40 protein-coding genes (1 of these 40 running past the window's edge) are annotated in these 57,671 nt (G+C 45.4%); 15 read left to right on the top strand and 25 right to left on the bottom strand.

The window, feature by feature from the left end; all coding sequences use genetic code 11:
• Positions 1–36, bottom strand: the 5' end (the start) of a protein-coding gene (locus AB5062_RS02005) for a PadR family transcriptional regulator (protein ID WP_005843327.1). Its footprint begins 291 nt before the window's first position; the window shows 36 of its 327 coding nt (coding positions 1–36); it begins with the start codon at positions 34–36; the stop codon falls past the left edge of the window.
• A gap of 176 nt (positions 37–212) precedes the next feature.
• Here AB5062_RS02005 and AB5062_RS02000 point away from each other — a divergent pair, with 176 nt between their 5' ends.
• Positions 213–710: a GNAT family N-acetyltransferase gene (locus AB5062_RS02000; protein ID WP_005843325.1), complete on the top strand. Its 498-nt coding sequence runs from the start codon at positions 213–215 to the stop codon at positions 708–710.
• Between the two features lie 20 nt (positions 711–730).
• The gene (locus AB5062_RS01995) at positions 731–1,447 is read left to right on the top strand and encodes a DNA alkylation repair protein (RefSeq protein WP_016270357.1); all 717 of its coding nucleotides are present in this window, start codon (positions 731–733) and stop codon (positions 1,445–1,447) included.
• A 104-nt stretch (positions 1,448–1,551) separates the two neighbouring features.
• Here AB5062_RS01995 and AB5062_RS01990 read toward each other — a convergent pair whose 3' ends face one another.
• Entirely contained in the window at positions 1,552–2,802 is a 1,251-nt protein-coding gene (locus tag AB5062_RS01990; protein WP_005843321.1) for a PNGase F N-terminal domain-containing protein, read from the bottom strand.
• A gap of 119 nt (positions 2,803–2,921) precedes the next feature.
• Complete coding sequence (locus tag AB5062_RS01985) at positions 2,922–4,439, bottom strand: DUF4301 family protein (protein ID WP_005843318.1); 1,518 nt, start codon at positions 4,437–4,439, stop codon at positions 2,922–2,924.
• Positions 4,440–4,582: 143 nt separating this feature from the next.
• On the opposite strand from AB5062_RS01985, the gene AB5062_RS01980 reads away from it, so the two are divergent.
• The 7 genes from AB5062_RS01980 (at position 4,583) to AB5062_RS01950 (ending at position 12,377) form a co-directional block, all read left to right on the top strand.
• The gene (locus AB5062_RS01980; RefSeq protein WP_005843316.1) at positions 4,583–6,796 is read left to right on the top strand and encodes a bifunctional (p)ppGpp synthetase/guanosine-3',5'-bis(diphosphate) 3'-pyrophosphohydrolase; all 2,214 of its coding nucleotides are present in this window, start codon (positions 4,583–4,585) and stop codon (positions 6,794–6,796) included.
• A gap of 21 nt (positions 6,797–6,817) precedes the next feature.
• A complete protein-coding gene (locus AB5062_RS01975; RefSeq protein WP_005843313.1) occupies positions 6,818–7,171 on the top strand; it encodes a diacylglycerol kinase family protein in 354 nt (117 codons plus the stop codon).
• A 94-nt stretch (positions 7,172–7,265) separates the two neighbouring features.
• Entirely contained in the window at positions 7,266–7,679 is a 414-nt protein-coding gene (locus AB5062_RS01970) for a DUF1573 domain-containing protein (protein ID WP_005843311.1), read from the top strand.
• 208 nt (positions 7,680–7,887) lie between these two features.
• Positions 7,888–8,694 (top strand): metallophosphoesterase, encoded by an 807-nt coding sequence (locus AB5062_RS01965; protein WP_005843301.1) that lies wholly within the window; start codon positions 7,888–7,890, stop codon positions 8,692–8,694.
• Positions 8,660–9,421 (top strand): hypothetical protein, encoded by a 762-nt coding sequence (locus AB5062_RS01960; RefSeq protein ID WP_041174459.1) that lies wholly within the window; start codon positions 8,660–8,662, stop codon positions 9,419–9,421. Before AB5062_RS01965 ends, AB5062_RS01960 begins: the two co-directional genes overlap by 35 nt.
• A gap of 85 nt (positions 9,422–9,506) precedes the next feature.
• Complete coding sequence (locus tag AB5062_RS01955; RefSeq protein WP_005843297.1) at positions 9,507–11,498, top strand: OPT family oligopeptide transporter; 1,992 nt, start codon at positions 9,507–9,509, stop codon at positions 11,496–11,498.
• A gap of 33 nt (positions 11,499–11,531) precedes the next feature.
• A complete protein-coding gene (locus AB5062_RS01950; RefSeq protein ID WP_005843296.1) occupies positions 11,532–12,377 on the top strand; it encodes an alpha/beta hydrolase in 846 nt (281 codons plus the stop codon).
• A 447-nt stretch (positions 12,378–12,824) separates the two neighbouring features.
• Here the strand turns inward: AB5062_RS01950 and AB5062_RS01945 are convergent, their stop codons facing one another.
• Positions 12,825–13,307, bottom strand: coding sequence for a ferritin (locus AB5062_RS01945; protein ID WP_011965728.1), 483 nt, complete (start codon positions 13,305–13,307; stop codon positions 12,825–12,827).
• A 206-nt stretch (positions 13,308–13,513) separates the two neighbouring features.
• On the opposite strand from AB5062_RS01945, the gene AB5062_RS01940 reads away from it, so the two are divergent.
• Entirely contained in the window at positions 13,514–14,065 is a 552-nt protein-coding gene (locus tag AB5062_RS01940) for a 30S ribosomal protein S16 (protein ID WP_005843292.1), read from the top strand.
• Positions 14,066–14,139: 74 nt separating this feature from the next.
• On the opposite strand, the gene AB5062_RS01935 is transcribed toward AB5062_RS01940, so the two are convergent.
• The 8 genes from AB5062_RS01935 to AB5062_RS01900 all read right to left on the bottom strand — a co-directional run bounded on the left by AB5062_RS01935 (position 14,140) and on the right by AB5062_RS01900 (position 28,518).
• Positions 14,140–14,997 carry an Rpn family recombination-promoting nuclease/putative transposase gene (locus AB5062_RS01935; RefSeq protein ID WP_005848011.1) on the bottom strand — a complete coding sequence of 286 codons (858 nt, stop codon included), beginning with the start codon at positions 14,995–14,997 and terminating at the stop codon, positions 14,140–14,142.
• A gap of 397 nt (positions 14,998–15,394) precedes the next feature.
• On the bottom strand, positions 15,395–17,287 hold the full coding sequence (locus tag AB5062_RS01930) for a choice-of-anchor J domain-containing protein (protein WP_005848013.1): 1,893 nt from the start codon (positions 17,285–17,287) through the stop codon (positions 15,395–15,397).
• 21 nt (positions 17,288–17,308) lie between these two features.
• The gene (locus AB5062_RS01925) at positions 17,309–19,906 is read right to left on the bottom strand and encodes a TonB-dependent receptor (RefSeq protein ID WP_008667283.1); all 2,598 of its coding nucleotides are present in this window, start codon (positions 19,904–19,906) and stop codon (positions 17,309–17,311) included.
• Between the two features lie 470 nt (positions 19,907–20,376).
• Positions 20,377–23,718, bottom strand: coding sequence for a carboxypeptidase regulatory-like domain-containing protein (locus tag AB5062_RS01920; protein ID WP_005848017.1), 3,342 nt, complete (start codon positions 23,716–23,718; stop codon positions 20,377–20,379).
• Between the two features lie 368 nt (positions 23,719–24,086).
• A complete protein-coding gene (gene ettA / locus AB5062_RS01915) occupies positions 24,087–25,775 on the bottom strand; it encodes an energy-dependent translational throttle protein EttA (RefSeq protein ID WP_118292346.1) in 1,689 nt (562 codons plus the stop codon).
• Between the two features lie 37 nt (positions 25,776–25,812).
• A complete protein-coding gene (locus tag AB5062_RS01910) occupies positions 25,813–26,979 on the bottom strand; it encodes an MFS transporter (RefSeq protein WP_005843278.1) in 1,167 nt (388 codons plus the stop codon).
• A gap of 14 nt (positions 26,980–26,993) precedes the next feature.
• Positions 26,994–27,815 (bottom strand): 3-methyl-2-oxobutanoate hydroxymethyltransferase, encoded by an 822-nt coding sequence (panB, locus tag AB5062_RS01905; protein WP_005848022.1) that lies wholly within the window; start codon positions 27,813–27,815, stop codon positions 26,994–26,996.
• A 52-nt stretch (positions 27,816–27,867) separates the two neighbouring features.
• Entirely contained in the window at positions 27,868–28,518 is a 651-nt protein-coding gene (locus tag AB5062_RS01900) for an HAD family phosphatase (protein WP_005848024.1), read from the bottom strand.
• Positions 28,519–28,607: 89 nt separating this feature from the next.
• Here AB5062_RS01900 and AB5062_RS01895 point away from each other — a divergent pair, with 89 nt between their 5' ends.
• Both AB5062_RS01895 and AB5062_RS01890 read left to right on the top strand, forming a co-directional pair.
• Positions 28,608–29,960, top strand: a complete 1,353-nt coding sequence (locus AB5062_RS01895) for an MATE family efflux transporter (protein ID WP_005843272.1) — start codon at positions 28,608–28,610, stop codon at positions 29,958–29,960.
• On the top strand, positions 29,957–31,405 hold the full coding sequence (locus AB5062_RS01890) for a potassium/proton antiporter (protein WP_228680459.1): 1,449 nt from the start codon (positions 29,957–29,959) through the stop codon (positions 31,403–31,405). The genes AB5062_RS01895 and AB5062_RS01890 overlap by 4 nt, the downstream gene beginning before the upstream one ends.
• A gap of 76 nt (positions 31,406–31,481) precedes the next feature.
• On the opposite strand, the gene AB5062_RS01885 is transcribed toward AB5062_RS01890, so the two are convergent.
• Entirely contained in the window at positions 31,482–32,735 is a 1,254-nt protein-coding gene (locus AB5062_RS01885; RefSeq protein ID WP_228680458.1) for an Nramp family divalent metal transporter, read from the bottom strand.
• A gap of 102 nt (positions 32,736–32,837) precedes the next feature.
• Here AB5062_RS01885 and AB5062_RS01880 point away from each other — a divergent pair, with 102 nt between their 5' ends.
• Complete coding sequence (locus tag AB5062_RS01880; protein ID WP_005843266.1) at positions 32,838–33,236, top strand: hypothetical protein; 399 nt, start codon at positions 32,838–32,840, stop codon at positions 33,234–33,236.
• Here AB5062_RS01880 and AB5062_RS01875 read toward each other — a convergent pair.
• From AB5062_RS01875 to AB5062_RS01850, 6 genes are all read right to left on the bottom strand, one after another.
• Complete coding sequence (locus AB5062_RS01875) at positions 33,220–34,482, bottom strand: clostripain-related cysteine peptidase (protein WP_115648773.1); 1,263 nt, start codon at positions 34,480–34,482, stop codon at positions 33,220–33,222. The two genes, AB5062_RS01880 and AB5062_RS01875, sit on opposite strands and share 17 nt — an antisense overlap.
• 10 nt (positions 34,483–34,492) lie before the next feature.
• The gene (locus AB5062_RS01870) at positions 34,493–34,888 is read right to left on the bottom strand and encodes a hypothetical protein (protein WP_011965726.1); all 396 of its coding nucleotides are present in this window, start codon (positions 34,886–34,888) and stop codon (positions 34,493–34,495) included.
• Between the two features lie 221 nt (positions 34,889–35,109).
• Positions 35,110–35,970, bottom strand: coding sequence for an RNA polymerase sigma factor RpoD/SigA (locus AB5062_RS01865; protein ID WP_005843258.1), 861 nt, complete (start codon positions 35,968–35,970; stop codon positions 35,110–35,112).
• 239 nt (positions 35,971–36,209) lie between these two features.
• On the bottom strand, positions 36,210–37,733 hold the full coding sequence (locus AB5062_RS01860) for a Do family serine endopeptidase (protein ID WP_005843252.1): 1,524 nt from the start codon (positions 37,731–37,733) through the stop codon (positions 36,210–36,212).
• Between the two features lie 321 nt (positions 37,734–38,054).
• Complete coding sequence (locus AB5062_RS01855; RefSeq protein ID WP_008667272.1) at positions 38,055–38,645, bottom strand: DUF417 family protein; 591 nt, start codon at positions 38,643–38,645, stop codon at positions 38,055–38,057.
• A 92-nt stretch (positions 38,646–38,737) separates the two neighbouring features.
• Positions 38,738–39,574, bottom strand: coding sequence for a helix-turn-helix domain-containing protein (locus AB5062_RS01850; RefSeq protein ID WP_074783081.1), 837 nt, complete (start codon positions 39,572–39,574; stop codon positions 38,738–38,740).
• Positions 39,575–39,911: 337 nt separating this feature from the next.
• Between AB5062_RS01850 and AB5062_RS01845 the strand changes: the two genes are divergently transcribed.
• The gene (locus AB5062_RS01845) at positions 39,912–43,049 is read left to right on the top strand and encodes an ATP-binding protein (RefSeq protein ID WP_228680456.1); all 3,138 of its coding nucleotides are present in this window, start codon (positions 39,912–39,914) and stop codon (positions 43,047–43,049) included.
• Positions 43,050–43,204: 155 nt separating this feature from the next.
• Here AB5062_RS01845 and AB5062_RS01840 read toward each other — a convergent pair whose 3' ends face one another.
• From AB5062_RS01840 to AB5062_RS01820, 5 genes are all read right to left on the bottom strand, one after another.
• Positions 43,205–43,378, bottom strand: a complete 174-nt coding sequence (locus AB5062_RS01840; protein WP_155268258.1) for a hypothetical protein — start codon at positions 43,376–43,378, stop codon at positions 43,205–43,207.
• A 133-nt stretch (positions 43,379–43,511) separates the two neighbouring features.
• Positions 43,512–44,852: a S9 family peptidase gene (locus AB5062_RS01835; RefSeq protein WP_032953596.1), complete on the bottom strand. Its 1,341-nt coding sequence runs from the start codon at positions 44,850–44,852 to the stop codon at positions 43,512–43,514.
• An 8-nt stretch (positions 44,853–44,860) separates the two neighbouring features.
• Positions 44,861–46,201 carry a glycoside hydrolase family 28 protein gene (locus AB5062_RS01830; RefSeq protein WP_032953597.1) on the bottom strand — a complete coding sequence of 447 codons (1,341 nt, stop codon included), beginning with the start codon at positions 46,199–46,201 and terminating at the stop codon, positions 44,861–44,863.
• A 57-nt stretch (positions 46,202–46,258) separates the two neighbouring features.
• Entirely contained in the window at positions 46,259–49,015 is a 2,757-nt protein-coding gene (locus AB5062_RS01825; protein WP_228680455.1) for a glycoside hydrolase family 78 protein, read from the bottom strand.
• Positions 49,016–49,066: 51 nt separating this feature from the next.
• Complete coding sequence (locus AB5062_RS01820; protein WP_032953599.1) at positions 49,067–52,378, bottom strand: glycosyl hydrolase family 65 protein; 3,312 nt, start codon at positions 52,376–52,378, stop codon at positions 49,067–49,069.
• A 319-nt stretch (positions 52,379–52,697) separates the two neighbouring features.
• On the opposite strand from AB5062_RS01820, the gene AB5062_RS01815 reads away from it, so the two are divergent.
• Entirely contained in the window at positions 52,698–54,809 is a 2,112-nt protein-coding gene (locus tag AB5062_RS01815) for a KamA family radical SAM protein (RefSeq protein ID WP_032953600.1), read from the top strand.
• Between the two features lie 88 nt (positions 54,810–54,897).
• Here the strand turns inward: AB5062_RS01815 and AB5062_RS01810 are convergent, their stop codons facing one another.
• A complete protein-coding gene (locus tag AB5062_RS01810) occupies positions 54,898–57,231 on the bottom strand; it encodes a TonB-dependent receptor (protein ID WP_032953601.1) in 2,334 nt (777 codons plus the stop codon).
• Positions 57,232–57,671 lie beyond the last annotated feature (440 nt).

Raw genomic sequence — 57,671 nt, 5'->3', positions numbered from 1 at the left:
TTTGCGCATCTGAGATCGTACATTGTCTACATTCATAATCTATAATACTTTGTTTGGCACAAATATATGTATTATACAAGTACCTTGTATTACATAGTTCTACTATTTTGCATAAATTAATATTTAAACAAGAAAAAGAAAGGAATCCCCTTTTTTTCTTGCAAAAAGTTTATCTTTGCCTCTCGTTATAACACTAAAAAGATATAAAGATCATGTTTACCATAAAAAAGGCAACGACCAATGATATTCAGTTGATTAACGAGATGGCTCAGATCGTGTTTCCGGCTACCTACCGGGAAATTCTTTCAAAAGAACAATTGGATTACATGATGGACTGGATGTACTCTCCGAAAAACCTGCGTAAACAAATGGAAGAGGAAGGGCACATCTATTACATAGCTTACAAAGATGGAGAAGCTGCCGGATATGTTTCCATACAGCCCGAAGGAGAACATTTATTTCATCTGCAGAAAATCTATGTACTTCCCCTTTTTCAAGGTTGCCGGTTGGGCAAAGCACTATTTGAGCAGGCCGTCAAAGCAATTAAAGAAATCCATCCCGGACCTTGCGAAATGCATTTGAATGTAAACCGTAACAATAAGGCTTTACAATTCTACCAACATTTGGGAATGGAAAAAGTTGCAGAAGGAGATTTCCATATAGGCAACGGATATTATATGAACGATTATATCATGGGACTGAAAATCTAACCCTATCTTACAAAAACAAAATGGACGAATATCGTATCAATGGATTGACCATAAAAGAAAATTTGCTGCAACTGGCAGAAAATGGAAATAAAAAGTTTACCGAATCGCTGCATCCGGGAATAGAAAATGTATTGGGTATCCGCATCCCTGCCCTAAGGCGGTTAGGAGCACAAATTGCCAAAGATGACTGGGAGAGTTATCTACAGACTGCGGATACTTATTATATGGAGGAACGTATGCTACAAGGTATGGTAATAAGTAATCTGAAAATGAAAGACACGCAAGCATATCTTTCACTGGTTGCCCGGTTTATTGCCATCATCAACAGTTGGTCTGTTTGTGACACCTTTGACTTTTACGGCAAACAACGGTTTGTGGACAAGAACAAGAAAAGGGTCTGGCTATTTTTGGAAGACCGGATGAAATCCGACAAAGAATATGAAATACGTTTCGGAGTAGTAATGGCAATGGCTCATTATATTGACGAAGAGTATATAGACAACGTATTGCAATGGATGGACCGGATCAGTCACGAAGGATATTATGTGAAGATGGCTGTAGCATGGGCTTTATCCGTATGTTATGTCAAGTTTCCTCAAAAAACGATGAACTATCTGAAGGAAAATCATTTAGATGACTTTACTTACAATAAGGCACTACAAAAAATCATAGAATCTTATCGGGTAAGCACGGAGGACAAAGAAATCATCCGCAGCATGAAAAGAAAAAACAAATAATGTCCATTTACCGCAAAGAGGCTTTGAATCCTTCCGAAAGAAATTCACCATTCATATTCGGAAAGATTCAAACCGCTCCAGCAGCTATTAATAATCGGGAAAAGTTATTCCTCCCAAACCAAATAAGCTGAAACCAGCCAATGATTCAATTTATTGCCATCTACCTGTTGTGCCTCAGGGATACTTACCTTAAAAGAATGTTTACCGGCCGACAAGTCACCAATAACAGCCTCCTCAGGCATCACATCGCTACCCGGACACCAATTGGAACGGGACAAATCCGAAGAAGCCAAAGGTTCTTCAATCTCTTTTGTCGTATACCCCTTATCACCTATATATGCGGCAACTCGTGGTATCAGCCATACTCCCGTGGCCGGATTAAAACGGCGGAAAGAAGCACAGTCATCACGCCAAGGAATGAAATTCAACACCTCCTTGCCATCAACAGACACGATGTTCCGTTTCTCCACAAACTCATCTCCGCCACTATGTCCTCCGTGACCTGTTACAATATACTTCAAACGAACATTCTTGGCAGCTTTCGGCATATCAAAATCCATCACCACATCTTTGCGTGAGAAAATATCCGGATAAGTCTGTCCGATATAATACACCGTATTCATCAAAGGCTTCACACGGCGCTCCGGCATCACGTCGCAAGTGATCTTACTCTCCTTCACATCCAATTCCATACTGGCCACATACCCCTCGGCAGTCCATGTATCAATATAAATTCCCACGTATGCCTCTCTCTCCAATGCCGGATAAAGATCGGTAATATCCTGCACCCAAGTCACACTCTTTTCCCATTTCGGGATATATACAGGACGCCTCTTGCTGCTCAAAGAATCATTATCCGAACTATAATACCCCACACCGAACGGGGTCATAAAACGCATCAGTTCAAGGGTAGGCACATAATCCTGACCCGGAACAATACCAATCATTTTTTCATATTTGGTACTGTCTACCGCAGGAAACGCCCTCTTGCCTTCGGCTATATTCATCAGATTAATCACCGATTCTTTGGGAAGCACAAAACAAGAGCCAGATTTATCCCAACGGTCACCATTGGAAGCTACAGTTACTTTCAGGGTAACATCCACATCCCTTTTATAATCGGGCAAGGTTATTTTCTTTAAAATGATACGCCCGTTTACCAGACGGATCACTCCGTCAGCATTGGCAGGAGTATAATTAGGGAAAGAATCGGGACGAAAACAAACAGGGGTTTTGTCGAATACTTGAATATGAGTATTTCCCAATGCCGGTAATTCTTTGTGATTTGCAGCATCGGCCGGCATCATAAAAGTTGCCGCCACAGCCAGTGGGGCAATAAAGGTCAGCAGGTTCATTCTTTTTAATTATAGGTTAGTAATCAAGGGTATATAAATTAATTTCACAAAAAACTACACGGACCTACACAAATCGTCCGATCTGTATAAATCCATGTAGTCTATAATAAAAAAAGGAATTATTGATGCTGTTCACGCAACAAATCATTCACAGTCTTCACCGGATTAAAGGTACTCAACGGCACTTCAACAAAAACAGTGTTCCAGTCACTCATTGCGCCGTTCCACAAGCCCGGAAGCTCCAATGCTTTCAGTTCTCTACCGTTCTTTGATTTATAAGAGATAAAACCTGTAGCCTTATCCACATACTTCACCAAGTCGAATTTGTTTCCTTTATAATCGCGTACCGCACACACCAAATCCACCGGATTAAAGTGAGTACCCTTCTCGAACATCTCTTTCTTGACCGGATCATTCATGTCAATCTGAGAACTTTCCAAAATTTGCAATGAAACAGTACCATCCGCATTATAAGCCAGGAACGGGCCGCCTCCCGGTTCACCCACATTCTTCACCATACCGCATACACGCATCGGACGGTTCAACTTCTTACGCAGATAAATAACCAGGTCGGCATCTTCCAGATCCTTGATATCCAGTTTGCGGCAACATAAAGTCTGCTGTAAGAAACGAATGATCTCTTCCAGCTGCGCATGTGTATATTTACCGCCATCCAGTAATTCCAAATATTCAAATACCTGCTTCTGCAGAGTAACCAGTACCCCCGCAATCAGCTTTTTATACGTAACAGTATCCTCTTTCAAGCGATCGGGAACCACATTATCTATATTCTTGATAAAGATAACATCGGCATCCAAATCATTCAGGTTCTCAATCAGCGCGCCGTGCCCCCCCGGACGGAACAACAGCTTGCCTTTATCGCGGAAAGGTTTGTTCTCCATATCGGCAGCAACCGTATCCGTACTCGGCTTCTGTTCAGAAAACGACACATCATATTCCACCCCGTATTTCTTTGCATAAACGGCAACCTTCTCTTCCACCAGCTTTGTGAACAACTCACGATGTTCCGTAGAGACGGTGAAATGCACATTCACTTTTCCGGTCTTGCCTGCCGCATACAACGCACCCTCCACCAAATGTTCTTCCAGCGGTGTACGCACACCATCCGCATACCGATGGAATTTCAACAACCCCTTCGGTAATGCCCCATAGTTCAAGCCGGCAGCTTCCAACAAATTGGCTACTATAGGTTTATACTCCTTCCCGGCCATCAAAGCATCAATATCCTTTCCTGTATTATCCATACAAGCCGCATTCAAGTCATTGTAGAATGCGAAGCTATGAATATGGTCGAAAAATTTCTTTTCGAAATCAGTCTTCGGAGTATTATAATCAGCCCCCAGGAATTCGAACAAATTCTTGAACATGCGGCTGGCAGCACCAGAGGCGGGTACAAACTTCACGATAGTTTTCTCCCCTTCCTTATATGTATCCCATGCTTCCAAATAATTTTTCATTTCATTTTCGGCGGGAGCCATGATTCCCTTTTCAACAGAAGCGGCTGCATCCAACTTCAAAAATGGGAAACCCTTTTCAAAGCAAGCCAGTTGTTCTGCAATCTGCTGCTCGGAAATTCCTTTTTTCACTAATAAGTCTTTGTCTTCAGGTGTTAACATAAGTACATGATTTTATATGGTTTAAATAAATTGTTACCTTATTCTTTCACTATTAATTGCCCAAAAATACAAAAAAATGCGAGAACACTACCTAATAAATAAAGAAAAAAACTACCTTTACCCTCGAAAAGATTTCACGTGTTATGGAAGAAAAAGCATTTTTCACAGCCAAAGAGCGTGAGCAACTGTTCGCCCTCTATAAACGATTGCTGCAATTATCCGGCGACACCTTGCAGAAGGGTGATTGCCATAAGTTAAAAATACACCTCATAAAAGCAGTTGCCGAAGGTAACCTGCCACGAAATTGTTTCGGAATGAATCCTATCATCAAAGATATGCAGACCGCTGTCATCGTGGCCGAGGAAATTGGGATGAAACGGGCTTCCATCCTGGGGATCATGCTGCACGAATCGGTAAAGAACCATTTATGCACCTTAGCATCTGTACAACAGGAATATGGAGAGGATGTAGCGGGGATCATACGCGGTCTTGTGAAAATCAATGAGCTATACTCCAAAAGCCCTACCATAGAATCGGAAAATTTCCGCAACCTGCTGCTCTCCTTTGCCGAAGACATGCGTGTTATTCTGATCATCATTGCAGACCGCGTGAACCTGATGAGACAGATAAAGGAGACTCCCAATATAGAAGCACGCACCCAAGTAGCCAACGAAGCTGCCTATCTGTACGCACCGCTGGCACACAAGCTGGGGCTATACAAACTGAAATCGGAGCTGGAAGACCTTTCCTTGAAATATACTGAACACGACGTATATTATCATATAAAGGACAAACTGAACGAAACGAAAGCCTCCCGTGACAAATACATAGCCGCCTTTATCGAACCGATACAGCATAAGCTGGAAGAAGCAGGATTGAAGTTCCACATGAAAGGGCGTACCAAGTCCATCCATTCCATCTATCAGAAAATGAAGAAACAGAAATGTCCCTTCGAAGGAGTGTATGACTTGTTTGCCATCCGAATCATTCTGGACTCTCCCGTCGACAAGGAAAAACAAGAATGCTGGCAGGTATATTCCATTGTGACCGATATGTATATGCCCAATCCCAAACGTCTGCGCGACTGGCTCTCCGTACCCAAAAGTAACGGATACGAATCCTTGCATACCACTGTAATGGGGCCTGAAGGCAAATGGGTGGAAGTACAGATACGCACCGAACGCATGGACGAGATAGCGGAACGTGGTCTGGCAGCCCACTGGCGTTACAAAGGCGTAAAAGGAGAAAGCGGTCTGGATGAATGGCTGACCTCCATCCGGGAAACACTGGAGAACGCCGACAGTGACCTGGAAGTGATGGACCAGTTCAAACTGGAATTATACGAAGACGAAGTATTCGTATTCACCCCCAAAGGTGACTTGTACAAGATGCCGAAAGGAGCGACCGTACTGGACTTTGCTTTCGCCATCCACAGCAAACTGGGGTCCAAGTGTATCGGAGCAAAGGTGAACGGAAAGAACGCACAATTAAAGCAAACGCTGAACAGCGGTGACCAGGTAGAAGTCATGACTTCAAACACCCAGACACCCAAACGCGACTGGCTGAACATCGTCACCACTTCGAAGGCAAGAACCAAAATACGCCAGGCCATCAAAGAGATAGAAGCCCGCCAGACAGAGTTCGCCAAAGAAACCATAGAACGTAAATTCAAGAACCGCAAACTGGAATACGATGAAGCAGTGATGATGCGCCTGATAAAAAAGCTGGGATACAAAACCGTAACCGAGTTCTACCAGGACATAGCCAACGAGACAAGAGATGCGAACGACATCATCGAAAAATACCTGGAACTGAAGAAAAAGGAAACGGAAAACCGGGAAGATATTGTCTATCGCAGCGCCGAGAATTTCAGCATGCAGACAGCACAGGACGACAAGACCTTCAAAGAGGACGTACTGGTCATTGATCAGAATTTGAAAGGACTGGACTTCAAATTAGCCAAATGCTGTAACCCTATCTATGGCGATGATGTATTCGGATTTGTAACCATCAGCGGAGGAATCAAAATACACCGTACCGACTGTCCTAACGCACGGGAGTTGCAATCACGTTTCGCCTACCGTATCGTAAAGGCGCGTTGGGCTGGGAAAAGCCACGGCAAACAATACCCCATCACGCTGCGCATCGTTGGCCATGACGATATAGGAATTGTGACAAATATCACCTCCATTATCAATAAGGAAAACGATATCCTGCTCCGTTCCATCAGTATCGACTCGCACGACGGGCTGTTCAGCGGCATGATGACCGTAATGGTAGATGATACTTCAAAGCTGGAATCATTAGTAAAAAAGATAAAGACAGTAAAAGGAGTAAAACAGGTAAACAGAGGATAAACTCACCCCAAACTTAAAAAAATGAATGAACTGCATAAACGACTAAAAAGCTTTACATACGCCTGGAAAGGCGTATGTAGTTTTTTAAGCAAGGAACACAATGCCTGGATACATTGCGCAGCCATCATCGCCGTAACCATTGCAGGCATCCGGTTTGAAATAACACGCACCGAATGGCTTGTCATCCTCCTGTGCTTTGCAATGGTACTGGCTGCCGAAGCATTCAACACAGCCATAGAACGCCTGGTAAACCTGGTATCACCAGACTACCATCCTATAGCCGGAGACGTAAAGGACATAGCGGCAGGAGCCGTACTGATTTGCGCTATCTTTGCCGCCCTCATAGGGTTGATTATCTTTGTCCCTTATTTTTAAAGGTGTTAATTTACCATTTATTTCACTAACAGTTAAAGACCTTTTATAAAAAAAACAGTAATTTAGCCCCGATAATTTTTAAAAAGTGGAACTAATGAAGAAAATTTTGCTTTCAACATTATTGTTGATTATAGGGTTAACCACATACGCAGCCGTATGGCAATCTCAAGGAGAAGCAGAAATAACCTTTGAGAAAACAACACATAACTTCGGTTCATTCCCCGAGTCTAGCCCGAAAGTTACTTGCGTTTTCAAATTCAAAAATTCGGGAGACGGTCCCTTGGTCATTCATCAAGCGATCGCATCTTGCGGATGTACTGTTCCCCAATATCCTAAAGAGCCCATCAAACCGGGTGAAAGTGGACAGATAACAGTGACTTATAATGGAGCCGGCAAATTTCCGGGACATTTCAAGAAATCAATCACTATCCGCACAAACGGGAAAAATGAAATGACACGTCTTTATATAGAAGGTGATATGACCCCGAAAAGCACAGTTGCAGAATAGAATTCTCACATCATAAGAGAGAGGATGTATCAAAACAAAAGAAGATTCGAGTTTGATACATCCTCTTTTTATATCCGGAAAACACTGCCCCGCCTGCCTGTATCCAAGTAAAGACAAAAAAATAAGAAAAAAAGAACATTTTTCCCCAATAATAAGCCACTCTTATTCTGATTAAAATAACGTACTTTGCAGCAAATTTAAGAGAACAATGACAAACAAGCTATTATTCTTTGTCCTGCTGGCCCTCTGTTTCAGTGGCTGTGACATGCTGGAAACCCATCCATACGATGTACATATTACAGGAGAAAGAGAACTGACCAACAAAAACATCCAGTTGATAGAAAACAAAATGCAAGGCAAAAAAACAATCCGCTTTGCCATGATCAGTGATACCCAACGATGGTACAACTCTACCGAAGATGTTGTAAAAGCCCTCAATGCCCGTGGTGACATAGACTTTGTCATTCACGGAGGAGACCAGTCCGATTTCGGCGTCACAAAAGAATTCATATGGATGCGGGACATATTTAACAAATTCCAGATGCCCTACGTATGCCTTTTAGGCAACCACGACTGCCTGGGTACAGGTGAAGACGCATACAGAGCCATTTATGGAGATCCCAACTTCGCCTTCACAGCCGGAAATGTACGCTTTATCTGCCTCAATACCAATGCGATGGAATATGATTATTCGGAACCGGTTCCCGATTTCAATTTTATAGAAAATGAACTGAACAACCTGTCGCCTGAAATAGAAAAAACGGTATTCGCAATGCACGTAAAACCTTTTGAATTTGTATTCAACAACAATGTAGCAAAAATCTTCCAACTATACGTCAACCAGTTCCCCAAAGTCCAGTTCTGTCTTTACGGCCATGAACACAAATTCGCAGTAGATGATCTATTCAACGACGGAGTTCTGTATTTCCAATGCCCCTGCATAGACAAACGCATCTACTTATTATTCACCATTAAAGAAGATGGAACCTACGATTATGAAACAGTTGAATTTTAAAAAGATATTTCTGAACCTATTGTGGCCACTATTGCCTTTTACGGCACAAGCCCAAGAAAATAATACACTTTACTCCATCTTATCCAAAGACAACATACTTGTCTCCTCTCCTTCCGTTCAAAACCAAGAGGAAGATATTGTAACCCAAATGCCAAACCGGCACCATAAATACGACAAGCGCGTACACCGTTACAGGCGTGCGTGGGAAGCTTTGATCCCCACCCACACCAAATTACAGTACGCCGGTGGAATGGGCCTGTTATCCTGGGGCATAGGCTGGGATTATGGAAAAAGAGGCCAATGGGAAACCGATCTTCTTTTGGGCTTCATCCCCCGCTACTCATCCAAACATTTCAAGATGACCATGACCTTGAAACAGAATTATATCCCGTGGAGTATCTGGCTGGGCAAAGACTTCTCGCTGGAACCGCTGACTACCGGAATCTATTTCAACACCGTATTCAGCGATGATTTCTGGACAAGCGAACCTGAGCGCTATCCCCGTGGATACTACGGATTTTCCACCCGTATCCGCACCCATATCTTTCTGGGACAACGCGTCCGTTTCGATGTGCCCGAAAAGTACCGGAAGTTCTCTAAAAGCATCACCGCATTCTACGAAATCAGCACATGCGATTTATACGTTGTCAGTGCGTTCAACAACAGTTATTTGAAACCCGATGACTATCTGAGACTATCATTTGGATTGAAATTTCAGATATTCTAATCAAATCATGAGGATGTTTCTCTATTTTTTCACTATTTTTGGGCATTTATTATGATAAATTTCAAAAATAACAACATAGAGAAACATGAAACAAGAAGAAGAAAAATCGGTTGGATTGCCCGATAACGCGTTCCGACCTCTGAAACCGGGGGAACAATATCACCCCATCATGTCACCAAACAAAAAATATCCCGAAGTAAACCTATGGTCTGTGCTATGGGGTATCGCCATGGCGGTATTATTCTCGGCGGCCGCAGCTTACCTGGGATTAAAAGTGGGACAGGTTTTTGAAGCCGCCATCCCTATCGCCATCATCGCCGTAGGTGTATCGGGAGCCGCCAAGCGTAAAAACGCGTTAGGTGAGAATGTCATCATCCAATCCATCGGTGCCTGTTCGGGAGTCATAGTGGCAGGAGCCATCTTCACATTGCCCGCCCTTTATATATTGCAGGACAAATACCCCGAAATGACAGTCAACTTCTTTCAGATGTTTGTCAGCTCACTGCTGGGAGGTATTTTGGGGATCCTGTTCCTCATCCCCTTCCGTAAATATTTCGTCAGCGACAAACATGGCGAATATCCCTTCCCCGAAGCCACTGCCAGTACGCAAGTGCTTGTTTCCGGCGAGAAAGGCGGAAGCCAGGCAAAGCCATTGCTTTTTGCAGGACTAATAGGAGGTCTGTACGATTTCATTGTAGCCACATTCGGCTGGTGGAATGAAAACTTCACCACCCGCGTATGCGGCTGGGGTGAGATGGTTGCCGAAAAAGCCAAACTGGTGATGAAAATAAACACCGGTGCAGCAGTATTAGGCCTAGGCTATATTGTCGGCTTGAAATACGCGGCTATCATTTGTGCCGGTTCATTGGTGGTATGGCTGGTTATTGTTCCAGGTATGGCCCTGTTGTTCGGCGACCAAGTGCTGAATGCATGGAATCCGGCCTTGACACAAACCATCAGCGAAATGTCACCCGAAGTTATATTCAAGGAATATGCCAAAAGTATCGGTATTGGTGGTATCGCCATGGCCGGTGTGATCGGTATCGTGCGCTCATGGGGCATTATAAAGAGTGCTGTGGGACTGGCCGCCAAAGAGATGGGCGGCAAGAAGGTGGAAGCAAACGTCATCCGCACGCAGAAAGACCTTTCCATGAAAATAATCGCCTTCGGGTCCATCTTCACCATCCTGCTGATCTTACTGTTCTTCTTTTTTGATGTGATGCATGGAAATGTATTACACAGCATTGTAGCCATCCTGCTCGTAGCCGGCATTGCATTCCTGTTCACCACCGTAGCAGCCAACGCTATCGCCATAGTCGGCACTAACCCTGTATCGGGAATGACACTGATGACACTGATACTTGCCTCAGTAGTAATGGTTGCCGTTGGACTGAAAGGTGCTACCGGCATGGTTGCTGCACTGGTTATGGGTGGTGTGGTTTGTACGGCACTCTCTATGGCAGGCGGATTCATCACAGACTTGAAAATAGGTTACTGGCTGGGCAGTACTCCTGCCAAACAGGAAACATGGAAATTCCTCGGCACACTAGTATCGGCAGCAACTGTGGGCGGCGTCATCATGATCCTGAACAAGACCTACGGCTTCTCCACCGGCGCATTGGCAGCTCCGCAGGCCAACGCGATGGCAGCCGTAATAGACCCGCTGATGAACGGTGTAGGCGCTCCCTGGCTGCTTTACGGAATAGGCGCTGTGCTGGCATTGGTGCTGACCTACTTCAAAGTACCCGCACTGGCTTTTGCGCTGGGTATGTTCATTCCACTGGAATTGAACCTGCCGTTGCTGGTAGGTGGAGCGGTGAACTGGTATGTCACTACCCGCAGCAAAGACGAGGCAGTGAATGCCGAACGTGGCGAGAAGGGAACTTTGCTGGCATCCGGATTCATAGCCGGAGGCGCATTGATGGGGGTTGTCAGTGCCGCCATGCGCTTTGGCGGTATCAATCTGATCAACGAAGAATGGCTGAGCAACCCGTTGAGCGAAGTGCTGTCAATGGCCGCCTATATCCTCCTGATCATATGGCTGGTTAAAGCCAGTATGCATATAAAGAAAAAATAACCCTTTTTCAAATACCGTGAAAATAAAAGCTATATGAAACGAATCTTACTAATGAGTTTACTTGCAATCTCTACCGCATTATCTGCCCAGAAACCTGTAGAGTTGGAATTATGGCCCGATGGCGCCCCCAACTCCAACGGCATCACCACTCCCGAGCAGAAATTAGAGAACAACCGGATTTCCAATGTCAGTGAGCCTACCCTTACCATTTATCCGGCAGCCAAACCGAACGGACTGGCTGTCGTGGCTTGTCCCGGAGGGGGATACATACGCCTGGCAATGAATCACGAAGGGCACGATATGGCAGACTGGTTCAACGCACAAGGCATCACATACGCCGTATTGAAATACCGTATGCCAAACGGACACCATGATGTACCGTTGAGCGACGCCCATCAGGCTATCCGGCTGATGAGAGAACACGCCAACGAATGGCATATTCAAAAAGTGGGTATCATGGGGGCCTCTGCGGGCGGACATCTGGCCAGTACGGCAGCCACCCACTATACAGCCGGAACGCGTCCGGATTTTCAGATCCTGTTTTATCCCGTCATAAGCATGGATCTGTCCAACTGCCATAAGGGCTCACGTGACAATCTTTTAGGGAAAAGCCCGTCAGAAGAGCTAGTGAGACTTTACTCCAATGAACTGCAAGTAACAGGCGACACTCCTCCCGCCTTCATCATGCATAGCAGCGATGACGGAGCTGTACCCGTCAGCAACAGCGTGAGCTATTACCTGGCGCTGGTAAAGAATAAAGTCCCTGCTTCCCTCCACACCTATCCTATCGGCGGCCACGGCTGGGGTTTCCGCGACAGCTTTACCTATAAGCGCCAATGGACGGGAGAATTAGAAAAATGGCTGAGAGAAATACTGTAAAAAAGCAAGGAGATCTGGCAAAACAAAAATGACTGCTCCGAAAAGTTACAGATAGTAATTATAACACTTATTCATTGGCCATTACCTGTCACAGGTGTGGTATAAACGTATTTGAATACCTATGCGACATTATAGACCGTTGTGCCGCATGGTTTCCCAATACCTCTATAGAAAAATATCGTGATTTACTTCCGGGCAAATGGAAGCAGACACAAAAATAGCCGCCCCAAAATCTGGACGGCTATCTTTTTTATAGCTTATACGCTATCGCGGAAGGTTGTACCAATACAGAGTTTGATGCGACCCTTTCTTTAGTCTTTTAGGATGCTCAAATTATAAATTCATATTTCCAAAAACTGGATTTTGACACACCCACTTTCTATTTCCGATAAACACCTGCATCTTTATCTGCAGAAGACAAAAAACAGGCATTCGTTTCTCTTTCGCTTATTTTCTTGCGCCAAGTTGAATATCCAAATGATACAAAGCCACATCACCACCCAGCTTGATCTTGTCCAAAATACCCTGAACGGTAGCTTCCTCTTCTACCTGCTCGCGTACAAATCCCCACAAGAAATCCTGAGAAGCCTTGTCCTTTTCAGCAGAAGCAACATCTACCAGTTTGTCAATCAATTCGGAAACATGGCATTCATGCTTGTATACATGCTCGAACACATCCAGCGGAGAAGCCCATTCCTGAGGAACAGCATCCACAGCCCCCACCTTGGCTTGTCCGCCACGTTTCATCACATATTGCGCCAACACATCAGCATGATCACTCTCCTCATGAGCCTGCGCTTTCATCCATGAAGCAAAACCTTCATAGCCTTTCGCAGCGAAGAAATAAGACATGGAAAGATAAAGATTGGCCGACCACATTTCGGCTACAATCTGAGCATTAATTGCTTCTTGTAATTTTTGTGAAATCATAATTTTTATTTTTTAGTTAAATTGTAACTGTTGCAAATATATAATTTTTCTAGCGATTAACACTATGTCCGTTCACCTTTTTATAAAAATTATATTTTATCTCATCCAAGTCTTTGCGATTCAAAAGAAAAGTCTTACCTTTGCACCCGCTAATACGGGTTATTAGCATTAATTCAAATCATTAATTATAAAAACATTATTTAGAAATGGCAACTAAAATCAGATTGCAAAGAAACGGACGCAAAAGCTATGCGTTTTATTCAATCGTTATCGCAGACGTAAGAGCTCCACGTGATGGTAAATTTACTGAAAAAATTGGTACTTACAACCCTAATACCAATCCTGCCACAGTAGATTTGAATTTTGAACGCGCACTTCATTGGGTAATGTGCGGTGCACAGCCTACTGACACAGTACGTAACATCTTGTCAAAAGAAGGTGTTTACATGAAAAAGCACTTGCTGGGCGGTGTTGCCAAAGGCGCATTCACAGAAGCAGAAGCTGAAGCTAAATTCGAAGCTTGGAAGAACAACAAACAATCTGGTCTGGCTACTTTGAAGGCTAAACTGGATGAAGCAAAGAAAGCTGAAGCAAAAGCTCGTTTGGAAGCTGAAAAGAAAGTAAATGAAGAAATTGCCAAGAAAGTAGCTGAGAAGAAAGCTGCTGAAGCCGCTGCCAAAGCTGAAGCAGAAGCCGCTAACGCTCCTGCTGAAGAAGCACCTGCTGCTGAAGCTACTGAAGCTCCTGCTGAAGCATAATTCAATTTTACTTCAAAAAGAACAGCTCCTCTGATCTATATCGGAGGAGTTTTTTTATGCTCTTATCCGAGGAATCAAAGGGAGTTTATCTCATCTTCCGAAAGTCCGGTAACTTTTGCGATTTCAGCTATGGAAAGCCCGGCATTCTTCAAATTTCCTGCAATAGCTTTGGCTTTCATCCATTCACCTTCTGCAATGCCTTTCTGAATAGCTGTATTAATCACATTGTTCCAATCTCTATATACTTTCAAACTCTCCTCATAGGCATAAAGGTTCTCTTTTGAGAACTGAGCAATTTCGGCAGCCTCAAACAGCCGGTTGAACACACGTTCTTGAAGGGAAGTAGGACGTTCCATCAAACGGGCCAGATTCTTGAGCACAAACATCCATTTATCAAACAACGTATCCAACTCCTGCTCGGTTTTATGGAATTTAGGCATTTCCAGATACACAAAAGTCAGTTTGTCAAAAAACACTTCATGAGTAGTTGTATCCATCAGCTTCACTTCATGGCGGAAGCCGGAAGACGAAACATCATCCAAGGCAAAATTCAAGATACCGATCACATACACTGCTTTCAGTTCATAGTTCCAGATTTCCCCTTTAATAGCCTGTTCCCTGATAGGATAGGTAGCATAATAAATACTCCGGTCCTTGAAAAACTGTTGCTCCCCTCTCTGCATTTCTATCAGAATCTTTTCTCCTTTTTCATTTTCACAATAGACATCAAAGACAGCCCGGCGGTCAGTCTCTTTGCTGCCCAGATGCTCTGTATTCAAGTAGATGACATCCTCAATGACCTGCTTGCCATCGAACAAGGCATTCAAGAAGCCAATAAGAATCTCTTTGTTCAAGTCGGTTCCAAACAATAATTTGAATGCAAAGTCCGTATAGGGATTTACATATCTTTCACGCAATCCTTCACTACACATAAGCGTTTGATATTTAAAGTTATTTTAATTCTGTTGAAAGCAGTTCAATACAAAGGAACGAAAAAAAGCGGATTTCAAGAAAGTTATCTGCTAATAAATTGTTAATGTTCCAATATGTCACTCACCTCTATAGGGAGAAAGCATTTATACAAAGACGGGAATAACTGTATAAAGAGTTTCGTAATAAAAAAGAAAAAGGACTGTCCTGCCGGTTAACTCCTTATGTTTTTAACTTACAGCCTGTAAATATTCAAAGAAATATCATGCAACAGGCTTGAGGTCGCTACTTTTCTACCCTCTAACGATGAGTTCACATCCTTTACTTATAAACTGTAAGCAACAATAAAGGGGCTGTCATTCACGACCAGCCCCTTTATTTATCTTCAAATTTAAAACCTTATTTTGTTACTTCAGGCTCACCTTGCAGTTCAAATTTAGCATTTCCTAAACCTTTAAAAGTATAAGTATAAGTAAATGTTTCAAGCCCATTATACACTTTTGCAGAAATGACATAGAAACAATCAACCCCACTTACTTGCGCGCCGGCTGTAGGATACTCTGTTGCCAAGATCAATTCAATACCCTCCTGAACCATAGACAACAAATAAGCCTCAGCCTCTTTATCATCTGCCGGCACCACCCCATCGGGGTCATTCGAACGGCGTTTAGCCAACTGGATATTGAAGTTTACATAATAAGAGCTGCCACCGAACCAGTATTCCGAGTTTCCATATTTGGCATCCATATACCCAGCATCCTTATTCGCTTTCACCCAATTTTCCAAAATCAAATAATCTTCGGAAGCCAATGATTTCGTTACCGTCGGATCAAACAACCACTCGGTTCCATTATGTACAAAATTCACTTTTTCTTTCAGTTCAATATTGTTATTCAGAACCCATGTACCCTCCTTGAACAAATACTCGTCCACCTCAATCGTCGTTACCTTATTATAATATTTGTACATGACGGCTTTTGAATCCCCTTCCTGGGCATATGGAAATTTCTGAGCCAGGAACTGGGGCAGATAATTCTCCGGAGCATCCGAAGTGCTGAAGTTATCATGACTGCCCGGGCTTCCCATAGCGTCATAATCGGCAGGAGCCACTACAACCAATCTGCTATCTTCTTTAACCTTCCAATCCGTTCCGTCAAACTGATACAATGCATTATAAGGCTTTTCATTCGTCGGAGCCAATACAGCCGATGAAATACTTACATTATCGAGCTGAACAGTAGTGGTTTTCGCCTTGGGCCCCTCGCCTACATAGCGGAACGCAACATAAACGCTTTTACCATTGTATGCCTCCAGACCGGCTTTCCCTACATTCACAAAATTATCGTTGTAGCCGTTGGCAGGCCCTTCAGGGAAAGTGAACTGGTCTTTCACGCTAGTCCACTGTGCCATATCAATCGAACCATTTCCCGCATATGTATCGGAAACCAATACATCCAGACAATCTGCATTATAGTATCCGAACTTTATGTCGAAAGACAGTCCGGCATCTTTGCTCGTCACTGCTACTGCCGGAGAAATGAACCAAGTATCCACTTCACCCTCAAAATTGTTGGCCGAGAATTGTGCATAACCATTATTGCTATAGATCTTTCCCTGCCATTTTTTATCACCTTTCAATGTCACCTGCTCCCAGCCTTCCAATACGATATCTTTGTCTTTTTCAACCGTTTCAAAGTCCTGAGAGTACAAATCCTCACCTGTAAATTCAGGGTCAACATCGTCATATTTGTAATCCACCAGCACAAGATCACCTTTTGCCGCATCCTTATACTGACCGGCCAGCCACCCGGGCAATACGGTAGCTGGAGCATGTGCCGGAGCCAGGAACTTCACGGGAGAGCCTTCACCCCACAAAGCCTCATAATCCTTATCACCCAAAGAAGTATTAGTCACTGTCCTATACTCCAGTACGTAATCGGAAGGAGTATTCTGATAGTTATAGGTCACTCCTACCGAAGAACCTTTCCCCCATGAAGGCAGCATCTTCGCGATGATGGAAGGAACATACTTCTCAGCCGATGCAAACTCGTTCAGAGCCTTATCCGTCTTGACGGCATTCGCCAAGGCTTTTTCAGCATCCGAAGTGGCAGCCTTCGCCGCTGCAGAGCTGATCGTTTCGTAATCGGCATCAGTCAGTACATATTCCGCCATCGTCTGGGTGTTCGTTGTACCTTCCGCATCGATTTCATTATAAATATCGTCCATGGGATCACATGCCGCAGCAAAGAATCCCAACAAAGACCATGCAATTAAATTATATTTTAACTTCATATTTATTGACTATTTTAGAGATTAAAAGATTACTTTAAAACCGGCAGACCATGTAGTACCGAAGCCATAATATACCAATGCAGTTTTCCAGTCATGGTTCGTACCGTCCTTAGCATCGGCTATATATTCCGTATTAGTCAAATTATATACATTACTGTATACGATGGCACGGATATCTTTGGTAATATTGAAACGATAGTTCATGCCCAAATCAATCGTACCATAATCTGGCAACTTCCAGGAGTCAATACCGGCATCCGCTTCATTCACCCGGTTCTGAGGATCGAAGTCTGCATAGTTCTTGCCGAAGAAGTTGTAGTCGGCCGAGATTTTAAATCCTTTGAACGGTTCCCAAGAAGCGCTCAATGCGGAAGTGAGCTGTGCGGAGTTACCCACATGGACATCTTTCAGATAAGCGTCGTATGTTCCGATAGGATTATTCGCTTCATCATACATAGTGAAGTGAATATCATCTTTCCATTTCCAATCGCCTAAAGAGAACATACCTTTCAATTCAAAGGACTTGACAGGACGGTAAGTCGCTTCCAGCTCCACACCCATGTGAACAGCGTCCAAGCCTGTAAGGTTGGCATATTCCTGACCGATCTTACGGCGCAAGGACTTATCCATCCATTGAGTGTAATAACCATTCAATGCAATATTGACCTGTTCCGTGCTAAATCCATAACCCAATTCAAACGTAGTAATTTTTTCGTAGGGTACATCCTTTTCGGGAGCTGCCGTATTGCTTGCAAAGACAGAGTTGAAGAAAGGCGCGCGGGTAAAATATCCTGCATTGACAAATACATTGTGGTTGTCATTGAACTTATAGTTAAAACCACCCTTCACGCTCCAAGGCAGGAAATTCTGAAGGCTGGACACTCTGTCCAGTTTATCCGCACCCGTGGCAGAGTATCTTGAATCCGTACCACCACGGTCATCATATCTATAAGCCTCTTCAGTCAATGATGCCGACAGGAATCCCGACCACTTGTCGGTATTATATTCAGCCTGTGCAAAAACACCACCCCAGAATATCTCTCCAATGCTATAGTAATTGAACTTGTCACCCACTTTCAGCAACTGGTTCTTGGTTTGGAATGCCAGCGGCGAGGTCTGCAGATAGAACTCACCACCCAGCAAATCATCAATTTCCTCTGTATGATACCCTTTATAGTAACGTAAGTCAACACCTCCCGTAAGAGTCAGGTTCTCAGTCAGATGATTCTTATAGGAACTCAGCATGCCATACCAGTCATGGTCATTGACAGCATTGGTAAAAATCACCTGCGACCCGTTTTGAGAAGCCGCATTGGCAGCCATAGCACGTTCGTAGTCGAACAAACCGTCCGGAGTCATCATGGCACCATCCTTGGGACGGCCGGTATTGTTATCAATAGTCAGCCAATTACTCATCGCGCCACGTGCACGGCGTCCGCCGCCTGTAGCCATTGAGCCGTATAGAGAAGTGGTCAGTGTCGATTTATCGTCGATAGTCCAGTAATGATTCAAAGAAACCTGAGGCTTATGATAATAATTATAGCCATAACCGCTACCTACCGCTTCACCGTTGATATAACCATATCCGTTATTGAAACGTCCGCCATCGGGACTATTCTTGTAATCCTCGATATAGTGCATGGTCGAGCGCTGGTTGTGCCACTGAGGAGCTCCAAAAGCTGTCAATGACAATTTATGATGATCGTTGATTACCTTCGAGATATTTCCAAAGTAAGTCCATCCTTCATAATTGGTACCTTTCACGTAACCATCTCCCGTATTCAGCGCCCCCATGAATGTAATAGCCCATCCGTTGTCCATCAGTCCGGTAGAGAAAGAAACCGAATACTTGCGGAAACCATCGTTACCAATACCGAAATAAGCTGATCCACCTTTTTGGGCTTCGGTACTTTTAGTAACCATATTCATGGTTCCTCCCACAGAAGAAATACCTAATGCTGACGCACCCAAACCACGCTGTACCTGAATAAACTGGCTCACATCAGACAAACCGGACCAGTTAGACCAATAAACCTTACCGTTTTCCATGCCGTTGATGGGCACACCATTGATCAGCACGCCTAGGTTGGACGAATCAAAACCACGCATATTGATACGGGAATCACCATAGCCACCACTTTCACGGGTTACATACACCGAAGGAACTGATTTCAGCAATTCGGGGAATTCCAAATTACCTATTTTCTCCTCTATCTTGGCCAGTTTCACGTTAGAAATAGGAATAGGAGTCTGACGGTCGCTCTTTATAATAGAGGCAATAACACTGACCTCACCCAAACCAATAGCATCTGGAGACATCTTGACCTCACCCAAGTCTATCGTATTGCTTCCTTTTACTTGATGCGTAATTTCGTTGTATCCCAAGTACTTGAATACAAGAGTAGCCTTAGAAGAGGTAAGTTTCAACACAAAGTTACCGTCAATATCCGTTACAGTACCCAGTGTCGTACCGCTGACCGATACAGTGGCACCAATCAATGGCTCATTGTTCTCGGCATCTACTACTTTACCTTTTACTGTTCCTTGCGCAACAGCCGTAGCAGTGAAACAGATTGTCAGAACTGCCAACAGGAGGAAATGCTTTAGATGATTTCTCATAATTTTGTCTTTGATTTAAATTAATTAGTATTTCATTCCCAATAGGAAAGACAAAGATAAAAATTTAATTCATATAAATTGAATTTATATTAGATTATTTAAACGAAAAGGGTACTTTTTAGGCGGAATATGACAATTATGTTAAGAAAAGAACAAAAAGCCGCCTCAAAAGAGGGGAAAACTGTCCGGAAATTCCAGAGCAACTGCCACATATTACTGTAGAAAGAAGGGCAAATGGAAACCGCCGGAACTATTTTCAGCATACCTTATTCCCAAAGCCGTATCCACTGATCCGGACAAATCCGGCCCGCCCCTACGACAAAACGACAGGTCACTTTCATTCAGGCTCTCTCACTTTCAAAATGACAGAGCAAAAAGAAAACGAAAGAATGTGCATACAAAAAGAGGCGCACCTTCATGGGTACGCCTCTCTATCCTGTTCCTGTATTGTCTGATACAGGCTATTTCATTTAGTTAAAGATATAACGGACACTGAACTGTATGGAATACGTAGAATTGAAACTGTTCAGATTGGAATACGTATCAGTCAGTTTCTTTCCTCCGTTCTTCTGGAACTGGTAAGCGCCGCCCTTATAGCTCAACAAGGAAGTATTGTTCACCGTCTTATAAATTCCCCAGTCGCTGTTCAGCAAGTTCAGGAAGTTCTTGATATCCACTCCGAACTGCAAGGTATTGCGCTTGCCCCCTACATTGAGGAAGAAATCCTGATTGAACTTCAAATCCAGCTGATGATGCCAGGGCATGATGGCTCCTCCGCGTTCGGCATACTTGCCTTTACGGCCTTTCAGATAACTGTCCTCATTAATGTAAGCCCAGAAATCATCGCGCTGCTCCTTGGCAGAATAAGTCACCTCACCCGTCTTGCTGTCAGTATAATCGGCAAAGTTCCACTTATCCAGCGCCTCGCGGGATGCCGGAATGTACAGCAAGTTGTTTGAGCCGTAATCGCCTACAATATTTCCGGTGAATGTATAGGAATAACGGGCGGCGGAATATCCTCCGGCATAGCCCATGTTCATACCCTCATAAATCAAAGACAAGGAGGAAGCGAAATTCTTGGCGTATTTAATACGGTAAGCGGCGGAAGCCAGCACACGGTTGGGCGATACATACGTACCATAGCCCGTCTCCGTGTCATTATTTCCGTTGACAGAGTAACGGTTGTTGTAATAAGCCGAGTTCACCTGGTCGCCGATGCCGTCGCCATACGACTTGGCATAAGAACGGGTGTAGGAAGCGGAAAGATGCAGGCCGAAATCAAATGTCTTGGCCAGTGAGGCGGTGAGTGAGTAATAATAAGCGCTGTTTCCCGCATTGGTGATATAATAAGCATCCGTCTTGTTCGCATTGGAGTACTCAAACATTCTGCGGACATCACCCGGAGCTATCTCCTGCTCTCCTTTAAACTTACGTCCCAAATTGGTCACTGTAGCCGGATTGAACTCTTTGCTGAAAATACCTTCCAACGTAAAGTCAATGTCTCCGGGAAGTTTTGCATCAAAAGCCAATGATGACTTCCAGGTGGCATTCATCTTCAAGTCGCGGTCAATGATGGTGGCTCCGGAAGGTGCGGCAGGATCGGTAGCCGCCGGAAGGTTCAAGTTAGGATCTTTCAACATATCAGCCACGCTGGTGTGGAAACTCGGTTGTCCGTACTTAGCGTCCTTCTGCTCGTTATAATAATAGGTGCTTTGTCCGCAATTGGCATTACCTACTGCCGAAACCAGCCATACGAACGGCAGACGGCCGATGAAGTAACCGCTACCGCCACGCAATACATACTTACGCTCGCCTGTAAGGTCCCAGTTGAAGCCGATACGGGGGGAGGCGGTCAGCTGGTAGGATGAAGGCAACTGGTCTGTGGCGTAATGATATCCGTCAAAGTCAATCTGTGCGAAATTCTTGTTATAGTTGTTCTTCAGCTCCGGATAAATGGGCAGTTCGAAACGCACCCCGGCAGTCAGTCTGAAGTTGTCTGTGATATTCATCTGGTCCTGCAGATAGAAAGAAAGCTGCTGGTACTTCATATTCGCCAGGAACTGGGAACCGTCCCCGGTGTTGGAATAAGTGACACCGAAAGCAGCCGGAGCTCTGTTGTTCACAAAATCATCCCAAGAGGAATAGACATAATAACCGCTACCCGCCTGCATGAATCCGTTCACTGCCTTATTGGACTCAAACTGGATACCGCCCATAAAGTTATGGATACCGCTGGAGAAATTGAATTCATCGGTAATGACAAAGGTCTTCACCTGGCGCAAGTTCCCTTCTGTAAAGGGGTCCGGGCCGAATGAGGCATACAGGGAGCCTTGGTCAAGAATATCCACCGTAGGGAATGTTCCACCTTCGTAAGTACGAGGTTCGTTCTGATAAGAATAAGTAAAACGCAAGGCGTTATTGATTGCGCCCCACTTTGAATTCCATTCGGAAGCTATGGAAGTGAAGTTCTGCTCTTGCATGTAGCGTGAGCTTTCAAAATACATACCGGCATTCGCTGTACGTCCCGAACTGCTCTTGCCCGCACTGCCGTCTACTCCGCCCGGATAAATGATTGAATCCTTAAACGGAGTGGTGGAAGAGGAAGGGTTGGAGGAATACTTGGAATGGGTATGGGTGAAACGGAAATTAATCTTGTTGTTGTTGTTGATGTTCCAGTCCAGACGCCCCATGATCTTATAAGAAGGAGTTTCCAAAGAGTATCCTTGATAACGTCCCGGATTATAGTTGTATTTTTCCGACAGGTATTGGCTGATGTTGTTCATCCCCACAAAGGTACGGCCGCCTACCGTTGTGGTGTTCTCGAACGGACGGTGCACGATGCCGTTGGTGCTCCATTCGTCATTGGCGCCGCTACGCGCTATGCCCGACGGACCTGCCTGCACATTATCCTGATATTCGCCGTTCACGAAGAAGAATAACTTGTTTTTAATGATCGCACCTCCCAAAGAAGCTCCGTAGGTGGTACTGTGGTCACGGTTGCGGGTCAGTTCATAGTCCTCTACCTTATTACCGGTAAGGTGGGTATTGGAAGTATACATATAGGCTGTACCTTTGAACTCATTCGTACCACTCTTTGTCACGGCGTTGATGGCACCTCCTGTAAACCCGCTCTGACGGACATCAAAGGGAGTGGTGGAAACGGAAATCTGTTCCAACGCATCCAGAGAGATAGGCGAACCGCCTGCCGGCAAGTTCGAGCCGATACCGAAGGCATTATTGAAAGCGGCTCCGTCTACAGTGACATAAGACTGGCGGTAGTTACCTCCACCCACTGAGAAACCGCTACCGATATTGGCTCCCTGAGGGGTCAGACGCATGATATCATTCATGCTGCGGCTCACCGTAGGTACTTCCGACATTCTGGCCGCATCGACATTAGTCACCGCTCCGGCGCGGTCAGACTTCATATTACTGCTCTTGGAAGCGGTTATCACTACTTCATCCAGCAGTTCGGTAGACTCCTTCAAGTTCGCATCCAATACGTAATTCTCTCCCAACTGGAGATTGATGCTCTTGTAAACCACTGATTGATAACCTACATAAGAAACTTCTACTTTGTAAGGGCCGCCGGCACGCATGCCCTGGATGGAATAACGGCCGTCCACATTGGTAATGGCCCCATAATGGGTGCCGGACGGCTCATGAATAGCCTGAATCGTCGCGCCGATAATGGCTTCATTGCTTTGATCGACCACCTTTCCACTCATTGACGAGGTAGTGACCTGAGCGTTAACAGTAGCAGCGATTACCAACATAACCACCGCAAAAAAAGATCGCATTCTTTTTACCATAAACTTTTTATTAATTAATATTATAATTAATGTCTTAAAAGACGTTGCAAAGATAGCTAATAGAAACGATATACAAACTACAAATCGGTTACAATTTACAGTGGCAGGTCTATAGATAGAGAATTTATATTTATAGTGAACCACATTCATCCTGCCGGATGACCCCGGGACACGGGCCCGACGGGGATTCCATGCGGTGCGCGCATAATAAGATAGGTGTATTATAAAAAGGCTCTTAACCTCAAAAACGTCTTTATACTGAGGAAGTTGCCATACATTTCTGACGAGCCGTTGTGTGTATATGCAAACTTACCCAAGAATACGTTACTGTTCGTACACTTGGGTAAGATTTTATAGACAGGGCGTCATCAGTCTTCCATCAGCTTGCGGTAGCGCACCCGTTTCGGCTCCTCATTACCCAAACGCTTCATCTTGTTCTCTTCGTATTCCGAATAGGATCCTTCAAAGAAAAAGACCTCACTGTTTCCTTCGAAAGCCAGGATATGGGTACAAATACGGTCCAAGAACCAACGGTCGTGGCTGATCACCACCGCACAGCCCGCAAAATCGTCCAGACCTTCTTCCAATGCGCGCAGCGTGTTCACGTCAATATCATTGGTAGGCTCGTCCAGCAGCAGCACGTTGCCTTCTTCCTTCAGTGCCATAGCCAGATGCAGGCGGTTGCGCTCACCACCCGAAAGCATTCCACAAAGTTTCTCCTGATCGGCTCCCGAAAAATTGAAACGGCTGAGGTAGGCACGCGCGTTGATATCCCTGTTTCCCAGACGGATCAGTTCGTTTCCACCGCTGATCACCTGATAAACGGACTTGGCAGGGTCGATATCTTTATGTTGCTGGTCCACGTATGCCAGTTTCACGGTCTCTCCTACCTCGAAAGTACCTTTGTCTACGGTTTCCAGTCCCATAATCAAACGGAACAAGGTAGTCTTGCCGGCACCGTTAGGACCGATTACACCGACAATGCCGTTAGGGGGCAGCATGAAATTCAGGTTATCGAACAACAGCCTGTCACCATAAGCTTTCGCCACTCCTTTGGCCTCGATCACCTTGTTTCCCAAACGGGGACCGTTCGGGATGAAGATTTCCAGTTTCTCTTCCTTTTCTTTCACATCCTCATTCAACAATTTGTCGTAAGAGTTCAGACGGGCCTTTCCTTTTGCCTGACGGGCTTTGGGAGCCATGCGCACCCAATCCAGCTCGCGTTCCAAGGTCTTGCGGCGTTTGCTTGCCACTTTCTCTTCCATCTCCATGCGTTTGGTCTTCTGTTCCAGCCAGCTGGAGTAATTTCCTTTCCAGGGAATTCCTTCGCCACGGTCCAGTTCCAGAATCCATCCGGCTACATGGTCCAGGAAGTAACGGTCGTGGGTTACGGCAATCACCGTACCTTCATATTGCTGCAAATGCTGTTCCAGCCAGTCGATACTTTCCGCATCCAAATGGTTGGTAGGCTCGTCCAGTAACAGAATATCCGGCTTCTGCAACAGCAGACGGCACAATGCCACACGGCGACGCTCGCCTCCCGAGAGGTTCTTCACCGGCTGGTCTTCGGGCGGACAGCGCAACGCATCCATGGCGCGTTCCAGCTTGCTGTCCAAATTCCATGCGTCCGTAGCGTCAATGATGTCCTGCAACTCTGCCTGACGGGCAAAGAGCGCATCCATCTTTTCAGAATCCTCATAGTATTCGGGAAGCCCGAACTTATTGTTTATTTCTTCGTATTCCGCCAGTGTGTCCACGATGCTCTGCACTCCTTCCATCACCACCTCTTTCACTGTCTTTTCATCATCCAGATGCGGTTCCTGTGCCAGATAGCCTACAGAGTAGCCCGGCGAGAACACCACTTCTCCCTGATAACTTTTCTCCAGTCCGGCAATGATTTTCATCAGTGTTGATTTACCCGAACCGTTCAGACCGATGATACCGATCTTAGCACCGTAAAAAAAGGATAGGTAGATGTCCTTCAATACCTGTTTGTTCGCCTGGAAGGCTTTGCTTACGCCCACCATCGAAAAGATAATCTTTTTGTCGTCTGCCATATTCTTTATATTATTAATTTATGTAAGTTGCCATATTTCACTGTTTTTCCTCCATCTTTCTGTAATACCACGGATGTGTGAAGAACTCATACATCAGCAGCAGAACGACACAGATACCGATACATATCCAATAAATGGTATCGGGATGACCCTCAGTCCACATATTCTCAAACAGGAAACCAATCAGTACTCCTGCCTCCCACATCAGCTGATAGGTATTGTTTCCCGTTCCCCGCTCGCAATGCCTCGGCAGGCTGATCATTTTTATAAAGAAACGTGACACAGTGGTTCCGGTTCCCATCCCCAACAAAATACCAGCTATATAACTGTTCATCAAGCTATTGGAAAAAGCGAGCAATAACAATCCTCCTATCATTGCCGCCTGCCCCAGCTCTACCTCCGAACGACCGGAAGCATGAGAAAGCACGTAACGCAAAAGCAGCAAAGACAGGACAAAGCCTATCAGGATACAAACAAAAAACAATTCATTGTAAATATGTGCCACCAATATCCCAAAGATAATGGCCACCATCATCATATTCATCCCCGGCCACAAAGTGCGCGGCAGCAAAAAACGGTCCAGCGAGAACCATGAAGTGCTGAGCGGAGCACGGAAAGGAACTTTCACCGCCGGAATCAGCACCAGCGCCAACGCTCCCAGAGCCATACTGGTATAAATGATATGGTGAAAATTCCAATAAGGATAAATATAGATCCCCAAGGCAAGACCCACCACCATTCCAAAACGACCCGCCCAGGCAAAAGCGATATTGGCGTCCGTGCGGCGGCGGGAAGCAGTGACATCAATCACCAATGTACTGCCCGTAGTCATGGTAATGACGCTGAACAGCCCTCCCTGGACAGCCCTGACCAAAGCTACAAATCCTACGGTCGCAACGTACGGATATAGCAGACTGGATGCCACAAACAGGAATATCGCTATAAAGCACACACTTTTACGTTTGAACGTATCAATAAGGTAGCTGTTGAATGTTCCCGGAAGGAACATGGCCAGCCCGAAAACAGCAATGGCTGCTCCTGCTTCCGCATAACTGCAATACCAGTGCCGCACCATCCATAAAGGCAGCACAGGAAGCATCATGTATAGTGATGCATAAAGCAAAAAATTGGAAAGGGATAACAAAAACATATTCCCAGTCCACAGTTTTGCCTTTTCATACGGAAAGAAGAAGTCATCATACATATCAGCAAAAACTTTTAATATTGTTCGTCTTCGTTAGGGAAATCCCCTTTTTTCACATCATCCACATACTGCTGTATGGCTCCCGTCATAACTGTATGCAGATCGGCATAACGACGGAGGAAACGAGGACTGAAACCGTTGGTCATCCCCAGCATATCCGATACGACCAGCACCTGCCCGTCTACCGCGCCACCGGCTCCGATACCGATAACGGGAATGGTCAGTTCCCTGGCCACACGCTCTGCCAGTGACGCAGGGATTTTCTCAAGTACCAGCGCAAAACACCCTGCCTCTTCCAGCAAATGTGCATCGCTCAACAACTTCTCGGCCTCTTCCTCGTCCTTGGCGCGTACAGTATAGGTTCCATATTTATTGATAGATTGCGGCATTAACCCCAAATGTCCCATGATGGGAATGCCGGCAGCAATGATTTTCTTTACCGCATCAATGATCTCCACACCCCCTTCCAGTTTCAAAGCATCAGCGTGCGTAATCTTCATTACTTTGATCGCATTGGTCACCGCTTCGTATTCGGAAGTCTGGTAAGTGCCAAAAGGCAGATCCACCACAACAAGCGCGCGTTTCACCCCACGGACCACAGACTTTCCATGATAAATCATCTGATCAAGGGTGATAGGAAGTGTGGTCACATTTCCTGCCATGACATTCGAAGCGGAGTCACCTACCAATATAACATCGATGCCTGCGCCATCTACAATCTGCGCTGTCGTGTAATCATAGGAGGTAAGCATAGAAATTTTCTCGCCTCTCTGCTTCATTTCCACCAAACGGTGGGTAGTTACTTTGCGTGTATCGCCCGAAATATATCCTGCCATATTTACTTTAATTTATAAAAAACGGCTGCAAAGGTAGATGTTTTAGTTGACATTACCTCATCATATTCTTCATTTTTTCGAAACTGAATCCATTAAAGTCCTGAATAACAGCATTTGCCTTGTCACGTATTTGCTCTTCAGGATTGGTGGTAGCCAGTCCTATCACAGTCATTCCGGCACGATTCCCCGCCTCAAGCCCATGAAACGAGTCCTCGAAAACCACACAGTTCTCCGGCACGGTGTCAAAAACTGTCGCACCTAACAGAAAGCATTCGGGGTCAGGCTTGGAATGAGTAAACATTTCAGCAGTGAGGATACGGTCCACACTTTGCTTCAATTCCGGGTGTGCTTTATATACGTTGCTCATCTTCATCTCATTTGAACTTGTGACTATAGCTATCTTTACCCCGTTTTCCCTCAATTCTTTCAGGAAAGCCTCTACGCCCGGGATATAATTATATAACATATTTTTTTCAAATTTGTTCAAATCTTCTGTAATTTCATGCTGCACCTCTTCCATTCCGGCAAAATAGTTGGCATAAATCTGTGTCAAGGTCTGTCCTTTTATCAACCGGCCGAATTCGGGAAGCTCCGGATGGTATTTCCGTCCTTGTTCATTCCAGAATATACTATACTGAGTCTCAGTATCCATTACCACTCCGTCAAAATCGAATAAAGCTGCTATGCTTTTTGTTGAATTCATATTACTTTTAGTTTGATTTAACGCCACAAAGGTCCGAATAATCCTCCATATTCCTAACTTTGCAAAGCTTAAAAATAACAAAAACGCGAATGAAAGAAAACAACCCGCACATACTGGGTACAGAAAAGGTCGGAAAGCTACTTTTAGAGTACTCTATCCCTGCCATCATAGGGATGACACTGACATCACTGTACAATATTATTGATAGTGTATTTATCGGTCATGGTGTCGGCGCCATGGCCATATCGGGCTTGGCTATTTCTTTTCCGCTGATGAATCTGCTGGTGGCATTCTGTACACTGGTCGGGGTGGGTGGCGCTACCATTTCTTCTATCCGCCTGGGGCAGAAGGATACGGACGGTGCCGAGAAAGTGCTGGGAAACGTAACGGTGCTCTGTGTGATAAATTCTATTTTCTACGGAGGCATCACCCTGCTGTTTCTGGACCGGATTCTGTTCTTCTTCGGGGCAAGCCATGACACGTTGCCATACGCCCGCGACTTTATGCAGATTATATTAATAGGAAGTCCTGTCACCTATGTAATGATCGGACTGAATAATATCATGCGTGCCACCGGTTATCCCCGAAAGGCAATGCTGTCCTCCATGCTGACAGTGGGATGCAACATTATTCTGGCTCCTGTCTTTATTTTCTGGCTCGGTTGGGGAATCCGCGGAGCAGCCACGGCAACCATCCTTTCACAGTTTGCCGGCATGATATGGGTGCTGAGCCATTTCATGCAGGAAAAAAGTTATATCCGCTTCAAGAAAGGGATATTCAAATTAAGGAAACGGATCGTAGAGAATATCTTCAGTATAGGTATGTCGCCGTTCCTGATGAATGTCTGCGCTTCGGCCATTGTCATTATATTCAACAAGAGCCTGCTGCTCTACGGGGGCGATCTGGCTATCGGCGCATACGGCATATTAAACCGTCTGCTGATGCTGTTTGTAATGGTTATCATGGGGCTGACTATGGGAATGCAACCGATTGTGGGCTATAATCATGGCGCACACAAATTCGGCCGGGTGAAGCAGACTTTGAAATATTGCATGATTGCAGGGGGGTGCATCACTTCGTTGGGATTTGCTTTCAGCGAACTTTTCCCTAATTTGGTTGTTAATATGTTTACAGACGATAAAGAACTTACAGCATTGGCACGCACCGGGTTACAAATCGGAGTACTGATGTTTCCTTTCGTGGGAATACAAATTGTAATTTCCAGTTTCTTCCAATCTATCGGGAAAGCGAAAATTTCTATCTTCCTCTCCTTGTCCCGCCAACTGTTGTATTTATTACCCTGCCTGCTGTTACTACCTCATTGGTGGGGACTGAACGGTATCTGGCTCAGTATGCCTGTATCCGATCTGTTAGCGTTTATCACAGCCTGCCTGATGCTGGCACATCATATTAAAAAATTAAACAAGATCACAGAAGTATGATATTTAATGCAGAAAACATTCTCTTGATAGGTTCCATCCTATTGTTCGTAAGTATTGTAGTGAGTAAGACCGGATACCGGTTCGGAATCCCTACGTTACTTGTTTTTTTATTGGTCGGCATGCTGTTCGGAAGCGATGGCCTGGGACTCCAGTTCCATGATGCGGGCGAAGCCCAGTTCATCGGCATGATGGCCCTTAGCATCATTCTGTTCTCAGGGGGTATGGATACCAAATACTCGGATATCAAACCTGTATTGCCACAAGGCATACTGCTTTCCACCTTCGGTGTGTTGCTTACTACTATTTTCACCGGATTCTTTATTTATTGGATTTCCGGATTCTCGAATGTCAGCATTACCATGTCCCTGATGACGGCCATGCTGCTGGCGGCTACCATGTCCTCTACGGACTCTGCTTCCGTGTTCAACATCCTACGCTCGCAAAGCATGAATCTGAAACATAACCTCCGACCGATGCTGGAACTGGAAAGCGGAAGTAATGACCCTATGGCGTATATGCTTACTATCGTCCTGATACAGTTCATCACGTCGGCAGGCATGGGGGCAGACGATATTCTGATTTCATTCCTGATTCAGTTTGCTGTGGGTGGCATATCAGGATTCCTGCTGGGAAAACTGGCGGTAGCAATCATCAACAAGATTGACTTGAAGAACCAGTCACTCTATCCTATCTTGCTGCTGAGCTTTATTTTCTTCACATTCACCATGACCGACCTGTGTAAAGGAAACGGCTATCTGGCTGTCTATATAGCAGGGATGATGGTGGGTAACGCACGCATTGTAAACCGTAAGGAGATCGCTACTTTTATGAGCGGCATGACCTGGCTCTTCCAAATTATCATGTTCCTGAGCCTGGGATTGCTGGTGAATCCCCATGAAATGTTGTCCATCGCCATACCGGCAACCTTGATCGGCATTTTCATGATTGTCCTCGCCCGCCCGCTCAGTGTCCTGCTCTGCCTCCTTCCCTTTAAAAAGATGAACATCAACTCACGGCTGTTTATTTCCTGGGTGGGATTGCGCGGAGCAGTACCTATCATATTCGCCACTTATCCGGTAGTAGCTGATGTGCCGGGATCTACTCAGATTTTCAATATCGTATTCTTCATTACCATATTGTCTTTAGTGGTTCAGGGAACGACCATTTCATGGATGGCCAAATTACTCCATCTGGATACCCCACTGGAAAAAACAGGAAATGATTTCGGAGTAGAGATACCGGAGGAAATCAATACAGACCTCCGCGATATCGTACTGACGGAAGAAATGCTGGCAAAAGGAAACAGACTAATGGATATGAACCTGCCTAAAGGTATGCTGGTGATGCTGATAAAAAGAGGAAACGAGTTCATGATTCCCAATGGCTCTCTGCAACTGCACGCCGGTGACAAGCTGCTGATTATCTCGGAAAGCAAAACGAAATAAAAAATTTGCCCATGTGCCCACGTGCTGCGCTATGGTCCCGCATGGCAATTGGCACATGGGAAAATTCGCACATTATTCAACTGAGCAACAGCATGATATTCAATGCGGAGACAATCACCGCAATGGTATAAAGCACGAATGAACTCCACCGGGAGTTGGCATATTTGCCCATCACCCGTTTGGAAGAGGTCAGTCCTACTTGCAGGAACACCGTGAAAGGCAGCTGGATACTCAGAATCATCTGAGAAATGATAAGTCCGTAAAAGGGATTCTCAATAAAGAAGATAAGAACCAATGCTATCCCCAAAGAAATCAAAATACCGACCTTAGAGTGGATATCCTTGATATGATAAGACTCACCGAAAATACCCGCAAAGATAGAACCTGCCGCCATACCACTGGTTATGGTGGAGGAAATCCCCGCCATCAGCAATGCCAAGGCAAAGATGATTCCGGCATGGCTGCCCAGCAACGGGTCAAGCAACGACTTCGCCTGCTGCAACTCTTCCACCGGAATCCGAGTACGGAAGAAAGTAGCGGCTGCCAGTAAGATCATGGCACTATTGATGGCCCATCCTACAATCATGGAGAACAAAGTATCATAGAATTCATATTTCAATACTTTACGAATGGAGCTCTCGTCCTGCTTGTTGTACTCGTGGCTCTGTATCACCTCTGAATGCAAGAAAAGGTTATGCGGCATAACCACTGCCCCAAGTACGCTCATGATAATCAGCATACTGCCCTGGGGTATCTCAGGAACCACCCAGGAACGGATCGCCACAGGCCAGTCAATATCTACCAAAAACAACTCATACAGAAACGAAAGGCCGATTACGGATACAAAAGCAATGATGGCTCTTTCTATCTTTTTATATGAATTGGAAAAAAGCATAATGACGACAAACATCGTAGTAAGGACAGATCCCCAGGCAATGGGAATTTCCAAAAGCATCTGCAAGGCAATGGCTCCTCCCAGTATCTCAGCCAGCGAAGTGGATATGGAGGCCAGCACCGCGCTGCCCAAAATGGGACGGGATATCCACTTGGGACAATACTGCGTGGCTGCTTCACTCAGGCACAATCCCGTCACAATGCCCAGGTGGGCCACATTGTGCTGCAACACAATCAACATAATGGTAGACAAGGTCACCACCCACAACAACGCGTAACCAAATTCGGAACCGGCCGCAAAATTCGAGGCCCAGTTTCCCGGATCAATAAAACCTACAGTAACCAGTAATCCGGGACCAATATATTTAAAGAAATCAAGACCACCCAGATAACGCTTGTGGTCCGTACGTTTTAATTCATCTATAATGCGAGACATGTTTTACTTTTTTTGTTTGCACAAACTTACTAATAAAAAACAAAAATCCATTTGCTTTGTTCAAACTTATAGTTTACTTTCGCTTCAAAATACCGATTTATAATGAAAAGAGAAACAGTTATAATAGCGGCCCTAGGCATCCTTACTTTGGCAGGATGTAATAATAACCACCGTTCACAAGTCCGTAAATTCAAACAGACAGCCGAAAAGACCAACCGGTCCTGCCCCACACGCATGAACGAAACGATTACACTGGACAGCACCTGTTATAATGAGAAAGATAATAGTGTGAGCTATTTCTACAGTGTTACAGGAGAACTGGACAACGCCACTTATATGAATACCCATTATGCCGCCTTTAAACAAGCCCTGCAGGATGCAGTAGACAACTCGGTGGAAATGGAGGAATACCGGAAATTCGGCACTTCCATCCGCTATATCTATTATTCGGGATCAAGTAAAAGGCAACTGGCTGCATTCTCCTTCAATTCCCCCAAATAGATTCCGTTTCAGCCCATCCGGATGCATGATACCACGCTATGGAAGACTTGAAATAATTGTTCCAAAGCAAATATTTGGGAGTGGTGAATGAATTGGGGATATACATACCCATTCCACTGTAGTTATCCCCATCTATTCTGTACAAGGATGAGGTGGGATCATGAGTATAACCTGTATAAACGACCGTCTTCTTTAATTGTTGCGTAAAATCGTCCGGAGCCATTCCTCCACACAATTTTCCAATAAACTGTAACATATCATAGGCATATCCTTTGAAGTTGCTGCTGCCTTTGCCATATTGCTGCAAATCAGCTGTATCCACGTTCTTCAGGCTATCCTGATTGGACAAAATCACACTTCTGACCGCTTCCGCCAAGCCTTCCATCTGATTGCAATCCACTGCCGAAATGGTTCCCCAACCATTATAGTTATAATAATCTATATAATCTTTACAGATTGGCCCCAAATAATCCTTGATCGCATTTTCATACAAATAAGGCATCACACTTGCATAAGGAAATCCGGCTGCCGGTATATCAAGTACAGAAGCGATACAGTATCTGGCAGCATCCTTCAGCTCATAATACACCTCGGCACACCCCATCATACACGCATCAAACAAGACAAAATCAAACTTTTGAGGATTTACCGTACGCAACACTTCCGCCAATTCCGGTATCAACGCTGTGTCACTGGAATACCGCCCGCCATCTTGTCCTATAGAACGGGTGCCGGTAATAGTGGGCAACCATCCCGAACCGTGAGATCCAAAGATTATTCCATAACTTTCCGACGGGTAAGCACTCATCATATCACCTATCACTGTCTGCATGACGGTTTTCTCCGTCGATGTCTGAGGGGGATATTTTTTTCTGATGTTACCAATACCAATCAAATCATAGATAGATGTATTCTTATCAGCCATCATTGCATCTATCGTTCCTTTAGACAGGCTGTTGATACCCCCCTGACCATTGGTTACATATTCTACGATACAAGGCTCCGGCCAACTGATATCCGAAGCCTCACCATCCCAATATACCAATAAAGCAGCCGAATCCTTCATAGCCTGAAGTCCTTGCATCATCGTCTGAATATTATTACGCAAACTGGAATTCAAACTGTTATCCGCCCAAAAGAATGCCAGAACCGTTCTTCCGGCATGTTGCTGAGGAATCACGATTGTTTCCTTCTCACAAGAGAAGAAAAAGCAGGCTGCCAAGAATAGAAATAGAATCTTTTTCATAAGAAAAGGATTACTCTTCCGGTTTCTTGAACTTGAATGCATTGGGGTTCACTTCGCGAATCAGCAAGGTCTTTCCTTTTTGATACTTGGTCTTCATCTTGTTGATGGTCTTCTGCAGTTTCTTTCTGCTGTTCGAGAAATAAACAAAGCAAGTACGGTTCGTCAGCCCTTCCTCGTTTTCCAGATAATTTTTCAGCTGATAACTGTATTGTGAGCGTTCCGGCAACATCTTATTCTTATCCAGCCTCACACTGTCCAGCAACTGGATTTCCGTGAAATAAACCAATGAATCTGTAAACGATGCGGATACGCCTACTATATAAACAGATTTACTTCCTTTCAATGAGAATGCCGAGCATACCGTCAGTACCAATAATAAAGAGCACAGAATCTTTATGGATTTCATAATTCTAATTTTATAATTTTATTAGAGGACAAAAGTAGTTATTTACGGACAAATACGAAAAAGTAATAGATTAATTAACTATAATAATTTGCTGATGTGCCCATTACCATACGGCACATAGTGCAGCCGATAGGCATTATTGGTATATTATGAACAAAAGCACAAGACGGAAGCAACCTTCCATCTTGTGCTTTGTTTTCTTTTCGGAAACCGAATCTTTCTTACCCTAAATAAGACTTAAGCAGCTTGCTACGCGAATTTTGTCTCAATCTTCTAATGGCTTTCTCTTTAATCTGGCGTACGCGCTCACGAGTGAGGCCGAATTTATCGCCGATTTCTTCCAACGTCATTTCCTGCGTATTAATACCGAAAAACATCTGGATAATATCCTTCTCCCTTTCGGTCAGCGTAGAGAGTGCTCTATCAATTTCCCTCGCAAGTGACTCATTAACCAAGGAACGGTCTGCCATAGGCGAGTCGTCGTTCACAAGCACATCCAGCAAGCTGTTGTCTTCTCCTTCCACAAAAGGAGCGTCTACAGAAATGTGGCGTCCTGAAACCTTCAACGTGTCCGAGATTTTGTCTACAGGTATTTCCAGTTCATCGGCCAGTTCTTCCGGAGAAGGACGACGTTCGTTTTCCTGTTCGAATTTAGAGAAGGCTTTGCTGATCTTGTTCAACGAGCCTACCTGATTCAACGGCAAACGGACAATACGTGACTGTTCTGCCAATGCCTGGAGAATAGACTGACGAATCCACCATACGGCGTAACTGATAAACTTGAAGCCTCGGGTTTCATCGAACTTTTCGGCTGCTTTAATCAATCCCAGGTTGCCTTCATTAATCAAGTCAGGAAGACTTAACCCCTGATTTTGATACTGCTTGGCTACAGACACGACGAAACGCAAGTTGGCACGTGTCAGTTTTTCCAATGCTACCCGGTCGCCTTTACGGATACGCTGAGCGAGCTCTACCTCTTCCTCTACAGTAATCAGGTCTTCACGGCCTATTTCCTGTAAATACTTATCCAGAGATGCGCTCTCTCGGTTAGTGATACTTTTGGTAATCTTTAATTGTCTCATTCTCTATAAAACAAATTTGGGATGCAAATTTACAACATTAAATGGAATACATCCATTTTTGTTTGAAAAATATTAGCTAATAAATCAAAAAAGACTATCTTTGTCCTTCTTTTCCTAAATATTTTGCGAAAATAAGGTTATCAGTCCTGTTTGACTATAAAATCAGGATGCACGGAAGTAACCCTTACCGTGCATCCTCTAAACTTTACCTATTGAAACTTTCTACCTTAAAAATCTTCTTATTCCTGTGTCAAATCCACTGCATAGTTCGCACGTTTACCTGATGGGAACATACCACTCAGGAACAATACCTGATCCGGTGACTGGGTAGCAGCTTTCAGCACATCTTCCAAATCATTTACTGATTTGACAGGTTGTCCGTTTGCCTTCAGGATGATGAAGCCTTTACGGATACCGGCAGCCTTCATCTTACCGTCTGTCACACCTGTGACTTCCACACCATATCCCAAATTCAATTGTCTCTTCAATTCCTGAGGAACTTCACGGAATGCTGCGCCCAAGATATCCATGCCCGCACTCTTCACCACTTTCGTTGTTCCCTGTGCATTCTTCAAGGTCATCTCGATATCCTTTTCTTTCTTGTCACGCAACACCTTGACGGTTACTTTGTCACCCGGACGGTGTTTAGCCAACCCCTCCTGCAACTCTGCAAAGTTCTTCACACGTTTTCCGTCAATACCGATAATGACATCATCTACTTCCAAGTTGCCGGCCGCAGAACCTCCCTCAATTATCTCAGCAATCAACACACCGTCGGTGGCGCCCAGTTCCTTCACCTTCTTCTTGATTTCTTCCGGCATCATCTGCTGGTCATCATTAATCGGAGTACCCTTGATGCCCAATACCGCACGCTGAACGGTTCCATATTCTTTCAAGTCGGCTATAACTTTCGTCATAATACTGGTTGGAATAGCAAACCCATAACCCGAATAAGCTCCTGTAGGTGAATAAAGTACGGAATTGATACCTACCAGTTCACCCCTTGCATTCACCAATGCACCACCACTGTTGCCTTGGTTGATCGCAGCATCTGTCTGGATGAAAGATTCCACACCATTATTATATACCCCTAAAGAACGGGCTTTGGCACTCACAATACCGGCTGTTACCGTAGAAGTCATATTAAAGGGATTACCCACAGCCAATACCCACTCACCTACTTTCAAAGCCTCCGAATTGCCCACGGGAATCGTAGGAAGCTCATCCGCTTCAATTTTAACCAACGCTAAATCCGTGCTGGGGTCTGTGCCGATTACACGTCCCTTGTATTCACGTCCGTCATTCAGTTTGACACTGATCACATCAGCATTATCGATTACATGGTTATTCGTTACAATATATCCATCTTTCGAGATGATCACTCCGGAACCGAATCCCACTCTTTCAGGAGTCTGCACCTGACGCTGCTGACCGCCGCCTCTGCCATTTCCAAAAATATCACCAAAGAAATCATAGAACGGATCACGAACGGTAACCGTCTGAGTCTTTGATTCTTGAGTTGACTTTATATGAACTACTGCATGCACTGAATTTTCCGCTGCCTGAGTCAAATCCACCGGTTGCATTTGAGTGGCGTCCAACGCGGCGAGTCTTGTATTCGGATTTTGTTGGAACACATCATTAAAAGCCACGCTTTTGTTTGGCTCGGGTTTCAACATAGAATAAGCCGTTACTCCTGCTACACCTGCGCTGACTGCTACAATTGCTGCTGCGCCTAGTACCATTTTAGTTGCTTGTTTCATAACTTAATATCTATTAATTTGTTAATTTCAAGTTTGGTTTAACATTTATGACGCTAATGTAATGACAAATATTGTACGGTTGTACCGTTTGTCAGAGTTTTTTTTCCTCTTTTAACACAGACAGATAAGCACTTAACAGGGGTTAACCGCAGAATCTGCCAAATTTGCATTCATTATCAATAGCTGACAGACAGCAAGATGACACAGGATGCAACTTGCCTCATAGATAGTTATGTCTTGCAGGAAATACTTGCCTCTCGCCGGAATGCATCCATATACACCCCCTATAAAAGGGCATGTCCGTGACCGGTCTTTCCAACTTTACTTTTTCAACTGGTTCAATACCCTTCCCGCACTATCCGAAAGAACGACAACAGCTCCTGCCAGAATAGCAATATCCTTAATGACCAGACGACCGGCGCCCGTCAGCAAAGGGAATCCCTGTTCGCCACTTCCCAAATCGGGGACCCACACCTCGGGCGTTGTTACAAGGAAAGACAAAGTGCCCAATGTCATGACAATAGCCAGTCCGGCCCCCACCAAACCGGTTTTCGGAGAGAAGATGCCTAAAAACGTCAAGATACCGATCCCCATAATCAAAATACCCAATCCATGAGAGAACCCATAAGTATTGTTCTCTTCATGCCACAGGTGCTTCGTTTCATCGAGTTCGCCTTCTTTCAGCTTATATTCTTTATATTCAGGAGCGTCCTTGGTATAAAAGAAACTCATAAAGGGACTGTTCGCCACAAAAGGCACAATTCCTTCGGCTTCATAGTTCCAGAATTTCAGACCACCAATCCATACAAAAATTACAAGGATTGCCACACGGATAAGATTGATACCCAGTTTTTGGGCAGATGCTGCTATTGTTAAAAACGCAACAAACAGAGATTTTAATTTTGCCATCATTGCTTTCATTATTAAAAGATTTAACTTCCTGGTACAAAGGTCGGTGGTTTTCCCCCTCCGGTAAATGGCAATTTCCCCATATAGGTTGGCAATTATTCCCGCTTCTCTCTTTTCCGGTATTCCGAAAGGCTCTCCTTGTTCATTTTCTTAAAGAAACGGCTGAACGTAGCCAAATCCTCAAATCCCAGAATCTCACTGATTTCTTTCGCACTCTTACCCGTATAAAGCAACAAGCGCTTGGCTTCCGCATCCACGCGTTCATGAATGACACGCAAAGGAGAAGAAAGTCCGTAAAGGGAAAAGAGATTAGAAATAGTCTTGGGAGAACGGCACAACATATCAGCATAATCCTGTACTTGCTTCTTCTCCTTAAAATGACTGTCAACCAGTACATAAAACTGACGAATCACATCAAACATGTTCTCACGTCCCGGGTCCACATCAAACTTTTCACGGGCTATGCGGGTACAAGTGATAATGAAACGTTTCAGAATAATACGCAACATTTCTTCCTGCAAGTTGTCTTGTATTCCACACTCCCCCCTGAAAATATCGACAATACTGTCAAGACGGGCCGACTGGGAAGGCGAAAGCTTCAAACGCATGACACGGGAAGAACCGTTAAACAAGAATCCGTTACAAGACACCTCGCTGTCATGCCCGTAAATACAATAAAAGTTACTATTGAATAAAAAAGTGAGGTATTCACCGTCCACTCCCCTTATCTGCACATGATGCAAAGGAGTAAGCGAAATCATTTCCTCTTTTTCCAGATGCATCACCACATGATCCACTTCCACATCCAACGTTCCATGCCGCACCCATATAAATTTATAAAGACTCCTGTCACGCTGCAAAAAAGAGTTTTCATGGAAACAGGAAGTCATTGCTATATTTCCATTCAATTTAGTACGTAAGTGATATTCCATAACTACTTCTGATTAAGTGATGTTCCCCTACTTTTTCAAAAATAAGATGACGGGATAAATATAAGACTATTCCTTTATATAAAAAAGAAATAGAACAAAAGAATGACTTCCCCTCCCACTCCCTTTATCAGCATTCGCTCCCCACTGCCATATCGGCCGGCAGGAATTCCCATCCAATCATCTCCCATCTGCCTATACGAAAACTTTCCATCCCGTCCTGTTTCTTTTAATATTTGTTAAACATTTCCATTTCTTCGTCCACTCATTAATTTAATAGTACATTTGTTGCATCACAAGCATCATAGCTATATAACAAAAGAAGAGTAGGACATCAATAATGGACAGAAATCTTAAAAGAACGTGTGTAGCCCATATACAACGGTTACTGATATGTACCTGTATATTCACCCTCTTTGCAACCATCGGCAAAGCCTCCCATGTACAGGAAAACACCGAGGCGGGGAACTATATTCTGATTCTGAACAGCTACAACGAATCCTCTCCCTGGAGCAACAGCATCGCCACCCCCATTGTTCATAAAATAGCCAGAATAGAGAACATGGACGCTTACATAGAACATCTGAATCTTTTTATGGTAGGCGACTCCACTAAAATCGAGAGATTCTCAGAAATTCTTTCTTCGAAATACGGCTCCACCCCTCCCCGCCTGCTGGTATTCATTGGGAGCATGAGCCTGATTTTCAGAGAAGAGATTCAATCTTTATGGGGTAAAGTACCTGCCATTGTATGCGGAGCCGACCCCTATGTGTACCATGAGAAATTCTACAGGCAGAGAGATACAGTCACCCCCGAAGAAAAGACACACATGAGCGAATTGGCAGAAGAATTCAATTTCACCTACATGCACACCCCCATCTATCTGGAAGAAAACGTGCAACTGATGTGCAGGATGATTCCCGGTATGAAGAAACTGATTTTCCTGGGAGACGGCATCTACCCCAATCCGGAATATGACAAGCAACTGCGAGAGCTGATTAAAGACAAATACCCGCAAATGGATTACGAATACATCTCCTCGCGTACCAACAGTCTGCATCAGCTATATAACGCCGTGCGTAAAACAGACAAGACCACAGGCATTCTGGTATCCACCTGGTTCACCGAATCGTTCACTTCAAGCAATTTTCTGATTAATGCCTACAGAAGTATCGCCAGCATCTCCGCCCCTTTGTTCACCATCCGCTATGCAGGTATGGATGACGGCGGCATGGTAGGAGGATACATGTATAATGACCAAATCTTTACCAGGCAATTACTGAAAACGATAGACGAGATACTACATGGGAAGAAAGCCAGCGACATACCTTTTTATGAACCCAACGAAGCACACCCCGCATTCAACTACACAAGACTGGTAAATAAAGGACTCGATCCCGACCTATGCCCTGGTGACACCGTTTTCTATGACAAACCGGCCAACTTTCTGAACAAATATAAATGGATCATCCTAAGTGTACTCATTGCTTTTATACTGATGGCCGTGGCACAGCAAAAACGCATCCAAATGCTGAAAGCGCTGAGACGCGCCCAGCAAAATGAAATAGACACGAACACACAATATACCAATCTGATAGACAATATGCCTATCCTTTACATGAAAGAACAGGTAATATGGGACAAAGAAGGGAATATCGCAGACAGCATTTATATGGATGTCAACCGCTATTTCGAACGATGTTTCTTGCCCAAATCCGAGGTAATAGGGAAAAGAGCCTCTGAAATTTTCCCGGAGTCCTTGCCGGAATTCACCCATTTCATGGAACTCACCTTAAAAGAAAAGAAATCGATCACCTTCCCATATTATTTTAAGACCGTCAACATCTTCTATGATGTTGTCCTGAATTGCTCTACCGAACCGGACACAGTGGATGTGTTCTGCATGGACAGCACCGAACTGCACAATGCGCAGCAAATGCTGAGCGCCACGAACCATAAACTTTCCATGGCACTGGAAGTAGCCAACATCGTACCTTGGAAATGGAATTTGAAAGACCATACCATTTTATGCGACCTCAACCGCCCCATTGTCATGGCGGCCATGCCGGGAAGCATCAGCGAAGATCAGTTGAGCGTTTCGGACGAGCAATACTTCGCTAAAATCATTAAAGAAGACCGCCCACGCGTGATACAGGCCTACCGTGACCTGGCAGACGGGAAAATAGAGAAAGTAAAAGAGGAATACCGCGTGCTGGCCAATGACGGAACACAATGGAAAATAGACTGGATAGAAGCGCAGGCAGCTGTGGAAAGCAAAGACGAAAACGGAATGCCGCTCACTTTGGTAGGATCTTCCCTAGTCATAACTGAACGGAAGAAAATGGAAGACGAACTGCTTTCAGCCAAGGACCGCGCGGAAGAATCCAACCGGCTGAAGTCCGCTTTTCTTGCCAATATGAGCCACGAAATACGCACTCCGCTAAATGCTATCATCGGTTTCTCAAACATCCTTGCTGCTGCAGAAGAGGAACAGGAAAAGCAGGAATATATCAATATCATTGAAAGTAACAACACGTTGCTGCTGCAATTAATCAGCGACATACTGGACTTATCGAAAATAGAGGCCGGTACATTAGAGTTCAGCTATTGCAACATAGAACTGAATGATATTATTTCCGAGATAGAAAGTGTCACCCGTTATCGGACAGAGAGCAACGGCATTCAACTGATTGTACAGAAAGGACTTCCCTCCTGCCTCATAAGAACGGAAAAGAACCGTCTGATGCAGGTACTGAACAATTTACTGAACAACGCCAGCAAATTTACCTCACAAGGAAGCATCACCTTCGGCTACAAACTATGCGACAAAGAACTTTATTTCTATGTTAAAGATACCGGTTGCGGCATTCCAGCCGACAAAGTGAACTCCATATTCGGACGTTTCGTCAAACTGAACTCTTTTGTACAGGGTACAGGACTGGGGCTATCCATTTGCCAGACAATTGTAGAGCACATGGGAGGACGCATCGGTGTTGAGTCCGAGGAAGGAAAAGGATCCACTTTCTGGTTCACCATTCCCTACCAGCCTGCCGCTGCAGAGAACAAGAGAGAGGAAGAGCATCAACTCATTTCCGTGCAAAAAGACAAGCTGACCATTCTGATCGCCGAAGACAATGAGAGCAATTACCGGCTGTTTCAATCTATCTTGAAACGAGAATATAACCTGGTACATGCCTGGGATGGAAAAGAGGCGGTCAATTTGTATAAGCTCCATACCCCTCAGATAATTCTGATGGATATCAATATGCCGGTGATGGATGGCTATGAGGCCACCCGGGAAATACGAAAACTATCCTTGGATGTGCCTATCATTGCTGTTACCGCTTTCGCCTATGCCAGTGATGAACAACGGGCCATGGAAAACGGCTTCGACGGCTATATGGCCAAGCCCATCAGCGCCCCACAACTGAGACAACAGATTGCTGCCATATTACAGAAACGCATTATCTTGTTATAATCTCCGTTTTTTCCATTATACTCAGCCGAAATCCGACGTAGAGACCGATCTGACTCCGCAACTATAAACAAGAAAACGACCGAAAGCGCCACAAGGATGGGAAACTAAAGCTGATTATAACGTAAATGCGAAGTTAATTCATCACTTCAGCTCCATTAAGTCTTTTTTTCAGTACCATTAAAGCATTTCTTACGGTCACCTTTTACAGACTGCGACAGCAGTCCGTATGTTTCACTGCGGCAGACCGTACAGTCCACTGTAGCAGACTGTACGGTCCACTGCCGAAGACTATAGTAACAGTCCGCACAAAAAGACTTAACAGTCCGCATGACAAGGCCTGATATACCCGACAAAAAGTATTAATCCCCCATATCTAAAAAAAGTTCCCCCTTGCTCACCTTCACAGGCTATGCAAGAGGGAGATTCCATACTAACTCTTAACCTAATAAATAAACGACAAAATCACTCTTTATATCTTAAGGCTCCGGCAGGCAGTTTCTCACCTTTCTCACCAAAGCTCTTCAATGCGTCTTCCGGTTCAATGGTTACTTTACTTTCATCCAGCATGTTCCGGTCAAGGCCGAACACGTCTATAAAGAAATCATAAACCGCATTGCGCTTGTTCGGACCGAAATCATGGCGTTCTTGCGGCAAATGTACATTGCTCACCTTGTCCGTCGCACCGTAAAAACCGTAGATGTGTTGCAAGTAAGGATATTCCAAACGGGGAACCGTGGCTGTCCAGTCTCCTCCGTCGGAAACCACCAGCATGGGACGCGGGGCAAACAGGGCAGCCAGCTCCGCATTGCAAGTTCCTCCACCTGCCAACTGGATGGGCTTGCCACTTTCACACGGGCAACCGCCATCAAAATGAGAAGCCAGACTGACCACAGGGGCGGCAGCTGTAAAACGGTCGTCCAGGACGGTAAGCAACACCGTCTGCGTTCCTCCGCCGGAACCACCGTTCACGCCGATGCGTGCAGGGTCTATATCTTTACGGTTTGCCAGCATATCATCCAGTATCAGCAATCCGTTCATGGCCTGAATGGTGTGCGCGTCATCGGTATGGTGCGCTTCCGCACCTACCTGCAAGGCGGATTCCCCCCAACCATACAGGTCATAATCCACGCAGACAGCCCCCATACGTGCCAGTGTCGCCATGCGCTGCTGCTGGTCTTTGCGGTAGCGTCCCTGTCCAAAATGACCATTGGGGCAGATAATCAGTGCATGTTTGCCTTTGGTGCGGGGGGCATAGACTGAACCGCAGACATAAAGTCCCGGCAAGGTTTCCAATGCAAAGTTCTGCACGGTATAGCCATCAAATTTGCGTATTTTAGAAAGAACAGGCTTTGCATACTTCACTGTTTTCCTCAGCATATCATCCAGTCCCAGACGTTGGCGCACCTCTTTGCGGAGAATCTCCCTGCGCTGTTCCCATTGACTTTTATCACTATATAAACCACTAAGGTATGCCAGCATTTTTTCTCCGTCGGCATCCGTGCGGCGGGCGTATTCGTAAGGTTTCAACTTATATACCTTGTCACTTTGCTTTACGAATTTATAATCGAAGGGGGAAAGCACATTGGTCAGCGTTTCCTCCAATGAATAAGGCCGGATACGGAAATCGGCATACGGAAGCACACGCCCCACCGTATCCACGTCATATTTCAAGCGGACCTGGAAACGGGCGGCAACGTCATTCAGCACATCGGATAACGGACGTGCGAACCGGGTTTCATAAGTTTGTGCAGATGCAGCGGAAAAAGAGAGTGCCGCCATGCACCATAATAGTTGTTTCTTCATCGGGAAGTCTATTTTATTTCTTTACCATCCACATACACATCATCCAGCACCAAGTCCTTGCAGTCTTCAAAGACACAGCGTTGCTTGGCATTCTGAATATACACATCACGCATCACAATACCGGTAATAGGCGCTTCGGGCAGGCCTACCACCATAATGGGGGTATTCACATCACGGACCGTCACACCCGACACATAGATATTGCGAAATTCCGGAGTACGGTCACTCTTCGGTTCGGCAGGCATCTTGCTATATTTCAGATTGAGGACGATAGCCTCTTTCTTGATGTTACGCATCACAATATTGCTTACCCGGATATCTTCTACAATGCCTCCGCGGCCACGGGTGGATTTCAGACGAATCCCCCGGTCGGTTCCATCAAAGATACAATTGCTGATGGTTACTTTCTTCACCCCTCCGCTCATCTCGCTGCCGATAACCACACCACCGTGTCCGCTCAACATGGTACAATTGGTAATCGTGATATTCTCGCAAGGAACGCCCAGTTTACGTGCTTGCAGGTCACGTCCGGATTTGATGGTGATGCAGTCGTCGCCTACCGAAATGTGGCAGTCGCTGATGTGTACGTTCTTACAAGACTCAGGGTTGATGCCGTCCGTATTGGGGGAAGGCACATTGTGGATGGTAATGCCTTTAATGGTCACATTATCGCAAAACTCAGGATTTACGGTCCAGAAGGGAGAGTTGATAATCTTCACGCCCTCTATCCGTACATTCTTGCAACGGATGGGATGTATGAAAGGGGGACGGAAGAAGCGACGGTCCAATGTGCCGTGCCAGTCTTCGTTGGTTTCGGCGTAAAGGACTTTCAGGTCGTTTTCCTTCTCGAACATGGGCTGGTACTTGTTGATGTTTCTCTTGCCGTTGTCCCGAAGGTCTACAAGGACGCGGAAAAATTCCGTCCACCATGCTTTGCCCTGTCCGTCCAGTGTCCCTTCACCCTTGATGGTGATGTTCTCTGCATCCACGGCATAAATCAGCGGTTGGAAACTTTTCATCATGATTCCCTCATGGCGCACTTCCACATAAGGGAGGAAGTCGTCAAAGTTCTCCGAGAATTTCAAGGTGGCTCCTGCTTCCAGTTCCAGAGTGATGTTACTTTTCATGTGGATGGAACCGGTGAGATAAGTTCCTGCGGGGAAAAAGAGGGTTCCTCCACCATGGGCGTTCAGGCGGTCGATGGTGGAATTAATCAATGCTGTGTTCAGCTTCCTGCCTTGCACATCGGCACCTGCCTGCTGCATATCCACACGCTCCGCATGCAGAAAAGACAGACAGCAAACACATAGTAACAGACTTAAAAAGGTACGTTTATTCATATTGTTCATTAGTTGATTTTAGTTTTACCAAATACCCTCAGGGGGCTTTTCCTATGAAAACCGCGTTTATTTCTTAAAAGAATAAGTTCCGCTTTCCACTATCTTCGGCTCTTTTTCATCGGGAAGGAATACGCGTGCCGTACACCCTACAGGTATCGTTACTTTTAATGTAAAGACTCCATTCTCGCGGGTCCAGTCTACCGCTACTTTTCCGTACAAGGTTTGGGTAGAGGCACGGACGTATGTCAAATCGCCTACCGGACGGGGACGTATTTCTATTTCCTTCATTCCCGGTTTTCCCTCAACGGTGCGGATACCCGCCAGCGAGTTGAAGAACCATTCATCAATCTGCCCCATCATAAAATGATTCCACGAAGAACCTTGCCGCGGGTCCCATTGCTCGGTCAGCGTGGTAGCTCCGAATTTCAGCTGGAAACCATAGCCGGGTGCTTCTTCATGGTTGTGCATGGTGTACATCAGTTCATTCAACCCGTTACGCGCCAAAGTCTGGAACAGATAACGGTTACCCACATCACCGGTGGTCAGCCGGTTGCCGTGGCGTTTTATATCCGCTACCAGATTATCAAGCACCGCCTGTCTGTCATCGGCGGGAACCATTCCCAGGAACAAAGGCAAGGCATTGCTGCACTGGCTTCCCGTACCATACTGACGAGTGTCCTTGTGATAAAACTCCCGATGGAATGCTTTATTAATTTCTTCACCCAAATGAGTGTAATATGCTACATCATACCTATTATCCAGCATACGTGCCGCCTCCACCAGATAGCGAACAACCATATAATAATGGGCGGTAGCTACTAAAGGAACAGGCGTATTACGCGAGAAACCGGCCCGGAAATCTCCATAATCATACCAGTCACCCAATCCGAAAGAAACAATTCCATTGTCGGCACGGGTAGTGAGGTAATCAATGTAACGGCGCATTCCGTTATAATATTTTCTGATCAATGAATCATCCCCATACGTCTCATAATACATGAAGGGTAATACCACGAAGGTACATCCCCATTCGGGAGATTCGGCAAAAGCATCCATACCGGGGCCCTCGAACACCACATATTCCGGAGCAGTGGTAGGAACCGCGCCATTGGCATGCTGTGCATCGGCTATGTTCTGAAGAGTCTGAGGAACAAAGCCTGTCAAATCATAATTGTAAAGCAAACCGGGACCGCATAAATGATCCTGTTCCAGCCAGCCCAGTTTCTCGCGATGAGGACAATCGGTAAACACGGACTGCATATTGCTTCGCACCGCCTTCTCTATCAGCCGATGGGCCTCATTGAATATACGATTGGAACATTGGAATGTGGATACCTTAGGAGCCGAGTTATAAACAAAGCACGACTGTATCTTCTGGATCACCGGAAGACGGTGGGGATTCTTCTGCCCTTTCAGCACAGCGCCTTCCACCTGAATATACCGGAAACCATAGTAAGAAAAACGAGGATGCCAAGTTTCCACTCCTTCCCCTTTCAGGGTATATTCATAATAATGTTGTCTGCCGGTCTGACGCTGATTGCAAGCTCCTTCGTCCGTCAGGGATTCGGATACAAGCAGAGTTATTTTCTGCCCTTTCTTTCCACGGACGGTAATTTCGGGGAAACCGGCCAGGTTCTGTCCCATATCCAGCACAAAGGCAGACGGGTCCACCGTCCGTTTGGTTGACTTGCAGGCGGCTGTTATCTGTTCAGCGGTGAGCTTGGTCACTTTCCGGATATCATAACGCTCCATGATCTTTACCGGTTGCGCTATCTGCGGACGAAGCACCCCTTTGGGGGCTTCCTGAATCACGACAGGATGCCAATCCTGCTCTTTAAAACCGAACATGTTCCAGCCTTTCTGCTCACGGCGGGCGTCATAATCTTCTCCGCCATAGATGCAATTGAACAGTACGGGACTGAAATCGTACTTCCAGTCCTTTCCGGAAACAATCGTTTCACTGGTTCCGTCTTCATAATTCACCACCATTCGGAAACGAAGCGTGGGGGCGCCGAAACTGATTTGCAATTTACGATAGCGGCCGCCTTGCACATTGTAAAATCCATTTCCCAGCAGGACTCCGATGGCGTTACCTCCTTTCTTCACTTGCGAGGTGACATCATAAGTATTATAATAGACACTTTTGTCATAGTCGCTCCAAAGAGGGGCAAATTCGCTGTCTCCCACTTTTTCTCCATTCAGCGAAAACTCGTAAAAGCCCAAGCCACATACATACGCCGTGGCGTCTTTCACTTTCTTTGCCACATGGAACTCACGGCGCAGATAAATACTTTTCTTTGCCAAAGTATCCACAGCAGCCCAGGCGGCCTTTGCCTCAGGCTTTTTCAGTTCACTGCCATGATATTTCCGGCCTTCGGGTATGCGGGCATCCTTACGGGTAATAGCCCCAATCCATTCACTGCCGGCGAAAGCCGCTTCGGAAGTCAGGATACTGAAATCAGAGGAGGCACTCCATGCCGAAGGCGTATCAGCCTCATCCCAGACACGGACACGCCAAGTATAATGCCTGTCCTTCTCCAAAGCCGCATCCGCACAGGAAACCAACTGGCTTTGAGCAGATTTTACTTTACCGCTGTTCCAGACTACTTTTCCTGCCCATACATCCCGAATCTCTATCTCATAAGCAGTCTGCCGCGTGCCATTTTCCGGCGAACTCATCTGCCATCCCAAACGAGGGGCATCAGAGGTGGTCACTCTTCCTTCGCGCATCTCACACGTCAGACGGGTAACAGTTATGTCCTTCGCCTGCACGGCGAAAGACATAACTAACAAAGCGGCTATTAAGATTTTTCTGTAATTCATTTTTCTTTCAACAGTCTGTTTATTATCTTAAGACATCCCCTTTATTCAAAATTATAGCACATTCTCACAAAGGACACGGGTCAATGTATCGGAGTGTCCCACTTCCTTTCCATCCACATAGATATGCAGACCTTTTCCACGCTGGTAACGGCTGCCGTCCTTATCCCACAAAATAGTGAGGTTACGGCCATGATACAACACATTATCCAAACAGAAATAATCCCATTTTCCTTCGGGAATCAACGGATTCACCTCCACTGTGTTATCCATGCGCGGACGGAGCCCTATCAAACCGGTAATCATCAAATCATTAAAAGTAGAATGATTGTAATAACGGCTGCGTTCCTGATCTCCTTTCAACCAATAACCGGTCACCTCATCCAGATACTCACCTATGTAGGGGCGGCCACGGTGATGCTGCGACTCCACATAGCGTTCCATGTGATGGAAATACACGCTGTCTGTCAATACAGTCTGAGGATAATTATTCATAAAATTGGCCATTGCCGTCAAAGTCTGTGCAGATGCAAACGGCCAGATAGCCCCATCCCATTCACACTTACCTACGCCATGCGTGCGGAACTCAGGATGACGGCGCTCGGCAGTGGTAAGTCCGTAAGGTGCGGAAAAACCTTTCTCGTCCATCACTTCCTTCCATGCCACAGTGTATTTGGAAGAAGCATCCGGCAAATTGAAATACCAAGGGATATAGCCGATAGCCTCGCGTACCTCGGCGGACGCATCTCCACGCATCGTTTCAAAGAAATGATGGTCTGTGTTCCACAACTTATCCTGTACCAATGTTTTAATGGAATCGGCTTTCAATCCATATTTCATGGCCATGCCCTCATCTCCTGTCATGATGCCGATAAGAGAGAGTGCTTTGGCATTGCCATACATATAACTGTTGATAGTGGGACGGGCATATTGCTTACGACGGCCTCCGCTGATGGATTCTTCCATACCATCCTGCACATCTCCCTGCCAATAAAGTCCATTGGGCAGGCGGTTTGTCTTTTCCCAACGGGCATATTCCGCTTCCAAGTCTTTTACCATATCCAACAAGAACTCCTTGTTTCCATCGACCATGTAACGTCCCAGTATCGCATCCGCATTCCACGAGCTGAACTTGGTCATTTTAGCCATCGGGCCTCCTTCGTTACCCCGATACCAAGTATGGATAATCTGATTCAAGTATTCCGGATTACGCAACCAGCGGCTCTCATAAATATGATGACCGATGGCACAAGCTATCAGATTGTATTTATCGGCATACGAACGGTTTACCAGAAATTCGGTCATACCATAGCCCACCGGAGTTTCCTTGATGTGCTTGCGCAGCGTCCACCAACGATAATAATACATTTCTTCGAAGTTCTTTTGAGAGCACTCGAAAAGAGGAATGTTTTCTTCCATCCATTGAGATGCACGGGCATTGGGAATAGCCTGGGCTATATTCTCATCCTCCATGCTGTTGAAATAATCCACATAGGGCTTGAAATCCTTATATTTCAAGAAGGCTGCACCGGCATCCTTATCAGCAGAAGCCGTCTTGAAATGGGCTATACGATAAGTGCACAAAGGTTCTTGCTCACCTGCATTCGGCAGAATACCATACCAGTCCGCCGGAGTATCCACCGTAGGATAAGTCCGTTGCGCTCCGGTGCGGAACATCACTCTCTCGATGGCCGGAACGGGTGCAAAGAACATACGTTGCCCCACTTTCTTTCCATCCACATAGACAATTACCATGCGGTTGGCAACAGAAAGCTCCACTTCTACCTTATACGTCTTGCCTGGTTCATACTTCAACAAATTACCAAACCGCGCACCTCCTTTGGCACGGAAAAGTCCATCGGGAGTCAGTTCCAGACGGGAACAGGCAATGCCGTTTTCATCCAGAAATTCTATCTGCAAAAGTCCTTTATCGTTCTGTTCCGCCATCAGTTCGAAAGATACTTTCAGTTCTTTTGTAGCAGGTATCTTACGCTCCACACGGGCATAATCGAATAAGTCCTTGTCTTGCAGCACCAGCCATTTTCCATCCAGTGATACGGGAGCCCACTGCAAGGAATACAAATTCCAGTCGGTCAGTTCGCTCAAATCTTTGTAGCCGGCAAAATCGTCGTCAGCATGCTCGCTGGCGTGTGCGCGGACAGGCACAGGAATATGAGACACCCACATATCCTCTTTATTCATACTGTAAGTCACCCATAAATCACCATCGGGAGGAGTCCCGTTACCTTCCTGAATACCCCGTACATACTGAGGACCGAATGATTTATAATTACCTCCGTAACGCATCGGTGTAATCTCGCCGTGCACCAGGTTCAAGGTCGTATATTCCAGCCCGTCCTTACTGAGCGAGATAGCCAGCGGCCAACGGAACTCGGAAGGATTATACACCGTGGCGTATGTACCGTCACTCAAACGCTGCCCCCAAATCTTCGCATTACTGTTTACAAAACCTTTCGCACGTTCCACCGGTTGCGCCCATGTGTTCCCGCCATCCTCGCTGATGGAAGTCAGGGCATGTTTCCACAGGCTTACCAAACGGCCGTCGGGCAAGGTATAGTCACAATACGCTTTGTATTCTTTGTGTAAAGGAATCAACGGGTCATTGCGGTCGGCTTCCTCCACCCACTGCATACGGTAGCGGGGATTATCCAGAATCTCCTGACAGGCTTTTACAAACTCCTTGTCTTTACTCCGTTTAAAATAAGGATAAGAGGTATTCTTTTCATTGAACGCATGGTTATAATAAATGAAATAAATGGGGCCGAAGGAACCGTCCTTTTTAATTTCGCGAACCACACGGCCTATTCCGTTCCCGTCATTCGGGTCATCTTTCTTGTCCAGCGCCACACCATAGTTTCCCATGGCTATCAGTCTGCCGCTCTTTGACACATAAAAGCCTACACGCTGATGCATGATGGCATCCAGATCTTTCGCCTTGTCTGTGCGTCCGGGCTTGGTATAGCCATCGGGAACCCGGTAGATAGGGAAAAGGGTCACCGGGTTTGTCCAGTGATAACCGTCTTTCGAGGTCATCAGGAAAGTTTGTGAGGGAGGAATATGCTCGTCCGAAGGATCGGAAAGATAATGCATATAGAATTGTCCGTTCCAATAAGCCAACATGGACTGATGATTGTATGTCCATCCATTGCCGTTATCGGGTGCAGGGTGTTCCCGGTTGGCACGCATCACCTGAATATTGTGTACCCCTACCACGGGTGACAATTGCCCGTCATGACAGGTAGGGTTAGACAGCTCCGTGCCTGTATAGTGTACTCTATCTTGCGCCGATACCGAAAGTGCCAGCGAACAGGCTGCTGCAAAGGTAAAAAGTTGTTTCAGTTCCATTTATTTACTTCTATGTTGTTTTTCCATTTATTAAAATGAGGTTTCTCTTCAGCTTGATTGACCTGCAAACAAGCAAAGCTCTACAAAACTACGAATTTCTTCGTTTCCCGATAAAAGCTCCGGGCTTTAAAAAAAGACGAAAGCACAAAGCAAATGTACTCTATAAAATAATGCTATTTATAAAAAGCGTCTTTTTGTTAATGAATTTGCATAAAAGAAGCTTTTTTACTATCTTAGCAGCATGAAGTTAACAGTTTGATAACTTTTCTACGAGAAATATGTTATTTATAGTATTCACTTTCTTAACAACCGTTTGCTTATGAAACAAAAGAATAAGATGTTATCCACCCATGGCATTAAAACACTATTCGAAACCCGATTAACCCAACTCACTTCATTAGCTTCAGAAAGCCAGGATGAAACAGCTTTCAAGAATAAGCTGAACGATTATCTATTATCCGGTCCTATTTACAATCCTGCTGCCGCAAGGCAAATTAAAAGACTGATAGATAACGATGGAAAAACCATTTACGAAGCCTCTACAGAACAGGAGATTAAAATAGAAACCATCTCACTGCTTTGGAAGTTTTTAACGAATCGTATCATCAATGAAGAGATTTCCGTTGATTTATGGATTGACCTGTATCACCAGTTCGACCGGCTTTATCACGAAGAAGAGGAGCTACCTGATGAAAAACAAGTGCAACAGTGGATGAAACGCTGGCCCAGCGGACTGAATGAGGATGTCCGGGCTATCCGCCGACAAAACAAAGAACGTATCATCTCCCTTCTTATCCAGAAAATAGAAAACAGACACGCACCTTCCAGCCGCTACCTTTTTCCTGAAGGAAGCACGGAAGAGGACAAACGCCGGCTGGTCTGTCAATGGTGGAACGAAGCCCGTTTTCATCTGGCAATGGCCGTAAAAAGCCCTACCGAACTGAACCGGATGCTAGGCAACTCCCTGTCCGAAGAAACCTTGCAGCTTTATCACAAAGCACGCAAGAAAGGAATGCCTGTCTTCATCACCCCTTATTATTTGTCATTATTGAATCCTACCGGAAAAGGATATGATGACGAAGCCATACGCAGCTATATCTTGTACTCTTCCCAATTGGTAGAAACTTACGGTAACATCCACGCATGGGAAAAAGAAGATGCAGTAGAGGACGGAAAGCCCAACGCTGCCGGATGGCTGCTGCCGGACGGACACAACATTCACCGCCGTTATCCCGATGTGGCCATTCTTATCCCCGACTCGATGGGACGTGCCTGCGGCGGCCTATGTGCATCCTGCCAGCGCATGTACGACTTTCAAAGTGAACGTCTGAACTTCAACTTCGAGGAATTGAAGCCGAAAGAGAGCTGGGACAAGAGGTTGAGAAAACTGATGGAATATTTCGAGAACGACACTCAGCTCAGGGATATCCTGATTACGGGAGGCGATGCATTGATGAGCCAGAACAAGACCTTGCGCAATATACTGGAAGCCGTCTACAAAATGGCTGTCCGCAAACGGAACGCAAACCTGCAACGCGCCGAAGGAGAGAAATATGCGGAACTGCAACGAGTACGCTTGGGCAGCCGGCTCCCGGTATATCTGCCCATGCGAATCAATGACGAGCTATTGGAAATCTTACGCGAGTTCAAAGAAAAGGCATCTGCCGTAGGAGTCAGCCAATTTCTGATTCAAACGCATTTCCAGACTCCGCTGGAAGTAACACCCGAAGCGCGTGAAGCTATCCGCAAGATACTGGCAGCCGGGTGGACTATCACCAACCAGTTAGTATATAATGTGGCGGCTTCCCGTCGCGGACACACCGCCAAGCTGCGCAAAGTATTGAATGGGCTGGGTGTACTATGCTATTACACCTTCTCGGTAAAAGGATTTGAGGAGAATTATGCCGTATTTGCACCTAACAGCCGCTCCTTGCAGGAGAAAGAAGAGGAAAAGGTATGGGGAAAACTCTCCGCAGAGCAAGAAAAGGAGTTTTTGAACCTGTTGAGAAACAGTAAAGACCGTGCGGCAGCCGTACAGCGTTTCTGCACCTTCCATCAGATTCCTTTCGTAGCAACAGACCGCAGCGTACTGAACCTGCCGGGTATAGGCAAGAGCATGACTTTCGTAACTATCGGTATGACAAAAGAGGGAAAACGGATACTGGAATTTGACCATGACCCAACCCGCCAGCATAGTCCGATTATTCATCAGATGGAAAAAATATACATCAAGGAAAACAAGTCTATCTGGCAATATATGCTGCAATTGCAGGAAATGGGCGAGAAGAAAGAAGAATATGCCAGTCTGTGGAAATATATGGAAGGAGAAACAGAACACCGCTTCCCCTTATATAATTATCCCGATCCGGGATTCCGGATTACAGAAAAGTATAGTCACTTGTCAGTAGTTGGTAATAAATCAATCTGCTAATTTGTCAATGTGACAATGTGCTAATGTGCCATGTGGAACAAAGCGTAACCCATTGACATATTAGCACATTGACAAATCAGCAGATTATTCAATTCGTAATCTTGATCCCCACAAAATACGTTCTAGGCTGTGTAGGCCCATAGAAATAACCCGAGTCACGATAACCACCTTTGTCCAAATCCTTTTGGAAAGCATTAAAGATATTCTGCACTCCACCGTTCAATTGCAACTTGATATGGTCATTCAATACAAACGTATAATTCAGTTTCACATTCAAATCAAAGAAATCAGGAGTATGCACCATTTCATCTTTAGCGATATATTGTCCTATATATTCCTCGGGCAATTCTGTCGGTGCGAAATGTGGCACATGCATCCGGCCTGTGTACACACCGGACAAGGAGCAGTCGAAATTCTTGAACGGAGCAGATGTCAATGTGAAATAACCATAATAGTCAGGAGTACGGGGCATCCGCTTCACCGGCGCTACCTCAGGATTCTCACTCCATGCCTCCAGCTCAGTATATTCGCTGCGCTGCACCGTGAAGCCCACCTGTAAAGCCGCATCACGTCCATGTGCAATCTTTCCGTCCAGATTCACGCCATACACACGTGCCCCGTTACCGTTACGACGCTCCTTCACCTTGTTACCATTCTCGTCATGGCCCATATCCTCCAGTACAAACACGTCATCCAATCCGGTATAGAACCCTTCCAACAGCAAATTAGTCTGGAAATGACCGATATTTGCCGTCCAGTCAATGGAGCCGCTGATACTGTTCGAATGCTCAGGCTTCAGCCCTTCCGCCAACTTGATAAGCACGCCCTCACCTCCTACTGCCGTAACGTGCAAGTCTTCATCATAAGCCTGCGGCGCACGGAAACCGGTGGACCAGGTGATGCGCGCCTGTAGTTTGTCACTGGGCTTATAGAGCAGGTTCAGACGGGGGCTGAAGATGGGATTGTCAATCAGGTTATGGTCATCCAGACGGAAGCCGGCCAGGAATACAAACTGATTCATTTTCCATTCGTTCTGCACAAAAGCGCTGGCAATGCGCACATCCTGTCTCATATCACGGTGATAACCGGTCATAACATCGTGCAGGGAGTTGTTCTGATACTCCAGCCCGGCGGTAAAAGTAGCAGGAGAGAATAAAACTTTCTCAAAATTACCCACATACATGCCGCCTGCCACCCAAGTCAGATCTTTCGTCTTTCCGTATGCATTCGCATCCTGTTGCGCACCATAATAACTGTTACGGTCGGTATGCTGGATGGAAGAATAGAAAGAAAGCTTATGCTTGTATTCTTTCCAAAACAGATCATAACTCAATCCGCCACTATTGATAACGTGCTTGGTCTGTTCGGTGATATCCGTTTCGTGCGGCTGCAAATCAAATTTATTCCCTCCGCGGCGGAACTCATTCGTGGTATGATATTCCAGACTGATACGGCTGAACTGCGTAGGACGGTAATAGGTGCGCAGCCCGAACGTATTCATATTCAGCTTTCCCAACTCCGAGAAACCGTCCCCGTCCGCATCATACGGATTACGGTTCCGATAAGACTGATACAAAGCGATGCCATACGTATTGTCTTTTGACACCAAAGAGGCGTTGGCTCCCATATACTGTTCCCACACCTTGCCGTTCATATTGGACATTGTTGAAGAAACCTGAAATGAATTGTTGATGGGGTCTTTCGTGATGATATTGATGGTTCCGCCCACTGCATTAGCACCAAACAAGGCCGACCCTCCTCCGCGGACAACCTCTACACGCTCTATCATATTCACCGGAATCTGCTCCAAGCCATACACACCGGACAGAGCACTGACTACCGGACGACTATTGATAAGAATCTGAGAATAAGGTCCTTCCAGCCCATTGATACGCACTTGAGGGAAGCCGCAGTTCTGGCAGTTGTTCTCCACACGCAACCCCGACTGGTAATTCAAGGATTTAGCCAAATCGGTAGAATTCACCGATTCGAACAGCTTGGCATTCATCACATTGACTACCACCGGAGCCACCTTGCGACTTGTCTCATTGCGATTGGCCGATACGACTACCTCGTCCGTCATAATACTTTCGTCACTCATCAAAAAATGAACATCTACCGTGAAGTCGTTACTGACGGTCACTTTCTTTTCCTGTGTCTCATAGCCCAGTAGCTGAACCCTCAATGTGTACTTTCCTGCCGGAACCTTCTTGAAACGGAACTCCCCGTCCTCGTTACTCACCGTACCTTCCCCGGTTTCCACAATCAATATGGTAGCATACGGAAGGCTGTTCTCCGTGCCTTTTTCCACTACATGACCTGAAATCACATTTCCTTCCTTCACAGGATTTACATCTTCTGCATACGCATGGATACCCGCACCCATCACCATGAGCACGAGTAACAGAATATATTGTTTCATCTATTTTTTCTATTACTAAAATGTTTCGGTTTATTCAATTAAAGAATGTGTGCAGCTCTACGGCAAAAGCACATCCGCATCTGTTGAACGGATTATCCGAATGTATCCCGTCAACAGATATACCTTATGTTTCAGCAATAAAAAGGAGGAGCGCGCAAATGGATACATTGCGCACAAAGCGCTTTCGCGCGGAAAGTATTTGTCTTGTATTCCAAAACATACAACACAGGGCGGAATACAGTCATCTCTGTCTGCCCCCCGGGCTCCAGAGTCTGGATAGTGCTCAGATGAGCAATTGAGATTACCTGTCCTGTGGTATGCGTATGGTGTTTTTCGGACGAAGGATGAGAGTGCACAATCATCGAAGGTGTGTCGTAATACACGATGCGCCTTCTTTTTTTTCATTGACTATAAAAATCGACTCATTTTTTTAAGCTGCG

Source organism: Phocaeicola sp. RTP21359st1_B8_RTP21360_211022, assembly GCF_040911965.1.
GTDB classification, from domain to species: domain Bacteria; phylum Bacteroidota; class Bacteroidia; order Bacteroidales; family Bacteroidaceae; genus Phocaeicola; species Phocaeicola vulgatus.
This window is presented reverse-complemented; position numbering and strand designations above follow the sequence as displayed.

Coding starts and splice junctions, on each gene's coding strand:
- AB5062_RS02000 (WP_005843325.1), top strand. CDS start 213: ATGTTTACCATAAAAAAGGCAACGACCAATGATATTCAGTTGATTAAC.
- AB5062_RS01995 (WP_016270357.1), top strand. CDS start 731: ATGGACGAATATCGTATCAATGGATTGACCATAAAAGAAAATTTGCTG.
- AB5062_RS01990 (WP_005843321.1), bottom strand. CDS start 2,802: ATGAACCTGCTGACCTTTATTGCCCCACTGGCTGTGGCGGCAACTTTT.
- AB5062_RS01985 (WP_005843318.1), bottom strand. CDS start 4,439: ATGTTAACACCTGAAGACAAAGACTTATTAGTGAAAAAAGGAATTTCC.
- AB5062_RS01980 (WP_005843316.1), top strand. CDS start 4,583: ATGGAAGAAAAAGCATTTTTCACAGCCAAAGAGCGTGAGCAACTGTTC.
- AB5062_RS01975 (WP_005843313.1), top strand. CDS start 6,818: ATGAATGAACTGCATAAACGACTAAAAAGCTTTACATACGCCTGGAAA.
- AB5062_RS01970 (WP_005843311.1), top strand. CDS start 7,266: ATGAAGAAAATTTTGCTTTCAACATTATTGTTGATTATAGGGTTAACC.
- AB5062_RS01965 (WP_005843301.1), top strand. CDS start 7,888: ATGACAAACAAGCTATTATTCTTTGTCCTGCTGGCCCTCTGTTTCAGT.
- AB5062_RS01960 (WP_041174459.1), top strand. CDS start 8,660: ATGGAACCTACGATTATGAAACAGTTGAATTTTAAAAAGATATTTCTG.
- AB5062_RS01955 (WP_005843297.1), top strand. CDS start 9,507: ATGAAACAAGAAGAAGAAAAATCGGTTGGATTGCCCGATAACGCGTTC.
- AB5062_RS01950 (WP_005843296.1), top strand. CDS start 11,532: ATGAAACGAATCTTACTAATGAGTTTACTTGCAATCTCTACCGCATTA.
- AB5062_RS01945 (WP_011965728.1), bottom strand. CDS start 13,307: ATGATTTCACAAAAATTACAAGAAGCAATTAATGCTCAGATTGTAGCC.
- AB5062_RS01940 (WP_005843292.1), top strand. CDS start 13,514: ATGGCAACTAAAATCAGATTGCAAAGAAACGGACGCAAAAGCTATGCG.
- AB5062_RS01935 (WP_005848011.1), bottom strand. CDS start 14,997: ATGTGTAGTGAAGGATTGCGTGAAAGATATGTAAATCCCTATACGGAC.
- AB5062_RS01930 (WP_005848013.1), bottom strand. CDS start 17,287: ATGAAGTTAAAATATAATTTAATTGCATGGTCTTTGTTGGGATTCTTT.
- AB5062_RS01925 (WP_008667283.1), bottom strand. CDS start 19,906: ATGAGAAATCATCTAAAGCATTTCCTCCTGTTGGCAGTTCTGACAATC.
- AB5062_RS01920 (WP_005848017.1), bottom strand. CDS start 23,718: ATGGTAAAAAGAATGCGATCTTTTTTTGCGGTGGTTATGTTGGTAATC.
- ettA (WP_118292346.1), bottom strand. CDS start 25,775: ATGGCAGACGACAAAAAGATTATCTTTTCGATGGTGGGCGTAAGCAAA.
- AB5062_RS01910 (WP_005843278.1), bottom strand. CDS start 26,979: ATGTATGATGACTTCTTCTTTCCGTATGAAAAGGCAAAACTGTGGACT.
- panB (WP_005848022.1), bottom strand. CDS start 27,815: ATGGCAGGATATATTTCGGGCGATACACGCAAAGTAACTACCCACCGT.
- AB5062_RS01900 (WP_005848024.1), bottom strand. CDS start 28,518: ATGAATTCAACAAAAAGCATAGCAGCTTTATTCGATTTTGACGGAGTG.
- AB5062_RS01895 (WP_005843272.1), top strand. CDS start 28,608: ATGAAAGAAAACAACCCGCACATACTGGGTACAGAAAAGGTCGGAAAG.
- AB5062_RS01890 (WP_228680459.1), top strand. CDS start 29,957: ATGATATTTAATGCAGAAAACATTCTCTTGATAGGTTCCATCCTATTG.
- AB5062_RS01885 (WP_228680458.1), bottom strand. CDS start 32,735: ATGTCTCGCATTATAGATGAATTAAAACGTACGGACCACAAGCGTTAT.
- AB5062_RS01880 (WP_005843266.1), top strand. CDS start 32,838: ATGAAAAGAGAAACAGTTATAATAGCGGCCCTAGGCATCCTTACTTTG.
- AB5062_RS01875 (WP_115648773.1), bottom strand. CDS start 34,482: ATGAAAAAGATTCTATTTCTATTCTTGGCAGCCTGCTTTTTCTTCTCT.
- AB5062_RS01870 (WP_011965726.1), bottom strand. CDS start 34,888: ATGAAATCCATAAAGATTCTGTGCTCTTTATTATTGGTACTGACGGTA.
- AB5062_RS01865 (WP_005843258.1), bottom strand. CDS start 35,970: ATGAGACAATTAAAGATTACCAAAAGTATCACTAACCGAGAGAGCGCA.
- AB5062_RS01860 (WP_005843252.1), bottom strand. CDS start 37,733: ATGAAACAAGCAACTAAAATGGTACTAGGCGCAGCAGCAATTGTAGCA.
- AB5062_RS01855 (WP_008667272.1), bottom strand. CDS start 38,645: ATGATGGCAAAATTAAAATCTCTGTTTGTTGCGTTTTTAACAATAGCA.
- AB5062_RS01850 (WP_074783081.1), bottom strand. CDS start 39,574: ATGGAATATCACTTACGTACTAAATTGAATGGAAATATAGCAATGACT.
- AB5062_RS01845 (WP_228680456.1), top strand. CDS start 39,912: ATGGACAGAAATCTTAAAAGAACGTGTGTAGCCCATATACAACGGTTA.
- AB5062_RS01840 (WP_155268258.1), bottom strand. CDS start 43,378: ATGCGGACTGTTAAGTCTTTTTGTGCGGACTGTTACTATAGTCTTCGG.
- AB5062_RS01835 (WP_032953596.1), bottom strand. CDS start 44,852: ATGAAGAAACAACTATTATGGTGCATGGCGGCACTCTCTTTTTCCGCT.
- AB5062_RS01830 (WP_032953597.1), bottom strand. CDS start 46,201: ATGAACAATATGAATAAACGTACCTTTTTAAGTCTGTTACTATGTGTT.
- AB5062_RS01825 (WP_228680455.1), bottom strand. CDS start 49,015: ATGAATTACAGAAAAATCTTAATAGCCGCTTTGTTAGTTATGTCTTTC.
- AB5062_RS01820 (WP_032953599.1), bottom strand. CDS start 52,378: ATGGAACTGAAACAACTTTTTACCTTTGCAGCAGCCTGTTCGCTGGCA.
- AB5062_RS01815 (WP_032953600.1), top strand. CDS start 52,698: ATGAAACAAAAGAATAAGATGTTATCCACCCATGGCATTAAAACACTA.
- AB5062_RS01810 (WP_032953601.1), bottom strand. CDS start 57,231: ATGAAACAATATATTCTGTTACTCGTGCTCATGGTGATGGGTGCGGGT.